Here is a 57,671-nt window from a genome sequence, read left to right as displayed (position 1 = left end):
TCTTTGGTCAGGAGATCGGGCAGGCGCGCGGTCCAGGCGCGGGTCCCGCTGTCCTGGTCGTGCGCGGCCGAGACATCGACCTTGCCGCCCGTGTAGACCGGGAGGTGAACGCAGGGCTCGACATTGCGGAACAGGTGCGCCTCCAGTTGGGGGTGTCCGAAGGGCAGGTGGTAGTCCTCGATCCCCGCTTCCATCGCGATTTTCCAGTTCGCCGCGTAGATGTCCTCCAGGCGTTCGCCGATGATCAGATCGGAGAGGTCGCAGTGCGCGAAAAGCGTCTCGACCGGGGCGATCCATTCGGCGAAGGGCGGCGCGCTGCCATCGATGTTGACGAAGACAAGGTCAAGCCAGCGGCCGAGGGCGATCGGCTTGAGCCCGTGGTCTTGCCGCGCGAAACCCTCGACCTGGTTGATCTTCTCTCCGCCGAACTCGGGCGTGGCCAGGAGCCTGCCATCGAGCCCGTAGGTCCAGGCGTGCCATGGACAGGTGATACGCGGCGCAGTGCAGGGCGCGCCCACCAGCTTGATACCACGGTGGCGGCAGATATTGTGGAAGGCCTCCACCTCGCCCGCGCCGTTGCGCACGAGCAGGATCGAGGCTCCGGCAAGGTCGATCGGCAGCATGTCGCCCGGTTCGGGAATGGAGCTTGCCGTGGCTACCGCGCACCAGCTTGCCGGAAAGAGCTTTTCCCGCTCGAGCGCATGGAACTGCGCACCGTAGAACGCGCCAGGTAGGGCGAGGGGCGGGGCGTCCTCCAGGGCGAGGCCGGCGCGGGTGTTTTGGAGATCGAAGATTGGGGCAACGAATGGTGAGGCCACGGCATGTCTCCTTTGGTGGAGTGCAATGCAAAGTGCACGATGAACTAAAATATAAATTGCATGATAATAACCCGTATGCAAGGTTCGCCTCGTCATCCTGATGAACCGGAGGCTTCTCAAATGCCCGCTCCCGAAGTCACCCTCTCCGAGCCGCCCCGCACGTCCCCCGCAAGCTATCGCGCGATCGGCGTGAAGCCGCTCAACCCCACGGTCGGGGCCGAGATTACCGGGGTGGACCTCGCGCAACCGATTCCGCAGAACGTGGCCGCGGAACTGCGCCGCGCGTTCGAGGAGCACATGGTGATCTTCCTGCGTGGACCGGCAATCGATCACGAGGCCCATGCTCGTCTGGCGAAAGTCTTCGGTAAACCGCACGTCGCCCCCTCTACCGTGCAGTGGCGCGTCGAGGGCCATCCCGAGGTCACGAAGATCCATGCCGACGGCGACTCCAAGTATGTTGCCGGGGAGGACTGGCATTCGGACATGAGCTGCGATCCCGAGCCGCCGATGGGCTCGGTGCTCTATCTGCATACGTTGCCGCCGCTTGGCGGGGATACCGTCTTCGCCAGCATGTATGCGGCCTATGAGGCGCTTTCGGACACGATGAAGGCCACCATCGCCGATCTTCGCGCGGTGCATTCCTCGGCCAAGTCCTTTGGTGACAAGGTGGCGCGCGACCTCGAATTGCCGACCTCTTCGCATCCGATGGTCCGCACTCATCCGGTGAGCGGGCGCAAGGCACTTTTCGTCAACCGTGGTTACACCACCCATATCGAAGGCCTGCCCGCGCAGGAGAGCGAGGCCATCCTGCGCTTCCTCTACGAGCACGTGGCCAATCCGAACTTCCAGTGCCGCTTTACCTGGTCGTCCCATGCGATCGCGATCTGGGACAACCGCTGCCTGCAGCACATGGCGATCTGGGATTATTTCCCCCAGACGCGCTCGGGCTTTCGCATCCAGATCCAGGGGGATCGTCCGGTTTGATACCCGACGCCGTTCTCGACGAGGCGGACGTCGCCGGGGCGCCGGTGGGCAAGGCTGCGCGGGACGCGGGCGTGCCGGCGTGGCTGCGCAACCAGGGCAAGCTGCACCTGCGCTTTGCGCGGGCCGAAGGCGGCGACACGCGGCTCGTCGGTCGAGGAGAGGGCGGTTGTCTTCGGGTGCGCGTGCCGCGTGGGGGGCGCGGCGACCCGCCCGAAGCCATTGTCGTCAACACTTCGGGCGGGCTGTGTGGTGGCGATGTGCTCGAGCAGGTCGTGGAATGGGGGAACGGCACGCAGGGGCTCGTCACCACGCAGGCGGCCGAGAAAGTCTACGGCTCGCAGGGCCATGAAACCCGCATCGAAACGCGCATCTCGGCAGCGGGCGGTGCCCGTGCGCATTGGTTGCCTCAGGAGACCATCCTGTTCGACAAAGCCCGTCTCCACCGCGATACGCATATCGATCTGGCGTCCGACGCGCGCCTGCTCTGGGCGGAATCGCTCGTCTTCGGGCGGGTGGCGCGGGGCGAACGGTTCGCGACCGGCACCTTGCGCGATCGGGTCCGTATCCGCCGCGGCGGCAAGCTTTGGCACGCCGATGTGCTTGACCTTGGGCGCGGCCTTTCATCCGGAGCCGCTCTCGCGGCGCCGGCGCTCGGCAACGGGGCGCAGGCCTCGGGCATGATCCTCGTCGTTCACGACGAATGCGCGGCGCAACTGGCGCCCTTGCGCGAACTCCTTGCCACGCTGAACGGGGCCCATGCCAGCGCCAGTTTCTGGCGCGGCCTGCTTTCGGTGCGGCTTCTCGCCCGCGATCCCGAACGCGTGCGCACCGGCATGGCCCGCGCGCTCGAATACCTCATGGGGGGCGCCGCGCTGCCCCGTGTCTGGAGATGTTGAGATGCAATTGAGCCCACGCGAGAAGGACAAGCTGCTTCTGGCCATGGCCGCGATGGTGGCGCGGCGCAGGCTCGAACGCGGGGTGAAGCTGAACTACCCCGAGGCCGTCGCGCTGATTTCCGATTTCGTCCTCGAAGGCGCGCGCGACGGGCGCACCGTGGCGGACCTCATGGAGGCCGGTGCCCATGTCCTTTCCCGCGACCAGGTCATGTCCGGCATCCCCGAGATGATCCCCGACGTCCAGGTCGAGGCGACCTTTCCCGATGGCACGAAGCTGGTGACCGTACATGACCCGATCCGCTGACATGATCCCCGGAGAGCTGCTCCCCGCCCAAGGCGAGATCGCGCTCAACGCAGGGCTCCCCGTGACCACGCTGACGATTGCCAACACCGGCGATCGTCCGGTGCAAGTGGGTAGCCATTACCATTTCGCCGAGGCCAACCCGGGCCTTGACTTCGATCGCGCCGCCGCGCGCGGCAAGCGGCTCGACATTCCGGCCGGCACCGCCGTGCGCTTTGAGCCGGGCCAGACGCGCCAGGTCGATCTGGTGCCCTTCGCGGGCGAGCGGCGCGTCGTCGGTTTTCGCCAGGACGTGATGGGAGATCTCGACTGATGGCCTACCGAATGAGCCGCGCGGCCTATGCCGACATGTTTGGCCCGACCGAGGGTGACCGGCTGCGGCTTGGCGACACCGGCCTGCTGATCCGCATCGAGAAGGATTTTACGGTTCCCGGTGATGAGGTGAAGTTCGGCGGGGGCAAGGTCATTCGCGATGGCATGGGCCAGAGCCAGCGCACCCGCGCGCAAGGGGCCGCCGACACCGTTATCACCAACGCCGTGATCCTCGACTGGACGGGCATCGTGAAGGCCGACGTCGCCCTTCGCGACGGGCGCATCGTGGCCATCGGCAAGGCGGGCAATCCCGACGTGCAGGCGGGCGTCACCATTGTCATCGGCCCGGGCACCGAGATCATCGCGGCAGAGGGCAAGATCCTGACCGCGGGCGGGGTCGATGCGCATATCCACTTCATCTGCCCGCAGCAGGTGGAAGAGGCGATCGCGAGCGGCGTGACCACCATGATCGGCGGCGGCACGGGTCCTGCGACGGGCACGAACGCGACAACCTGTACCCCCGGTCCCTGGCACATCGAGCGCATGCTGATGGCCGCGGAGGGCCTGCCGGTGAACCTTGGCTTTGCCGGCAAGGGCAACGCCAGCGAGCCCGCCGCGCTCAAGGAGCAGATCCTCGCCGGGGCCTGTGCGATGAAGTTGCACGAGGATTGGGGCACGACGCCGGCAGCCATCGACTGCTGCTTGTCGGTGGCCGATGCGCACGACGTGCAGGTGATGATCCATACCGACACGCTCAACGAAAGCGGCTTCGTCGAGGATACCATCGCCGCCTTCAAGGGCCGCACGATCCATGCCTTTCACACCGAAGGCGCGGGCGGTGGCCATGCGCCCGACATCATCCGGCTGGCCGGGCTTGCCCACGTGATCCCTTCGTCGACCAACCCGACGATGCCCTTTACGCGCAACACCATCGACGAGCACCTCGACATGCTGATGGTATGCCACCACCTCGACTCCGGCATCCCCGAGGACCTCGCCTTCGCCGAGAGCCGCATCCGCCGCGAGACGATTGCCGCCGAGGACATCCTCCATGATCTGGGCGCGCTCTCGATCATCTCCTCGGACAGCCAGGCGATGGGCCGCGTGGGTGAGGTCATCACCCGTACCTGGCAGACCGCGCACAAGATGAAGGCGCAGCGCGGCCCACTTCCCGGCGACGATGCCGAGGCCGACAACGCGCGCGCCAAGCGCTACGTCGCGAAGTACACGATCAATCCCGCCATCGCGCAGGGTCTGGCGCGCGAGGTCGGTTCGGTCGAGGTGGGCAAGCTGGCCGATCTCGTCCTCTGGCACCCGGCCTTCTTCGGCGCGAAGCCCGAACTGGTCCTGAAGGGCGGGATGATCGCGCATGCGCAGATGGGCGATGCCAACGCTTCGATCCCCACTCCGCAGCCGGTCCACACCCGTCCCATGTTCGGCAGCTACGGGCGCGCGATGGCGGCATCGTGCATCACGTTCGTCAGCAAGGCGGCGAAGGATGCCGGGGTGGCCGAGAGGCTTGGTCTGCAGCGGGAGATCTGCGCGGTCGAGCAGACCCGTACCATCGGCAAGGCTGCAATGAAGCTCAACGACGCGCTGCCCGAGATCACGGTCGATCCGGAGACCTACGAAGTGCGCGCCGACGGCGAATTGCTGGTCTGCGAGCCTGCCGAAGAGCTGCCGCTGGCGCAGCGCTATTTCCTCTATTGATCCCGTCCTGCGAGAAAGCCTGTGAACCGCATCCTCCATGTCCTGCCCCGCGACGGGGCGAACCCGCCCGCCAATGACCACGTTTCGCTCGATCATGACCGGCGCCGCCGGCGCCGCATGGTCCATACGACCGCAGGTGGCCGGGCGATCCTGCTCGACATGGGCAATGTCGTGCATCTGCGCGACGGCGACCGGCTCGAACTTGACGATGGCAGCGTGATCGAGGTGCGCGCGGTTCCCGAGGCACTGGTCGCGATCACCGCGCCCGACACCGCCGCGCTCGTGCGCATCGCCTGGCATCTGGGCAATCGCCACCTGCCGACCCAGCTTGACGGCGAAACACTCCTGATCCGCGAGGACCATGTCATCGTCGACATGGTGAAGGGGCTGGGCGGTGTCTGCACGCCGCGCCTTGCCCCCTTCGATCCCGAAGGCGGAGCCTACGAAGGCGGTGGTCATGGGCATGGCCACGATCACGTCCATTCGCATAGCCATGCGCACGCCCATGGATGAGGGCGCGATCTTCGATGTGCTGAGCTGGATGTCGCCAGCCTGGCCGGTCGGCGCCTATACCCATTCGGGCGGGCTTGAATGGGCGGTCGAGGAAGGGCACGTGACCGACCGGACAAGCTGCGAGCGCTGGCTGGCCGACCTGCTGCGCCACGGCCCTCTTTTCAATGAAGCCGTGCTGTTCGTCCACGCGCACCGCGCCGCTGCAGCAGGCGATGCAGCGCGCCTTGGCGTGGTGGCCGAACTGGCGCTGGCGGCGCAGAGCGGGGGCGAGCGTTTCCTCGAGACCACCGCGCAGGGCAATGCCTTCGCCCGGATCGCGCGCAGCGCCAGCACGCCGTCGAATTTTGCCGCGTTGCTTGCTCCGCTCAAGGGGGAAGACCTGGCTTACCCTCTCGTCGCGGCGACGCTCTTCGCCTGCCATGGCGTGGCCGAACAGGCCGGGCTGACCGCCTTCCTGCATGGTACGGTGTCCAATTACGTTTCGGCCGCCCAGCGTCTGGTGCCGCTGGGGCAGACCGACGGACAGCGTGCCATCCTGGCCCTGCGTCCGTGCGTGCTGGAACTCGCCGCGCAGGTCGTGGCGGGCTGCCGGGCGGACGATCCCTTCGATGATCTTGCCGGATGCAGTCTTCTCGCCGAGATCGGCTGCATGGCCCATGAAACCCAATATACGAGGCTGTTTCGAACATGATGAGCGACGACACCATGACTGAGGGCGCCGTACCGCTGGGGACCATGGGCCCGCTGCGCGTGGGCATCGGGGGGCCGGTCGGATCGGGCAAGACCGCGTTGATGGACGCCCTGTGCAAGCGTTTTCGCGAGACCTACCGGATCGCGGCGATCACCAACGACATCTACACCCGCGAGGATGCCGAATTCCTCACTCGTGCCGGCTCGCTCGAGCCCGAGCGCATCATCGGCGTGGAAACCGGCGGTTGCCCCCATACCGCGATCCGCGAGGACGCCTCGATGAACCTTGCCGCGGTCGATACGCTGGCAGACCGGTTTCCGGGGCTGGAACTCGTCCTGATCGAAAGCGGGGGTGACAATCTTGCCGCCACGTTCAGTCCCGAACTTGCCGATCTCACGATTTACGTCATCGACGTCTCGGCTGGAGACAAGATCCCGCGCAAGGGTGGGCCGGGCATCACCCGCTCGGACCTGCTCGTCATCAACAAGATCGACATCGCGCAATATGTCGGCGCCAGCCTCGAGGTCATGGACCGTGACGCGAAGAAGATGCGGGGCGAGCGCCCCTTCGTCTTCGCCAATGTCCGCCAGGGGCAGGCCGTCGAGGATATCGCGCAGTTCATCATCAAGACCGGAGGCCTTCGCCCATGACATCGTTCCGCCCGCTCGCCATGTTCGCCGCTGCCCTGGGCGCACTTGGCCTGTCCAGTCCGGCTCTTGCCCATCCTGGCCATGCCCTGGGCACCGGCGCGCTAACCGGTTTCGTGCACCCCTTCACCGGTCTCGATCACCTGACCGCGATGGTCTGCGTTGGCCTCTGGGCGGCGCGGGCCTATCCGGGCAAGGCCTTAGCGCTGCCTGCGGCCTTCATGGCGGCGATGGTCGCCGGTTTTGCCTTCGGGCGCATGGGCCTTGCCGTTCCGGCCGAGCCCGTGATCCTCGTCTCGATGCCGTTGCTGGCGCTTGGCGCCATCTTCGCCCCGCGCGTGAAGCTGGGCCTTGCCATGGCGATAACCGGCTTCTTCGCGCTGGCGCATGGTTTCGCCCACGCCGCCGAGGCGAGTGGCAGCCATTTCGCCTTCGGCATGGCCATGCTGGTCGCGACCGCGTTGCTACATGGCTTCGGACTTGCCCTCGGCCGTGGCCTGGACAGCCTTGGCCTGCGCCGCCGCGCCTGAAGAGAAACCCAATATATCAGGGGGGTGAATCCCTGGATCGCGGAACGGCCGGACGTCCGTTCAGATGGATCCGATGGCGTTTGCAGTTCCGGGAGCGCGAGGGCGAGGGCCCTCGAGCTCCTCTTCCTGCAGCTTCCCCCCAAATTTGTGCACCTCGTGGCAAGCGCGGGCAGGCCGCGCATGGCAATCCGTCGCCGCAGGCCCTTTGCGTCCGACTGCCCGCCCCAAGTCCGGAGTTCGCCGAAATGATGCAAGACACCTCCTCCATCCCCCGCGATCCCTCGCTTCTGAGCGCCAGTGAGCAGGCGGCGCGCATCCGCGCGGGAGAGCTCTCTCCCGTCACGTTGATGGAGGCCGTGCTGGCGCGGATCGCGGCGAGCGAGCCGGTCTTGCACGCCTTCTGCGCGCTCGATCCCGCGCGCAGCCTCGAACAGGCGCACGCCGCGGAGCGGCAGGTAAAGGCCGGGGAACCGCTTGGTTTGCTTCATGGCGTTCCGGTCTCGGTGAAGGACCTCATCTGTACACGCGATTTCCCGACGGTCAGCGGTTCGAAGGCCTATGTCGGCTTCACGCCGGAGGACGATGACGTCTGTGTGGAGCGCGTGCGCAAGGCGGGCGGGATCATCCTGGGCAAGACCAACACGCCCGAATTCGGCTATGCCGGGGCGGGCAAGAACGCGGTTTTTGCGACCACCGCCAATCCCTGGGACCCGGCGATGACGCCGGGCGGATCGAGCGCGGGCAGCGCGGCGGCCGTGGCCGCGGGGATGGGCTCTCTCACCATCGGCAGCGATGGCGGCGGTTCGATCCGCGGGCCGGCCAGCTATTGCGGCCTGTTCGGCATGAAGCCCTCGTTCGGGCGCGTACCAGCCTGGCCGGGGTGCCGCGATCCGCGCTATCCCGGGGTCAGCAGCTGGGAAAGCGTCGAGCATCTCGGCCCGCTGACCCGCACGGTCGAAGATGCCGCGCTGCTCCTCGCGGTCATCGCCGGGCCGGACGCGCGCGATTGGCACTCGTTGCCAGCAGGCGATGTCGATTGGCTGGCCGCGCCGCGCCGTGATCCTGGCCGGCTCAAAGTGGCCTATACCCCCGACTTCGGCTTTTCGGTGGTCGATCCCGAGGTGCGCGAACTGACCGCGAAGGCGGCGGGGGAGGCGGCCGAGGCGCTCGGCTGGGAGCTGGTCGAGGACACGCCCGCTTTCGAGGACATGTTCGATCTCTTCCTTTCGGTCATAATGCGCGATTCCGATCTGCGCGGCCTGCGCGCGCTGGCGGAAAAGGGGCAGATCCACCTTCCCGGCCTGCTCATGATGCTTGAACGCGAATGGAGCGCGCAGGATTTCACCGACGCGGCCATGCAGCGCCAGCGCGTGTGCAACACTCTTGCGGCCTTCATGGCCGAATATGATCTTCTCCTGACGCCCACGGTGTCCTCGCCGCCGTTTCCGCTCGCGCATTTCAATCCCGATACGGTCGCAGGGCTTCCGGTCGAGGAGGTCAATCCATCGCCCTTTACCTATCCCTTCAACTGGAGTGGCCAGCCTGCCGCGAGCGTTCCGGCCGGCTTCACCCGCAATGGTTTGCCGGTCGGCCTGCAAATCGTGGGGCGCCACCTGGCCGATGAAACGGTGCTTGCTGCTGCCGCAGCCTATGAGCGGGTACGCCCCTGGGCGCATCTCTGGCCTGAGATGGTGCGTGCCGAATCTCTTCCGTCCGCGCCCAGTTCGCAATTTTCATGAGATTTCCGGGGAGCGCAGCGGGCCTCGCGTTCGCCCCCTGCGCTCCCCGCACGCTTTTTGGACACCCAGCGTCAAAAGCATCACGCCTTTTGGATTGTGAATTACATTATAACTTGCAATGCATAGTGAATGATTAATCGGCGTAAATGACAGCCGATCGAGCGCCGTGAAGGCGCCGTATCCCGATTGCACACGAGACATGGCAAGGCATGGGCTGCAATCGACAGGGGGGGGGACTGAAAAGGCCAGTGGAGAACCGGCCAGCCGCTGCGGCTGCCATAACGATGGGGATACGAGTGAAAAAGACACACCTCAGGCGGACCGTCATCGGATTTTCGGTACTGGCGATGGCAACCTCGCTGGCCACGGCCGCGCAGGCCGAGGACGCGGCGGGCGCTGCGCCAGCCGATGCTGCTCCCTCGGCGGACGCAGATGCGGCCGGCAGCAAGAGCGGCGCGAACGTCGGTTCGGAAATCGTCGTTACCTCCGAACGCACCCACACCACGCTGCAGAAAGCGGCGCTGTCCGTCACGGCGGTGACCGCGGACTCGTTGGCCAAGAGCAACATCACCGAGATCGGCGGCCTCAACGGGCTTGCGCCGGGTCTCGTCGTCTCGGGCGGCAACGGCGGCGAGCGCAACATCTCGATCCGCGGCATCGGCCTGCAGACCCCGGAAAACCCCAGCACGCAACCGGGCGTTTCCTACCACGTCGACGGCGTCTACATCTTCAACTCGATCGCCGCGAACGCGGCCTTTACCGACGTGGGCCAGATCGAGGTCCTGCGCGGGCCGCAGGGCACGATGTACGGCCAGGGTTCGACCGGCGGTACGATCAACGTCGTCTCCAACCAGCCCACCACCGAAAAGGTCTCGGGCTATGTCGACGCTGGCTACGGCAACTACAACTACACCAAGGCCGACGGTGCACTGAACCTGCCGATCACCAACACCCTCGCGGTGCGCGGTGCGATCCAGTACATGAAGCATGATGGCTACGCGCACGCCACGGACGTGCCCGGCAAGTCGAACTACGAACTCAGCGATGCCAACAACCTGAGCGGCAAGCTGGCGGTCAAGTGGGCCCCGACCGACCGCCTGAGCGTGCTCCTGAGCACGATCCAGTACCGCGGCGATGCCAACGGGCAGGAGCAGAAGAACTTGCTCGACTCCAATCCCGACCCGCGTGAGGTCACGCAGGACTATCCGGGCAAGAGCTACGTGCGCACGCAGCTCTACTACGGTGTGATCAAGTACGACCTGGGAACGGTCAACTTCACCTCGACGACCAGCTACCAGAAGCTGCTTTCGCGCCAGTCGTGGGACGGCGATGCGCTCAATCCCGAACTCTTCGTCGAATACGAGGGCGAGAACACCGGCGATGCGCTCTACGACCATATCGCCCAGTGGCAGCAGAAGGTCGAATCCTACACGCAGGAATACAACCTTGCCTCGGACACTGAGGGCCCCTTCTCGTGGATCGTGGGGGCGGTCTACCTGCACTCGCAGAACGAGAACTACATCAACGAATACAGCGCCTCGACCGGCGACGGGCAGCTGGCCGCACTTGCCAAGGACACGGCCTGGAACGACGATGCCGTCTCCTCGCTCTACTATGGCGAGCTGACTACGATCACGCGTGAATCCTATGCCTTCTACGGCCAGGGCTCGCTCAACATCACCGACGATCTCAAGCTTACCGCCGGTCTTCGTTACAACCACGACACCTACAATGGCGCGGGCGACAGCATCAACGGCGGCGCCGTGAGCTTTACCTCGGGCAACTACCTGCAGCCGACCCCCTCGGTCACCGACTCCACACACGAGATGACCTGGAAGGCCGCGCTCGACTACCAGATCACGCCGAGCAATATGGTCTATTTCAGCTACACCCGTGGCTACAAGCCGGGCGGCGTGAACGTGGGGGCCAGCAAGAACGGTTCGCTCGTCACCTTCGGCAACGAGTACGGTGTTGCCGGGGTGCTCGAGAACGAGGTCGTGGACTCGCTCGAAATCGGCTCGAAGAACCGCTTCTTCGACGACAAGCTGCAAATCAACGCCTCGGGCTTCTACTACTTCTACAAGAACCTGCAGTTCATCAACGACGATCCGATCCTCTTCGCCTATGGCCTCAGCAACGCGCCGATGGCCCATATCTACGGCGTCGAACTGGAAGCCGAGTACCGGCCGAGCTGGCACTGGCACTTTAGCGGCAACGTGGGTCTCGAGAAGGGCACCTTTGATGGCGACATGATGGCGCTGGATCCGCGCGCTGCCACGGCCGCGCAGGTGGCTGCGGGTTACGCGGGAACCTCCGGTTTCTATTCGAACTACTACAACGCCTATCTGGCGCGCCTCTCAGCCTACCAGAACATCGATGGCAACGACGTTCCCAACATCCCGAAGGTGCAGGGCAGCTTCGCGGGCGAATGGACCGGCAAAATCGGCCCGGGCGATCTCCTGCTGCGCGCGCAGTACATCTATCGCGGCAGCTACTGGTCGAGCGTGTTCAACAACGGCTCCGAACAGAAGACCCCGTCCTACGACCAGGTCAATCTCTACGCCAACTACGACTTCGCAGACACCGGCTTCTCGCTCTCGGCCACGGTCACCAACTTGTTCGACACCGACGGGGTCAGCTCGCGCTTCACCGATCCCTACGGCACGCACCAGATCTACGACACTTACATTCCGCCGCGTCAGTTCATCGCGACGCTTCGGTACGACTTCTGAGCTGGTCCGGCCGGGGTTCGCCCAGGCCGGACTTCCCCGTGGGCGCAAGAGATCGTGGGGCCCGTGAAGATGGATGGAAAGACGCACGGACATGGCAGCCTCACCGTATCGAGGGCACATTTCCCGAAAACTTCACCTGGGGCGCGGGCACCGGCGGCTATCAGGTGGAAGGGCGAGAGACGCACAGCGACCTGACCGCCGTTCGCGATTGCGATCCCGCCGTTCTTGGCTTTCGCGAGCATGCCGGCACCGACGTCGTCCCCAGTTCGACGATCTACGAAGTCAACATGCTGGCCGCGATCCTGCCGACGGATTCCCGCAGCGCGATGGAAGCCGTGCACAAGGCGCTGGCGGCCCGCTACGTCACGAGCCGCTTCAGCATGGTCATGGCGCAGGACGGGCGCACGGCGAACAACCTCAAGCTTTCGCACCTTCGTGCGGCCGAGGCGATCCGGCGCGTCGCGCCGGGGCCAAGGTCGGCGCGACCTATTCGGTCTCGCACTGCCGGACCCTGCCGGGCGGGTTCGCTTGCCAGCATGAAGCAGGCGATGAACGAGGGCTGTGTGGTGCACGGCTGTGTCCACTGGTCCGCGCTCGACAACTGGGAATGGCTCGAGGGCTATCGTGCGACCTTCGGCCTGATCGGGATCGACTGCGTGACGCTTGAACGCCACCCCAAGCCGAGCCTCGCCTGGTTGGCCGGGCGCCGCGCTCCAACCGGACACAGGAGACTTTTTTTATGGACGTGACAGACCTGCCGCATGTCGATGCCGAGGCGCTTGCGGACATGGTCGATCCGGCGACGAGCGCGCTGCTCGTCGTCGACGTTCAGGTCGACTTCGCCTCGCCCGAGGGTGCCCTGGGTGCGCGCGGGGTCGACATGGGCGCGGCGGCCGCCGCGATCGATCGCATGGAGGCGATGATCCGCGCGGCCCGTGCGGCAGGCACTGCCGTGGTCTTCCTGCTGGTTGCCACCACGCCGGAAACCGACAGCGGCGCGCTGCGGCGCCTCTATGCGCGCAAGGGGCGGCCCGAGGGCGCGCGCGCCATCTGCCGCGAGGGGACGAAGGGCTTCGAACCCTATCGCCTGATCCCCGAAAAGGGTGACCTCGTCGTTGCCAAGCGCCAGTTCGACGGCTTTCATGGCACCGACCTTGCCAAGCGGCTGCGCGCGAAGGGCGTGACCAGCCTGTTCATGATGGGCCTGACGACGGACTGCTGCGTTGACCAGACCACGCGCAGCGCCTTTCACCACGATTTCGATGTCTTTGTCGTCACGGACGCCTGTGCCTCCTACGACCCGCGCCTGCACCTCGGCGCGCTCATGGCGATCGAGAAGAACTGCGGCCTCCTGACCGATGCCGCCGCCGTCGAGGGCATTTTTCACCGCAAGTCCTGAGTTCGGGTGCTCCAGCAACAGGAAGATCGATCATCGAAAATACGCCGCCCCAAGCCGTTGACTGGCTGATCCGGGACACCACCATCGTCTCCATGAATCCGGATCGCCAGATCCTGAAGAACGCCTCGCTGGCGGTAACCGGAGATCGCATCAGCCATATCGGCCCAGCTGCACGGGTCGAAGCGCAGGTCACGGCGCGCGAGGTCGTCGACGGCCGACGCTTCGTCCTGACGCCGGGCTACGTCAACGGCCATATCCACATTACCGGCGAGCCGATCAGCAAGGGCTACGTGCCCGATGACAGCGGCTGGGCGGAGAACGTCCTCGAATGGCTCATCCCGCTCTACATGGCCCAGACGCCCGAGGACGAGAAGCTGTCCGCGCAGCTTGCCGCGATGGAGATGCTGCGCACGGGTACGACCACCTTCCTCGAGGCAGGATCGATCCTCAATCTCGCCGAGGTGCGCGAGACATTGCTCGAAACCGGCATTCGCGGGCGTATCGGCCAGTGGTGCCAGGACCGCCTGTTCGAGCCCGATGCCGACCAGGCCGGGGAAACCGAGAAGCAGATCCGCAAGCTCGACGAAGCGCTCGATGCCTTTCCCGAACGCGATGGACGGATCCTTGTCTGGCCGCTGCTCGTCGGCCACAACATGATGACCACTGAGCTGTGGCAGCATTCGGTCGCCCGGGCGAAGGCAATCGGCGGGAAGGTCTGCGGGCACATGAGCCCGGTCGAGCTGGACGTCGAATGGTACCTCGCGAACACCGGACTGCGCCCGTTCGAATACCTCGCGGACATCGGTGTCCTTGGACCTGAACTATGCCTCACGCACGTGGTTCATCTCGATGACAACGAGGTGAAGCTGGCGGCCGAGAGCGGCTTGAACTTGACGCATTGCCCGATGTCCGCGCTCAAGGGGGCTTATGGCGCGGGCCCGAGCGGCCGCTTCCCCGAACTGGTCGCGGCGGGCGCCAACGTGATGCTGGGCACTGATGGCAACAACAACGGCAATTCGATGGACATGATGCGGTCGATGTATCTGGCCGCCGGGCTCTTCAAGGACGCGCGCCGGGATCCCAAGGCGGTCCCGGCGCACGAAGCGCTGACCATGGGCACGCTCAACGGGGCGAAGGCGCTTGGCCTGGAAAGCGAGATCGGCTCGATCGAAGTGGGCAAGAAGGCCGACTTCGTGCTGCACGACACCGACCGGCCGGAATGGCGCCCGCTGCTCAACGTGGTGAACCAGCTGATCTGGTCGGCCGACGGGCGCAGCGTCCACAGCGTCTGGGTCGATGGGCAGAGGCTTGTCGAGAACTATCGCTGCCTGACCATCGACGAGGAACGCGTCTTCGCGCAGATCGACGAGGCCGGAAAGGCACTCGTGGCGCGCTCGAAGCTTCCCGACAAGCAGGTTTGGCCGGTCGTCTGAGGTTTGGCAGAAGCGGGAAAAGGGCCAGTCTTGAGGAGTAGTACTCTTGGGGGCCCGTTGCTTGCACCCTAGGCTCAGGGCTTACGGATTACAGCCAGAATAGCACGGTGGCGGCGAGAGCGAGCCCGAGAAGAAGACGGTTGGGCCGCGGTCGTAGCGGGTTGCGAGGCGGCGCCAGTCCTTGAGGCGACCGAACATGATCTCGATGCGGTTGCGGCGCTTGGATGGGCGCTTGGATGGGCGCTTGTATCGGCGCTTGTCGTATTTGACCGCCATGGAGCGGGATTTGCGGCCTGGATGCACGGCTTGATGCCCTTTTTGCTCAAGCGCGTCCCTGAACCATTCGGCGTCATAACCCCGATCGGCCAGCATCCACTTCGCCTTTGGCAGGTCGTCGAGCCGGGCCGCCGCGCCCGTGTAGTCGCTGATCTGGCCAGCCGTGATGAAGAAGCTCAAGGGACGACCGTTGGCATCGGTGACGGCCTGAAGCCTGGTGTCCATGCCGCCCTTGGTCCGCCCGATCAGGCGCCCGAGCCCCCCTTTTTCACCCCAAGGCTGGAAGCCGTGCGGTGAGCCTTGAGATAGGTCGCGTCGATCATGATGGTCGGGGGTTCGGCCCTCTGGACGGACGGTCGGTTCACCCTTGCCGCATGCGGAAGCTGCGCCGATAGGCGATGTGCAGAAGGTCGCGGTTCGCGACGATTTACCCGTAGCAGAAGGGTTCTGGCTCCCCGACTGAAGGGGAGCCAGAGGGTGTTAGATTTCGGTGCCCTCCGCCAAAACCAATGCGTCTTCCACATCGACCCCAAGGTATCTGACCGTGCTTTCGATCTTCGTATGCCCGAGCAGGATCTGAACCGCTCGGAGATTGCCTGTGGCCTTGTAGATGATGGACGCCTTTGTCCTTCTCAGGGAATGTGTGCCGTAATCCTCGCAGGGCAAGCCTATTCCCGTGACCCATTCATCAACGAGGCGGGCATACTGCCGCGTGCTGATGTGCGCAGCGTGGTTCGTGCGACTGGGGAAGATAAAATCGTCCAGAGAGCCGCTCCGAAGTTCAAGCCATTTGAGAAGACTTGCCCGAGCATCGTCCATCAGTTCGAACTGGACAGGTCGCCCGGTCTTCTGCTGAACCACGGTAGCCCGGTTTCGAATCTTCCGATCACAGACGATATCGCCGATCTTCATCTTCACCAGGTCGCAACCGCGCAGCTTGCTGTCGATCGCAAGATCAAAAAGGGCCCGATCCCGAATGCGCCGGTGCTGGTCGAGAAAGAAACGCACCGCCCAGATCTGGCGCGGTTTGAGTGCACGCTTGGGTCCCACTTTGCGCCCTGCGTTCCACGAAACGCGCTCGTGAACGGCGGGATCAAATTCTGATAATCCCATGACACATCTCCTATGGCCGTGATGGCCATAGGTTGAACGCATCAGGGCAGCTCGATTGCCTGCTATTGCGGAATCGGCGTCAGTTGCGGCGGAAACGTAGGTCCCGTCGAGGCGGCGCGCAGTAACGGATGGCGGACTTCGGCCAGAAGATCGGCCAAGGGATCGGCCAAATTGCCACTCCATACCCCATCACACAGAGCGTAAAGCAAAGCATAAAACTGGAAAACCGGCTGTTCTTGGGTTAATGCGCGCATCAGAGAACCTGCTGGAAAGATCGGCCAAACCTGTGGCAATGAACGTCGAATCCCCCACCCAGATTGAGCCCGCACGGATCGACGCACCGGCCGGTGATTTGCCCGATCTGATCGCCGAAATAGCGGCCAAGGCCGAAGGTCTCGGGCGAGCACTTCATCCGCAGACCGCACTCCATCTCGCCAGCCTCGTGCGATTGATGAACACCTATTACAGCAACCTCATCGAGGGGCACCGCACCCGCCCCCGGGATATCGAGCGCGCGCTGGCCGGCGAACGCGATGACGATCAACGAGATCTCATGGCCGAAGCCGCGGCGCATTACCGCGTGCAGGAAGCCATCGATCAGGCTGCCGTTCGCGGCGAACTTCCCGATCCTGCCGACCCCGATTTCATCCTGCAGCTACACCGCGATTTCTACGCGGATGCCTCGATCGACATGCTCACCGTGCGCGGAAGGGGGCGAAGCTTCGTCATGACGCCGGGCGAATGGCGATCGAGGGCCGAGCACGATGTCCAGATCGGCCGTCACATCCCGCCATCGTCGGCCAAAGTGCCCGATTTCATGAGCTATTTCTTCTCGCGGTATGCCTTTGAACCCAACGATGGAATGCGCATGACCGCAGTGGGCGCCGGGAAAGCAAAGCGCATCCTTGCACTGGCAACAGCACATCACAGGTTCAATTGGATTCACCCCTTTCCCGATGGCAACGGCCGGGTTAGTCGGTTGATGAGCCACGCCATGGCGCTCAAGGCAGGGATCGGCGCACACGGGCTATGGTCGGTATCTCGAGGGCTTGCACGCGGGCTGGGGCCGGGAGATGCTGGCCGGACAGAATATCGCAAATACATGGCCTCGGCCGATGCACCGCGCCAGGGAGATCGCGACGGGCGGGGAAACCTTTCCGAAGCGCATCTGGTGGGCTTCGCCGAATGGTTTCTCAAAGTCTGCCTCGATCAAATCAGCTACATGTCGAGCCTCTTCGAACTCGACACCCTCTCAAAGCGGCTCGAGCGCCATGTGTTGATCACAGATGGTCTATCTCCGGAAAGTAACTGGCTGCTCCAGGAGGCCCTTATTCGAGGAGAATTCGAGCGCGGCGCAGCACCGCGCCTCACAGGCCTGCCCGAGCGCAGTGCTCGACGTGTCCTAAAGGAACTGACCGACGCTGGATTGCTGGCATCCGATACCCCGAAGGGGCCGGTATCGCTTCGTTTCCCGAGTGACACGCAAGATACGCTGTTCCCAAAGCTGTTCGCCTGACAGCGATCCTTCCCAGTCATTCAGACGCCAATCTAGGCTCCTTGGGCGCAGACTTCGGCTATTCGGATGGAGGCTCCCATCTGACAGCCAGGCACCCACTTCGAAACGCCGTGAGAGACAGCCGAGCTACTCGTGGCAAGCTCGACGAGCGCTGGCCTCCCTTGCTTAGCGCAGTCCCATGCGCGCCATCTTCTTGAGCAGTCCGACACGAGAGAGGCCCAATTCCCGCGCGGTGTGGGTATGGTTGTTACCTGTGCGCTCGAGCGCTTGGGTAATCCGCAGATGCTCCAAGGCATTCAGCTCGTCCTGTAGGCTGGCCTGGCCTGTTGGCATCATGTCGCTGCTCGGCAATGGTTCCAGTTCGTTCCCGATGGCAAGCGCAAGGTCCTCCGTACCGATCGTCAGGCCCGTGGGGCCCGGCACCGCCAGAGCGGCCGCGGTTTCGACTGCAGCACGCAATTCGCGCACGTTGCCGGGCCAGCCATGACCCTCCAGTCCTTCCAGCACCCCGGGGGCAAACGCGGCGGGGCCATGGGCCACACGGCGCAGGAACACGCTGGCGAGAAGCGCCACGTCGCCGGGCCGTTCGCTGAGCGCAGGCGTGCGCAGGATCATCCCCTTGAGGCGATAGTACAGGTCCTCGCGAAAGGTCCCCTCGGCGACGGCGCCGGCAAGGTCGCGGTGCGTGGCCGCAACGATGCGCACATCGGCCTGTCGCATCTCGCGCGCGCCAATGGGTTGATAGGTTCCATCGGCCAGGAAACGCAGCAGCTTGACCTGCATGAGCGGGGGCATCTCGCCGATTTCGTCGAGGAACAGCGTGCCCCCGTTGGCCGCCTCCACCAGCCCGGGACGGTCGGCGTGTGCGCCGGTAAAGCTGCCCTTGAGGTGCCCGAACAGTTCGCTTTCGAGAAGGTCGGCAGGGATGGCGCCGCAATGAACCGGCACGAGGGGCCCTGCAGCGCGTGGCGAAGCGGCGTGAAGGGCACGGGCGACCAGTTCCTTGCCGGTGCCGCTCGGCCCGAGCACCAGGATCGGAAGCCGCGTCGGCGCGATCCGCCGGATCATCGCGCGCAAGGCCACCATCGCGGGCGACTGGCCGATTAGGCCCATGTCCTGCGTCTCGGCTTCGACGGCACGCGCCTGAGCCAGTTCGCGCGCAAGCCGGGCGCGTTCCTGCGCCCTGGCGACGACCACCTTGAGCATGTCGGGATCGATCGGCTTGGCCAGGAAGTCCCACGCCCCCGCCTCGACTGCCCGGAGCGCGAGCTCTTGCTGGGCATGGCCAGTCATCACCACTACGGGCGCCGGGGCAAAGGCCCCGATCAATTCCAGCCCGGCCTCGGGATCGAGGTGCGGTGGCATGGCAAGGTCGAGCAGAACGGTGTCGATGCCGCCTTGCGCGAAGATCCCGCGCGCCTCCTCGCCATCCCCTGCGGTCACGACCTCATGCCCCAAAGACCGCAGCCAGTTGGCGGTCAGGCGCTGGAACGCGGGTTCATCATCGGCCAGCAGGATCATGCGTTACTCCCGAAAGTGAGGCGAAAACAGGTCGACCAACCGGGCCGCTCGGCCAGCGCCACCGAGCCGCCGTGCGCCTCCATGATCCGTCGCACGATGGCCAGGCCAAGCCCCGTGCCCCCGACCCGGTGCGAGACGAAGGGGCGGAACAGGCTCTCGGCGATTTCGGGCGCGATGCCTGGGCCATCGTCGCAGATGTCGAGGATGACGGGTGGTCCCGGCTCGGCGATCACCTGCACCTTTCCACCCATGGCGCGGGCGTTGTCGAGAAGGTTCGCCAGCACGCGGAGCAACGCCTGGCGATCCGCCAGCACGGCAAGGCCGGCCGGCACGTCGCACGCGACACCGAACTGGGCCAGCATGTCGGCGAGGTCGAGTGGCGCGGGCGTGACGCTCCAGGCACGGGCGTAGTCGAGGATGTCGGTCACCAGTGCGTTCATGCGCGCCACCTGTTCGCCGATTTCCGCGCGTACGTCCGCTGGCGCTCCGGTGGCGGCCATCTGGACGATGCCGAGCGGATTGCGCAAGTCGTGCGCCACCGTCGCGGCCAGCGCGCCGAGCTCGGCAAGGCGCGCCTCGCGTTCGGCTTCGACGAGACGCCGGGCGGCCGCGAGGCGGCGCGCGCTCTCGGCGGTAAGTGCCGCCAGACGCTCAGCCACGTGGCGCGGACCGGCGGGGGCCTGTTCCCACCCTCGCAGCGCGACCGCCTGCCCTTGAACCTCAATCGCGGGGCCATCGGCAGGCAGGGCCAGATGACCTTGCAAAAGGGCATTCGCGATTTCGCCAAGCTGCGCCTCATCCTCGGCCTCGGCGAGCCGGTCGCGCCAATGCGCGAGCCGGGCGTCGTCGATACGCGCACCGGGGAAGACGGACCGATCGGCAAGGCGCTTGAGCGGGGTGAGGATCGCGAGCCCCAGCAGGAGCGTCGCGGCTAGTGCCGCCCAGGTTGCGAGAAAGCTGGTCGGCCGTCCGGCCAGCGCAAGCGGCAGCGCGGCGATCAGCACGCTGGCCGCGCCCGCTCCCGCGATAAGCAGCATCCACACCAAGGCACGCCGCGCCCAGAGGTCGGCGGCCATGAACCGATGGCGCACAATACCATGGACCAGCGCCACCGAGTAAAACGGCAGAAGCAGAACCGGCCAGGGATAGGCCTCGATACCGAGCGCCGGGAACGCGAAGCCCGACAAGGCAACAAGCCCGATCAGGCTCGAGACGAAGACGGCCCGTGCCTGGCGCGCGCGCAAGTCGCCCTCGACCGAAGATCGCGCCGCCTGGAGCAATCGCAGATGCCCGACGAGCGACAGCGCGCCGGCCGTGCCCAACACGCCCCAACCCACGGCCGACGGCACGAAGAATCCCTCAAATCCACGCCATGGGACGATTTCTCCGACGCCGAAGAGGACACCCACCAGCGCTGCGAAACCACCCGCCGCGTAGCTGGCGAGCGCAACGGGCCGCAGCACCTTGCAGGCCGCGAAACTGAAGACGAGATGGACGAAGGCCGCTGCGGGCAACGGCGAAAGCGCGACAAGTGTCGTCGTCAACGGCGCCGCGCCAGGCCCCAGGATGGCGGGCAGAGCCTGCGCCAGGCTCCAGGCTCCAACGCCGGTCAGGAATGTCGCCAGAAGTCCTCCCCCCGGCACCCCGCGTGCGCGCACGACGACGAAGGCGGCCAGCAACAGGCTCGCCAGCCCGGTCAGGGTCAGCGCGCCGACATAGGCGAAAACTCCGGTCACTATATCCATCGTTGACAGCTCTAGCATCGTTCACTGTTCACGTCGTTAGCATTTGGTGGGGGCAAATCTATGAAAAGGCCCGCGTTCGCGTCCCGCATGGCAATTGGCATGCCAGTTGCTGATGAGGTTCTGATGCCGCGCCAAACCCGGTCCGGCGCACAATGAAAGGAACCTTGCCATGCTGTCTCCCATAGCCGCTCTGCTGCTTACCTATGCGCTGACCATTCTCGTCGCGACCTTCGCCTGCGCGGTGCTTTGGCGACCGCTGGGTATCCTGCTGTCCGAGCTGTGCGGGACCGAGGAGCGCTCACGGTTCTGGACGGTGTGGTCGGCGGTGATGATGGTGGCGACGCCCATGCTGCTGGTCTCACTACGCCGCCTTGCGACCAATGCGACCGATCTCGTTCAAGGGACGATGACCAGCGCGCTCTTCGGCATCCTCGCCGCTCTGGTCGGCATGGGCCTTGCGGTGTGGAGCCGCTCGCCCCGCCAAGACCCTTGAGGCCGCGCACGATGCGTGTCGTGATCGTGGGGGCCGGCGGCTTCATCGGACGCCATGTGGCGGGGCGGCTGCGCGCGGCCGGCATGGAGGTGATTGCCGCCGGACGCAGCCCGGAGCGCCTGTCGCGCCTCCTGCCCGGCGTGGAAACCATCGCCTGCGACCTTCTCCGCGACGATGCGAGGAAGTGGGAAGCACGGCTGCGCGGCGTCGATGCCCTGGTCAACTGCGCCGGAATCTTGAGCCGGGGCGCCGACTATGCCGGCGTCCATACGCGCGGGGCGATCGCCCTCTTCGATGGCGCCTACGCCGCCGGGGTGCGCCGGGTCGTCCAGATCTCGTCGCTCGGTGCCGACGACACCGCGGTGACACGCTACCACCTCTCCAAACGGACGGCAGACGAGCATCTCGCGATGCTGGGAGGCGATGGAACGCGGATGGGCTGGGCCATCGTACGCCCCTCCCTCGTCCTCGGCCGGGGCGGAGCGAGCATGGCGCTGTTCAGTGCCTTGGCAGCGCTGCCCATCGTGCCGCGCATCGCTAACGGGAACTGGCAGGTGCAGCCGATCCACGTCGACGACCTCAGCGGTGTCGTCCTGCGCTTGCTCGAAGCCGGGCGCCCGCTGGCGCTGAAAGTCGACGCGGTCGGGCCGGAGCCGATGACAACCGACGCGTTGACCACTGCCCTGCGGCAGTGGCTCGGCCTTCGCGAAGCGCCGAGGGTTTCGATCCCCCGGCCGCTCTTGAGGCTTGCCGCTCGGCTCGGCATCGGCCCCGCGACCCCGGAAAGCCTGGTCATGCTGGAGCGCGGGAACACCGCCTCGGTCGAGCCGCTTGTCGCGGCGACCGGGGCCAGGTCGCTTGGTGTGGAGCAGGCACTGGCGCTTCACCCCGCCCAGACCACTGATCTCATGGCGGCCCGGCTTTGGCCGATCGCGGCGCTGCTGCGTTGGCTACTGGCGGTGGTTTGGCTGGCGGGGGGCGTCGTCTCGCTCGGGTTCGCTCCGGCGCAAGCCATCGCCCACTGGCTCGGCAAGCTCGGACTGCCTTCTGCGCTAGGCCCCCTTGCCCTGTGGTCGGGCAGCCTTGCCGACATCGCCATCGGTCTTGGCCTGATCGCCGGCGTGAGAGGAGCCGCGCTGGCCGGTATCGCGCTGATGCTCGCCTATAGCGCGATCCTGACCGTGATCGCGCCCGAACTCTGGGCGGACCCGTTCGGGCCACTCGTCAAGAACCTGGCCGTCCTGGGCCTCTCGCTCGCCGTGAATGCACTGGAGGTGCGCCGTGATTGACTCTTACCTGCTGCTCAAGACCATCCATGTCCTGAGCTCCACCCTCCTGTTCGGCACGGGCCTGGGCACCGCGTTCCATGGCTGGATGGCGAACCGCAGCGGTGTGCTTGCGGCACGGCGCGTGGTGAACCGCAATGTCGTGCTGGCGGACTGGTTCTTCACCACGCCTGCGGTGATCGTCCAGCCCGTCACCGGCGTGTGGCTGGCGCGGATCGCAGGCTTCCCGCTCACCGAACCCTGGCTGCTTGCGGCGATCGGACTTTACGTGCTGGTCGGTGCCTGCTGGCTCCCCGTCGTTGCCATCCAGATCCGCATGCAGCGCATCTCGGATTCCACGCCAGAAGGCATGCCGTTGCCCGCGCTCTATGTGCGTTTGTCGCGCTGGTGGTTCGCTCTTGGCTGGCCAGCCTTCCTGGGAGTCATCGCCATCTTCTGGCTGATGATCGCCAAGCCCGATCTGTAGACGCTGAGAGCCAATTTTGGCTCCTCGCTCTTGCAGGGAGCCACAAGATCCTGGATTTTGGAACCTTCTTCAAGCCCGCCGCAATGCGCTTCAGCGTCCGACCCATTCGAGCCACTCAGGGGGCGGTGTTTGTTTGCCGGGTTCGGAAGGGCCGCTTTACCTTGACCCAAGGGGCGTGATATTGACGTATACGTGACCCACTCAATTCCCCACCGGTTTCCGATCGGCATCGCCCCGAGTGACATCGACTTTATGGGACATGTCAATAATGCCAGCTATTTGAAATGGGTGCAGGCTGCTGTCATCGATCATTGGCGTGCGTTAGCGCCTGCAGAAGCAATCAGTCAGCATCTGTGGGTGGCGATCAAGCACGAAATTACGTACCGCCGACCGGCTTTTCTGGAAGATGATGTCATAGCCACGGTGGTTTTGGAAAAAGTGCAGGGTGCCAGAGCTTTTTACGAAACGGTGATCAGGCGTGGCGAAGAGGTTCTGGCCGAAGTGAAGTCCAGTTGGTGTTGTCTGGATGCGGCGACCATGCGGCCCGCACGCCTGGCAAGCGACGTGATCAAGCGTTTTTTCTCGGCCGGAGAAGTGAGCCAGATCTAAGAGGCTGTTTTGAAATGGGTTGATGCGGTGACTTGGGTGCGGTTCGAGCTTGGGATGAAGACCTGTTCGAGCCGTCGCCAAGTGCGGACGCAAGCGTTCTACGGACCTGCATAATGTGCTCGATGCACTTCGCTAAATGGGATTGAGCAGGTGTCGGACCACGTATTTTCCCGATCGACGGCCCGTTCTGCCGAACATTGTATTGGTGGTTTCGCCCCTTCGGCCGCCGACCTTTGTAGACACTCAGCGGTCAATTTCTGGTCCCCAGGTGCCGACCGTCTGGTATATTACCGAAGTTCAGCCCCACATTCATGAATCTCGGTACCTTGGCTTGGCGGTTCCAAAGCCGGCTTCCGGTCAAATTTCGATCATGGTTGATCCTGACAAGTGCGACCTCAGAGCCCATAAGGCCCGGCATGAAAGCTCGATCCATCTCTGGCAATGTCATCGCGTGTTTCTACGCCGCAGCCGGGGTGCTTCACCTTGCGTTACCGGCCCCGTTCGTCGCAATCGTTCCAGGTTGGGTGCCTGCACCTGCTCTGATTGTTATGCTGACCGGATTAGCGGAAATTTCAGGTGCTATCGGAATGGTACAGTGGCGACTTCCGAGATTTCGCAAGGCTGCGGCATGGGGGCTCGCCATTTACGCTATGTGTGTCTGGCCGGCGAACTTCCAGCATATGTTTATCGATCTGGCAAAACCCAACCACGAATACATGCTCGCCTACCACATTCCCCGGCTAATGCTTCAACCTGTCTTGATCTGGTGGCCGCTTTGGACGGCCCACCTGATCCAATGGCCTTTCCGATCGATACGGTGAGCGGGCATCCTCAACTTTTCGGGGCGGGGCCAGTGCCTCGAATTGGGCGAAGGCTTTTTAAGAATTTTGCGGCCCGCTGAACGGATGGTCCGGTCTTTGGCGATTGAATTCTGCAGTCGAACGACCGGAATGGATCGGCTATTGCGGTGGATCGAGGAACGATGAAACTAGCTGCATTTTAAAGCAATGAAGGAGGGCGCGCCGCGGGATCGGCCCCGAACTCGGGGTTGGGCGTGTCGCGCATGTCGAAGGCCAGACGTCCCCCTTTCGCCAGTTCGCGATGCGAAATCCAGCTGCGGTCCCAGGGGCGGCCGTTCCATTGAACGCCATGCACATAACGGTTGCGCGCGCTGGTGTGCGGAGCCGCGATCACCAGTCTGCGACCCCCGTGAAGCTCCAGTTCCGTGCGAGGAAAGATGGGAGAGCCGAACACGTAGTTGCCGCTAACCGGATCTACGGCATAGAGCCCCAAAGCGCTCATGACATACCATGCGCTCATCTGGCCGCAGTCCTCGTTGCCCGACAATCCATCGGGCGCGGCGCGATATTGCGTTTCGAGAAGGCTTCGCACGCGATCCTGGGTCTTCCAGGCCTGTCCGGCATAGGCATAGAGATAGGCCACATGGTGGCTGGGCTCGTTGCCGTGGGCGTACTGGCCGACCATTCCGGACACGTCCGGAGGCATTCCGGGTGGCAATTCGCTGCTGGCGGCAAAAAGACCGTCAAGCTTGGCCGCGAACGCAGCATCGCCACCGAACAGCGTGATATAGTGGTGCACATCGTGCTGGTTGAGGAAGGTCGCCTGCCAGGCATTGCTTTCCGTGAAATCGACCCAGCCACGCGGGTCGTGCCGGTTGGAGCGAGGATCGAAGGGTTGCGCCCATTGGCCGTTGGACAGGCGTGGCCGAACGAACTGCGTCTCCCTGTCGAACACATTGGCATAGCTGCGCGCGCGTGCGCGCAGCTGGCTTGCGTCCTCGTAGGCGCCCGCCGCCTGCGCAAGGCATGCCATCGCCCAGTCGTCGTAGGCGTATTCGAGCGTCTTGCTGACGGACTGGCGTGACACGTCGGCGGGAACGTAACCGTGAGTACGATAGGCTGCCAGATCGAAAACTTCGTCCTCGAAGGCCCGGCGGCGGTAGAGCGACCACGCTTTCGTATAGTCGATGCCCGGAACGGCCTTGGCGCAGGCCTCCGCGATGACCACTGCCGAATGCCACCCGATCATGCAGCGTGTCTCAACGCCTTGAAGCGGCCAGATGGCGGGGCCCCAGGGGCTTTGTTCGGCAATTCGCACCAAATCGCGCACCAGTTCGGCGTTACGTTCGCTCTGGATCAGCGTGAACAGCGGATGGAGCGCACGATAGGTGTCCCAAAGGGAATAAGTCGAATAGGCGCGCTCTTCGGCAGGCAGGGTATGGATCGCCGTGTCCATCCCGCGCGTGCGTCCGTCCACGTCGCTGAACAGAGTCGGCGCGAGCATCGCATGGTAGAGGCCGGTGTAAAAGATGGCGGCCTGCTCGGGGTCGGCGCCGTCGACGGTGATGCGCGCCAGTTCCCGCTCCCAGGCTTGCGCCGCAGCGCCGCGATAGCCTTCGAAGTCCCATCCCGGCGCTTCGGTGTCGAGGTTGCGCATGGCTCCGTCCACGTCGACCCCAGATAGTCCGACCTTTATGACGAGAGCATCGTCAGACGCGTCCGGGAAATGGAGCGCGCATTTGAGTGCAGCTCCTTCGATCTGCATGCTACCTTCCGGGAGCGGGCGATCGTTGCCATAGAGGACTGCCTGCGCGCAGGGGCGTGACAGACGCATCGCGAAATGAATGAGGCGTCCGTCCGCCCAACCGTGAACACGCCGCGACCCCACGATCAGATCGGGCGCCACGACCTTGAGCGAGGCGTCGCTCACGTGCGTTGGCTCGACCGGATTGCCGCGGCTGCCGTGCGTAAAATCAATCAGCAGGTGGCCTGCCTCTGGAAAATGGTAACGGTGGATGCCAACCCGTTCGGTGGCGGTCAATTCAGCGGTGATGCCGCTCTCCCTGAGCGCTACGCGGTAGTAGCCCGGCTCGGCATGCTCGTCTGCATGATCGAAGCCCTGTCGATAGCTTCCCTCGGGCTTTTCCCGCGTGCCGGGATCGAGAATGACCTTGCCCGTCCGGGGGACCACCAGGACATCCAGCATGTCGCCGACGCCGGTTCCACTCAGGTGCGTATGCGAAAAGCCCAGGATCGTCCGGTCATCCGCGTGGTAGCCCGAACAGGCATCCCAACGCGCGTTGTCCGTGTCCGGGCTGAGCTGCACCATGCCGAAGGGCATCGTCGCGCCGGGATAGGTGTGGCCGTGACCGCCCGTGCCGATGAACGGATCGACATGCTGGCGCAAGCCGGCCCGGCCTCCGATCGCACGTGAAGGCTGGGTAGCCAAAGGTGGGCCGCTCTTGGCGGCAAGTGCTGCGCCGTGCCTGTCCTCGGTATGGGCCAGGGCGCGGGCCGGAGATATGGCCAGCGCCGCCGCGGCCGTGACCAGGGTCCCGGCGAGAACCTCGCGCCGGCTTGGTTTATCCATTTCCCGTACCTTTATGATTGAGAGGTGGAACCCAGCCTGGCGCGGCCCGGACGCCAAGCCCTGGCCTTCGCGCAGCCTGCAGGCCATGTGAAAACCAGGGCTTCGCGTTCCTCAGAACTTGCCGCGCAGACCGAACTGGAAACGGCGATCGGTGGAGGCGATGTCGAAGAGCTGGCCCTTGACCGAGTAGAGCTTGACCGATTCCTTGGTCAGGTTGACGATGTCGAGCGTCAGCGACCAGTCGCCATAGATCTTGTACGCTGCGCTGAAGTCGAGCTGCTGGGCGCCGTGGCTATAGGCGTTGCCAAGTGTGGGGTCGTCGTCGCCCAGTTCCGGATAGAGGCCGATCGAACGCACCTTGGTATCGTAGCTCGTCGCCAGATACTTGTCGCGGTAGTTGTAAGCCAGGCGGGTCGAGAACTTGCCATCCTCGTAATAGCCAATGAGATTGACGGTGTTGTGCGAGATATTCTCAAGTGGAATACCATTGGGATCCTCGCTGTCGGCATAAGTCCAGTTGGCGATCACGCCGAGCCCCGAGAGCGGGCCCGGCAGGAAGTCGAATGCCTGCTGGACGGCAAACTCGAGTCCCTTGACCGTACCCGAATGCCCGTTGGTCTGTGTGGTCACCGTCAGGCCGAGCAGGTCGCGGTCGGTGCTCGAGTCAATGTTCTCGGTGCTGCCGTCGAGCCGGCAGGTCTGCGAGATCACGCTGTCGTCGACCATTTCGATGATGTCCGGGCGGTCGAGACAGATCGAGGTCGAGCGCAGGAAGCTGGCCACGTTCTTGTAGAAAACCGCGGCCGAGATCATGTTGCTCTTGCTCGGGTACCATTCGACCGAGAGATCGTATTGGGTTGCGCGGTAGGGATCGAGATCCGGATTGCCGCGGCTGCCGCCTGTGAGGTTGAAATTCGTGGTCAGTGCCGGGCTCAGATCGCCGAACCCGGGACGGCGCATGACCTTGGCGGCGGCCACGCGCACGCGCAGGTCGTTACGCAAATCGAACGTCAGGTTCGCGCTGGGCAGAAAGTCGGAATAGGTGCGGTTGGCCAGGGCCTCGACGTATTCGCCAGTCTCCGCGTCTTCCTCCATGCCCTCGGTACGCTGGTCGGTGCGAACCCAGCGGGCACCGACGACGCCAGTCATCGGAATCCCGAAGAGGGTCGTGTCGAGGTTGAACTGGCCGTAGAGCGCCTGGGTCTTTTCGGTGATATGCGAGATCGTGGAGGGGTCGATATCGATCGAGGTCGGGATCTCGCTGCTCGTATCGCTGGTGAGCGAATTGAGCAGGTTGCGCAATGACTGGATATTGTCCTGAGACAGCGCCGACGGAGCGAGATAGACGCCGCCATCACGCCAGCCATAGTCCACGTCCATGTAGGTCGGGAAGGCATCGTGATAGGGCAGGCCCGTGAGGTAGTCCGAGAACGCGGTTGCGGAAATCGTGATCGGATTGCCGTTTGCATCCTTCAGGCCGTTGTCGAGACCTGTGTACTGCAAGTCGCGCGAGTAGCTGCTGTGCTTGCGCGTGGTTGCGCGCACGCCAAAGTCGAACGAGGAAATCAGCGTGGAAAGCGGCCCTCCGGCATTGTCATAGGAGAGGTCGAGCCGGCCGGCATATTCGTCGTCGTCGGTGTAGGTATTCTGGTCGCGGAAGATGCGCAGGACGTAGTTCGAGGGATCGTTGATATCGATCGAGTTGACGATGCTGATCGCGGGCAGACTGTCGGGATCGGTGGTGTCGTAGGTGAAGTCGGCGGTGGCATAGTTGTTGCCGGAGGGGTTCGCCGCCTCGGCTTCGGTGTCCATTGGGCGAAAGTGGAGCTGGCGAGCGACCGAACGACCCTTTGCCTTGACGTAGGAAACCTCGCCCGTGGTCTTGAGGCGGCCGAACGTCCACTCACCGCCCAAGGCCGTATTGTAGGTGTCGGTGTGGCGCAAATTGGCCGTCGAGGCCAACGCGTAGTTGGCGCCGGTGAGCGTGTAGTGCGTCAGCTCTCCGTTGTTGCCCACCGTGATCGGCTTGCTGGTATCTACGGTGCCGTCGAACATGAAGCTTTCGTAGCCGGCGAACGTGTTCTCGAAACGCGTGTAGGTCGCATCGACATAGAAGTTGCCGTTGCCCGATGCCGGGGCCCACTGCAGCATCGTGTGCAGGGCCAGGCGGCGACGGTCCTCGGTGTTGGTCGTCGAACTGGAATTCTTGGGCACGATCAGATCGGTCTCGTCGTCCGAGATCGTGCCATCGTTGTCGAGATCGACGTCCTGGACGTTGAGCAGCGGGCGCTGCTCATCCTGGCGCAGCTTCTGGTCGTAGTAGGAAACGTCGAAGATCGCGCCGAAATCCCCGGCGTCGCCAAGGTCCCAGGTGTGGCCGATCTGGCCGCCGATCGAAAAACCGGTCTTGTCGACACTGTCACCATATTCGCCGCGCCCGAACATGCTGATGACCGTTTCCTTGAGGTCGAGCGGGCGCTGGGTCTCCATTTCGATCGTACCACCAAGCGCGCCTTCGATCATCTTGGGGGTCGGCGATTTGATGACCTTGACCGACGCGAGCAGTTCGGGCGGCATGTCCTGGAAGTTGATGCCATCGCGCCCGCCGCCCAGGGTCGTTCGTCCGTTGAGCTGGATCAGGTTCTGCCCAAGGCCGCGGATCGACACTCCGGTGCCGACGCCTTCGTCACGCGTAATCGCGACACCGGGCACACGCTGGAGGGCCTCGGCGATGTTGTTGTCGGGCAGCTTTCCGATGTCCTCGGCCGCCACCACGTCGACGATGCGGCTGTCCTTGCGCTTGATCTGCACCGCCTTGTCGAGGCTCTCCCGGATGCCACTGACGATGATGGCATCTGCGTCGATCGGGTTCGCCCTGTCGCCTGGCCCCTCTTCCGCTAGGACTACGACCTGTCCATCTTCGCGCACGATGTGCAGGCCCGAACCTGCGATCAGACGAACGAGCGCGTCGTGCGGCGGAATCGCAATGCGAATGGCGACCGAAGTCCTTCCCTTGATCGCATCCGCAGGGAAGGCAATCCGCACGTTGGCCTGCTTCGAATAGGCGATCAACGCTTTGTTCAGCGGTTGCGCGGGAATGTCGAACTGCACTGTCTGTGCGTGCGCCATCGCGGGTGCGCTGGCCAGCGCGAGGGTGGCCATGGCGGCGGAAAGCCTCAGGCTGTTGAACTGCATGAAATGATACCCCTTCGCAGCACCATCCCGGTGCCCTTCAACGCGATGACGCGAAGCGAAGGGGGAGCCTCCATGTTGTCTGGAAAAATTTTTCGCGGGGGTATTTCCGCAGGCTCAGCGAACCAGCTGGAAGCCCTGTCCGGCAGGAGTCACCCGCGCGCCGAGCGTAAGGGCCACCGATTCCATGAACTCGGCCGGATTGTCGATCGCAAAACGTCCTCCCACATGTTCCCCAGCGAGTGCCGGGTCGGAAACGATAATCCTCCTGCCGGGCGTCAGGTACCGGTTGAAACGCGCGACGGCGTCCGAAAGGGGAAGATCGAGAAATATGATCTCGCCCTTGCGCCAGGCCATGAGGGCTTCGGCCTCCTGCGTGCTGCGTACGGCAACGACGGGAGCCAGTTGCGGCCCTAGCACAACGGATTCGTGAAGCTTGATTGGCAGCGTCAGTTGCCCCAACGAAGACCGGACTTTCCTGCGCGCGCCCGCAGCCTCGGCAGGCTGGGGACGAGAAGCCCGGGCAGCATCGGAAACCAAGGTGATCTCGAGTGTGCCTGGCCCGACCTGCGCGTGGAAGACGCCTGCCTCCAGAGGCGTGCTCACGCCGCCGCCTTCGAGGATCGAAGGTGCTCCTGGAACCAGATCGAGCGCCATCTCGCCGCGCTCGAGTTGAAAATGGCGCCCGTTGTCGGTCACTTTCCAGCGGAGCACCGAATCCGTATTGAGATCGGCGTGACTTCCGTCTGGCAGCGCGAGCTTCCGCACCTCGCCGATGCTGGTCCGTTCGGTGTGCCAGGCAAGGGCGCGCTGCGTGAAGACGGTCGCGCCCATCGCCAGGACTGGCGCGCCCACTGCTGCGGCCTTGAGCCAGTTGCGCCGGGATATCGACGGCTCGTGGATGCGCGGGCCATTGCCGGCTTGCGCCGCCGACAGGTGGCGGACCTCGCTTGCCTGCCCATAGGGCTTTTCGGCTTTTCCGGCTCCCTCGAAAGTCTTCTCTGCAAGCGCCTCCCAACCCGCCACAACACGCGCGTAGGCAATCGCGTGTGAGGGGCTGGCCGCTCGCCATGCCTCGAAATCGGCGATGTCGGCGGTGCCTGCATCGAGTGCCGCGAACCACCGCGCTGCGGTGTCGAGGACATCGTCGGTGTTCGGAAAAGAGATCGGATCAGGCATTTTCGAACATCGTGAGCGCGGCGGCGTCGCAAACCGCCATGCGCTGCGCGAAGTGCGCAGGGCGAGAGGTCAATATATCGAACGCACCGGGATAATTCAAAATGCTATTTTCTCAATTCCCGAGAGTGACTTACCCGTGGCATCGACGGGCGGAGTCGCAGGCGTGAGCGCCCTTGCGACAAGAGCGACGGCCCGCGCAAGCCGCTTTTCGAAGGTGGACACACTGATACCGAGGTCCGAGGCGATCTCGCGCGGGCTCTGCTCCTCGTAGCGCCGCCGCACCAACGCCACCCGACAGCGCTCGGGCAAGGATTCGATGGCTTCCTCTACGCGTTCGAGCTGGTGCTTTCCGGCAAGTATGCGAAAACTGTCCGGCGTATCGTCCATGCATTCGATCTCCGAGGCCGCCCGCAGCGGCGCGAATTCGACCACTTGTGCCTTGCGGAAACGCTCCATCGCCAGATTGTGGATCACCCGCATGGCATAGCCTTGGGGATTGGTGATGGCGGCGAACCCGGAAAGCCCGAGGAGCTTTGCGTAGCATTCCTGCAGAAGATCGCTGGCTTCGTCCTCGCTGCGAGCGAGACGGATCGCGTAGCGCATGAAGGCCACTTCATGCGGCAGTATTTGGTCGATAAACCAACGATCAATAGGGCGCAGTTGAGACACGGGCAGGTCCAGCAGCGAAGATGGGGCGAGCAACTGGAGGCTTCGCCTAGTGGCGGCGTGTTTCACTTTTACGACCGAACCGCCTGCAATTTTCCGGCTTTGTGCCGCAGCTTTCCCTGAAAAAATAAATTTCAACTCGGCATGGAGGCACGTGAGGCTCTTCGCGTCATCCCTAATGGCGGCCGCCCGTTCTCGTCCCGAGCCGGCCTCTGCAGGAGCGAGTTGCGCCGCGCGTTGCCGCTACCTGCCGGGACTTTGCCATGACCAAAGCCGGGGAAGCCTCGAACCATGTCCTTCGACCGCCGCATGTTGCTTCGCAACGCCACCTACCTCGCCGCGCTGGCAGGTCTGACGCCTTCGCGCTCGGTACTCGCCACAGGCCTGGGCACCAATCCGTTCACGTTGGGCGTAGCGGCGGGCGATCCCTGGCCCGATGGCTTCGTGATCTGGACACGGCTGGCACCGGATCCCCTGGCCCCCCATGGGGGCATGCCCGCGCAGAGTGTTCCGGTCGGTTGGGAGGTCGCCGAAGACGAAGCCTTTTCCAAGATCGCGCGTAAAGGGCAATCGCTCGCGCGTCCGGAACTGGGCCATAGCGTCCATGTCGAATTGAGCGGTCTCGAGCCCCACCGCCACTATTGGTACCGGTTCCATGTGGCCGGCAGCGATGTCAGCCCGGTCGGACGGGCGCGCACCGCGCCTCCCGCGACGGCGCCCGTCGACCGCGTGCGGATTGGGGTCGCCGGGTGCCAGAACTGGGAGATTGGCTACTACGATGCCTATCGGGCACTGGCGCAGGAAAACGATCTCGACCTCGTCTTCCATTACGGCGACTACATCTACGAAGCCGGGCCGCGTCCGCTTGGCGGTCCTATCGTGCGGCAGCATCTGGGCGAGACGCTGTACAGTCTGGACGACTACCGCCGCCGCTATGCCCAGTACAAGATGGACCCCGATCTGCAGGCCGCGCACCACGCCTGCGCTTTCGCGATGTCCTTCGACGACCACGAGGTCAACAACAACTGGGCAGGCGAATTCGACCAGGCCGGTACGCCACCAGAGATATTCGCGCTGCGCCGGTTTGCCGGCCTTCAGGCGTGGTATGAGAACGTTCCGGTACGCCGCGCGCAGATGCCTCGCCCGGGCGGGATCACCGCCTATCGACGCCTTGACTACGGCCGCCTGTTGCGAACCCACGTGCTCGACACCCGCAGCTACCGAACCGATCAGCCCTGCAGCGACGATCCCTGGTCGGCCGGCTGCACGCCGCAAGTCCATAACAGCCCCTCGATGCTGGGCAGCGTGCAGGAGGCCTGGCTAGACGAGGGGCTGGGGAACGGGGCGACCTGGAATCTTCTGGCGCAGCAGGTCATCATGATGCAACTGGACTTCCGCGAACCCGGGACGCAGGAACCCATTTTCCAGACCGATCTGTGGGACGGCTATCGGCCTGCCAGGGCGCGCGTGATCGAAAGCATCCGGCGCCACGGATTGACCAATGTGGTGGTGTCGAGCGGGGATCATCACAAGCACGCGGTCGGCAGCGTGGCGCTGCGCGATGACGATCCGGCCGGGGAAAAGGTCGCGGTCGAATTTCTCGCCACCTCGATCTCCTCGGGCGGAGACGGCGGCGGCGAAAAGGCAAGCCGGCACCTGCTCTCTAACAACCCTAATCTGGATCTCTACCACGACAAGCGAGGCTACCAGGTCTTCGATATTACGCCGAAACGCTGGACGACCGACGTCAGGATTCTCGATCACGTCAGTGCAAAGGGCGCGCCCGCAAGCACTCTTGCATGTTATGAGGTCAGACCAGAAAGTCCGCGTGTCCAGCGCATCGCCTGAAAATCAATGGGAGAAATTGTCGACCTGCCCGGCATCCGCAGGATGCCGTGGCGAGGGTAGGCTAGGCTGGCCTCAATCGTGCAGGTGCGGTGTGGTAGCGTCGAGGCCGTTCAGCCGGACATCGTTGCCGGTTGCGGTTTCGGTCTGCACCCTGGCAGCCTGCGACGGCGGTGCCGGTGGCGACGGCGCAGCAGCCGGTGACGCGCCGCGTTTTCCAACGGACGCTCGTTCACAAAGGGGACGAGCCCTGGGGGCCAGGACCGAGGCGCCCGGCGTTCGCGCGCTGTAATGGCCGATGAGCGCTACGATCTCTCCGCCCGGATCGGACTCGGCGACGAGCGGAAGCATCGAAACCTTCTGCGCCCGAGGTGACGAGCCAGGCCAGCAGGTGCGAGCGGATGAGGTCGGTAAGGTCGACTGGGGCGCCTGTGGGAAATTTCATCGCGGATGCCTCGTTGGGAAAGAGCGCGCGGGCGCCGCAACTGGAGATCAGGCGCTCAGCACCGGCGGGCGGGCCTGCGCGATCCAGGCGCTCGCCTTCTCGTAGGCGTGCCCCAGTTGCAGGACGGCCAGATCGGCGTTGCGCGGGCCGATCAGCTGAATGCCGATGGGAAGCTTCCCTGCGCCGCCAAAACCTGCCGGAATGGCGAGGACCGGCAAGGCGGCCATGGTGGCTGGCAGGGTGACTTCCATCCAGCGGTGGTAGGAATCCATGCGGCGTCCGGCGATCTCGTGGGGCCAGTGCTGGTCGGCATCGAAGGGGAAGACCTGCGCGGTCGGGAGCGCAAGGAAATCATGGCGGGTGAAAGCCTCCTGGAACGCCTTGGCGATGCGGGTGCGGCCTTCGCTTGCGGCGACCAGCTGCGGGGCAGTCTGGCGTTTGTAGCCTTCGACTTCCCAGATCGCCTCGGGTTTCATCAGACGGCGCGTATCGGGATCATCGTAGAAGCCCTGAAGGTCGGCGCCTACCGACCAGTGGCGCAGCGTGACGGCGGTCTGCCACATCGCTTCGGCGTCTTCGGACAAGCTGGCTTCGGCCACTTCCATGCCCAGGGATGCAAAGGCACCCAGCGCCTTCTCGCAGGTCTGCAGCACGCCCGCTTCCATGGGCAGGGCTCCGCCCAGATCGCCCAGCCAGCCGATGCGTGCGCCCTTCCAGTCGCGTTCGAGCGGCTGCGCGAAGAGGGTCGGGTCGTCGTCCTGCGCGAAGGGGGCACGTGGATCGGGGCCGGACTGGACCGACATCAGCAACGCCACGTCCTCGACATGGCGGCCCATCGGTCCTGACGTGGCGAAATTCTGCCAGAAAAGGTCGGTGTTGGGGAGCGAGGGAACCCGGCCCCAGGACGGGCGGAAGCCGAACACGTTGTTCCATCCGGCCGGATTGCGCAGCGATCCGCCGAAGTCGCTGCCGTCGGCCAGAGGCACCATGCGCAGCGCCAGCGCCACCGAGCCGCCTCCGGTGCTGCCTCCGGCGGATTTGCGCGGATCGTAGGCGTTGCGCGTGATCCCGAAGACAGGGTTGTAGGAATGCGAGCCCAGTGCGAATTCGGGCACGTTGCTCTTGCCCACGAAGATTGCTCCGGCCGCGCGCATGCGTGCGACGACCAGCGCATCTGCATCGGGAATGTTGTCCTTCAGGATCGGCGAGCCTTGCGTGCTGGCGATGCCACGGGTGGAGGCGGTATCCTTGACCGCGTGAGGGAAGCCATGAAGAGGTCCGCGAAAGTGACCTTTGGCTGCGTCCTCGTCGAGCCTGCGGGCCTGGGCCAGCGCGGCATCGCCATCGATGCGCGAGACGATGGCGTTGAACCTGGGGTTGAGCGCATCAACCCGTTCGAGATGCGCGGACATGACTTCACGCGCGGAGAGTTCCTTGCTGCGCAAGGCCTTGGCGAGCGAGACTGCGCTCATGTCGAGGATGTCATTCACAGGTGCATTCTCCCTGGATGCGGCCAGCACGGCCGGCGCGGTGAGGGCAGAGCCCAGGGCGGGAGCCAGCGCGGCGGAGCGGGTCAGAACGTCGCGCCGGCGCAGGCCCACGGGGGTGGTTGCTTGTGTCATGCCGAAGTCTCCTTGTCACACGGCCACAGGGTCAAAGGTGCGCATCGAACCAGGCGAGCACGCGCTCCTGGATGTCGCGTTGATGGTGGGCGCCGCCGATGCGGTGCGGCTCGCCCGAATAGGTGACCATGCTGGCCGGCTTCCCGAGCAGGCGAAGGCCACGGTAGAAGGCCAGCCCCTGGGACAGCGGCACGCGCGTATCCGCTTCGCCATGGAGGACGAGCACAGGCACCGCGACCTTGCCAAGCGCGCGCAAGGGGGCCGATCGGTCCATCCGTTTCATCGCTTCGGGCGGAAGGCCGAAGTAGGCGGTCACGAAGTCGGGCGTGTCGGTGGCAAGCGCGAAGGTCAGCGGATCGGTGGGCGCCGCACCGACCACGGCAGTGCGAAAGCGGCTGTCGCGGGTCACCGCCCAGGCCGAGAGGAAGCCGCCGTAACTCCAGCCTCCGATGCCCAGATGTGCCGGGTCGGCGATGCCGCGCGCCACCAGCATGTCCACGCCATCGGTCAGGTCCTGGTAGTCCCGCGTGCCCCAGCCTGAAATCACCCCGCGTGCATAGGCGTTGCCCTGACCTGCCGAACCGCGCGGATTGGGCAGGAGCACTGCATAGCCGTGGCCGGCAAGAAGCTGCGCCCAGTCGATCCAGCTGCCCTGCCAGGCCGTGGCCCAGGCTTCGTGCGGGCCACCGTGAGCGAGGACGACCGTCTTGCGCGGGGTGCCCGCATCGTAGTCCGCCGGCAGCACCAGCACGCCGTAGATGGTCTGTCCGTCGCGGCGGCTGGTCCAGTGCACGGTCTCGACCGAGCCGAGGGCAAGCGCGCGGACTTGCGGGTTGAGGTCGGTCAGAAGGGCCAGCGCGCCATCCTGCTCGATCCAGATGTCGGCGGGACGCTCGGGCGTGCTCGCGGCAAGGGCGACGCGGCCGCCCGGCGCCACCGAAAAGTCCGCGACGCGGCCTTCAAAGGGGATGAACGGGCTGGTCCGTCCGGTCTTCGCGTCGATGCGGACGATCTGCACGCGGGTGTGCTGGACGGCGCGAGCAAGGAGCGTGTCGGCCTGGCCCGACCAGGCGATCTGCCGGATCGTGCCGTCGAGATTGGCGCCGACCTTGCGCGCCTTTCCCGTCGCGACGTCGGCGACGAAGGCATCGATCCCCACGGTGCCGCGTGCCGGGGCGGTAAAGGCGACCTTGCGGCTGTCGGGCGACCAGCTGGCTGCGCTGTAGGCGCTCGGGCTCAGCGTGCGCAGAGTTGCGCCGCTCGCGACGTCTAACACGCGCAGCTCGGAATGGTAGAAACGGTCGTTGAGGCCCGACGTCGTGGCCGCGCGCAGGGCAATGCGCGTGCCATCGGGTGACCAGCTGATGTCGGACAGCGTGCGGCCTTCCACCGCGAGGCGCCGCACGGTGCCCGAGCCAAGGTCCTGGATCCAAAGGTCGACCGGGGCGCCCGGTGCATCGACCTCCTCGATCGGGAGGGCGGTGCCATCGTGTGGCGCGCGCGCCAGCACCGCGAGGCTCTGGCCGTCCGGGGCCCAGGCAAAGCTGCGCACCCCATCTGCGAAGCGCGTCACGGGGCGAGGCGCCTCGCGGCCGGGGCGGACGATCCAGACCTGGCGCGTGGCGGTGCCGGTCGGGTCGTCAGGCGCCTTGCGGTTCGAGATATAGGCGATGGCCGTGCCATCCGGCGACCAGCGCGGGCTCGCCTCCTTCCATGTGCCCTGCGTCAGGCGCAAGGGGGGAGAGACGCGATCCGTGGCCGCGGTCCAGATTTCCGAACGATCCGGATCACCGGTCGCCAGGCGGGGCTGGGTAACGTAAAGAACCTGCGCGCCATCGGGCGCAATCTGCGGGTCGTGGACGTCTGTCAGGCCCATGATGTCGTCCGGGGTGATCGGGCGTTTGCTCTGCGCCATCGATGCGGGAGCCGTCGTGACCGCAGGCGCGGCGGTCTGGCCCGGAGTGGCAATGCCGAGACCGGCGGCCAGTGCGCCTGCCAGCATGACCTGTCGGAGTGGCGCGGTCGCCCCGCGCAAAAGGTCCTTCACCAGCGATGTCCTCTTGCGATCTGTTGGATGTCAAAGCTGCGAAAAAGGGACTGCGGAGCCGGTACGCATGCTCCGCAGACCAAGAGGGACTCGATCAGAACTCGAGGCGGGCGCCGACCGTCATGTACCGGCCGATCACGTCATAGTACGGCGTGAAGGTGGAATAGATTGGCGGATCCTTGTCGAACAGGTTCGAGACGTTGCCATAGAGTTCGAAGGACCTTGAACCGTTGATCGCGATCTTCTGGCTCAGGTTGAGATCGAAATACAGGAAGGCGGGAATGTCGTTGTTGGACAGTGTGGTGCGGGTGCGATCCCAGTATCCGGCGGAGATAAACCGGCCCCGCACGTTGCCGCTGAAGCTGTCGCTGGAATAGCCGACCGTAAGGTTTGCGCGAAGGCGCGGCGTACCGTCGGTGAAGGCGTACCCTTGCGTGCCGACATATTCGATCTTGGTGATGCCATCGTCGCGGGTGAAGCTGTTCACCCAGGTCCCGACCAGGCGCACGTTGATCCGCCCGTTGGCATCGTTGTCGAGCGGCAGGCTATAGGCCACTTCGGCATCTATGCCATCGGTCTTGAGCTGCGCGAGATTGACTTGCGAGGACGAAATGCTGGTGATCGTGCCGCTGCTGTCACGGTTGATATAGCGGCAAAGATCGGTGTTGCCGGCCTCGCAGCGATCGACGATGTTCTGCCCGCCCAGTGTCGTGATGACGTCGTCGATGGCGATATTGAAGTAGTCGATCGACGCGGTCAGTCCGGGCAGCGGGGCCATGGTGAGGCCTGCCGTCCAGGTGTTGGCCAGTTCGGGCTTCAGGAGCGTGTTGCCGCCGCCGTAGACCAGCGTGCTGGTCGTTCCGGCATCCGGGTTCTGCGGATCGACGATACCCACGTAGCTCATCGTGGGGGTGGTGTAGAGTTCGCTCATGTTGGGTGCGCGAATATCGCGCGAGCGCGTCACCCGGCCGACGACGCCGGGAAAGAACTCGTTGGTCAGGCCCAGTTTCCAGGACCAGATCGTGCCGCTGGTGCTGTAATCGGAAGCCCGCACCGCGCCGTTCGCCACGAGCTTGCGAAGCAGCGGTGTGTCGTGAATGAGCGGAACGACGACTTCGGCGAAAGCTTCCTTGACGTTGTAGCGGCCCGAGAAGCCTGCGAAATTGAACGTGCTGAAAGCGGATGCGGCATCGAGCTCGCTGACGTCGGCGCGGGTGGAAAGGTTGCGCCCTTCGGCACCGATCGCGATCGAGACGGGGCCTGCGGGCAAGTCGATCGGTTCGCCGCGCAGCGACACGCCGTAGGTGTCGAGCTTGTCGAGCCCGTCGAAGGTGGGCGTGCCGGTGACATAGTCGATCGCGGCCTGGCTGGGCGCGCCTTCCCCGAACAGGTTGAGCGGGACACAGCCGGTCACGCCTTGTGTCAGTGCCACGCGGCAGACGGTTTCGCCCGTGCTCGGATCGACGACGGCATCCACCGCGTTGGCGAAGTTTTCCGTGATCAGGAAGCCCGGTGTACGCAGCTTGTTGCGGTATTCACCATGGCTGTAATAGGCGCTGTAGCGCCAGCGGCCGTCACCGAAGCTGCCGTCGAGGGCGAGCGTGCCCTGAATGTTGCGCCGGTCCACGTCGATGTCGGCGAAGGAAAGGTCCGAGTTGAAGCGCGAGAGCTTGAAGCTGTCCTCGCCTGCATCCACCAGCGCCTGGCGGATGTCGCTGTTGAGAAAGGCGTTATCGGCATAGATCGTCAGATTGTCGGTGTGGCTGCCGAACCAGGCGTAGGAATTGTAGTAACGCGAATAGCGAAGGTCGGCACTGACCTTGAGCGTATCGGTCAGTTCAAACGAGGCCTTTCCCATCACGGCATAATGACGCTGGGGGGTGACGAGCACGCTGTAGTCGTCGTTGGAGGGCGCTTCGCCGCCGATCATGCTGCTTCCGATCACCGTGCCCATGTCGGGGGTACGCAGGGTGCCATCGGGATTGAAGCCGTAGCCTTTGAGAACGCCGGAGTTGATGTAACCGCCGATCAGGCGGGTCGAGTAGCCGACGTCGGGGGTCAGCGTGGTGTTGCCAAGGCTTGACCAGCGTCCGGTGTTCGCACGGTCGGTACGGTGCGCAATGCCCTTGTTGTCGACGAATTCGCCGCCGATCACGAAGTGCCCGCGCCCGCCGGCAAAGCGGGTGCCGAACTTTCCGGAAAAGCCGTATTCCTGCGCATCCTTGCGCGAGGAAATGCCCGAGTGGCCATCCACCAGAAGGCCTTCGTAGTCGCCGTCGATGATCAGGTTGACGACACCAGCCACGGCGTCCGAACCCCAGGCCGCCGACGCGCCGCCGGTGACGACATCGACGTTGGCGACCATGATCGAGGGGACCGAATTGAGATCCCCGTCGACGAGGCGGCGACCATCCATAAGCAGGAGCGAGCGTTCGTCGCCCAGGCCCCGGATATTGATCGGAAAGCGCCCCGCACCGGTGTTCGTGCTCGAGGTCACGGGAGAATCGGCGGCCTTGAACTGCGGCAGGTCGGCGAAGGCCGCGCCCAGGTTCGGACGGCTCACGACCTGCAGGTCGGCCTGCGTCATGCGCAGCAGCGGAGTGGGCGATTTGTAGCCGGGAAGGTCGATGCGCGAGCCGGTCACGACGATGCCCTCACCCGAGGCGTCCGGCGCAATGGCGGTGTCCTGACGGGGCGACGAGGCCGCCGCGTCCGCGCGTTCGATGCGATACCCTCCGCGCGCATTGGCGACGGCACGAAGGCCGCTCCCGCGCAGCAGGTGGGCGATGGCGTCGTCGCTTGCATAGCGGCCACGCAGCGCAGGAGCCGTTCGGCCTGAGGCGAGATCGGGCGCGACGACGACCATGATGTCGGACTGGCGCGAGAACTCCAGCAGGCTGGAGGCCAGCGCCTGGGCCGGGATATCGAATTGACGCACCTGCGTCTGCGCCATGACCGGCGTTGCCACGGCGAGTGCCGACACGGAAACCCCGAGCGCCGAGGCCAGCGCCAGATGCGACTTGAATAGGCTCAACATTTGCATTTCCCCCTGATCCGTCCCTGAACGGTGGCGTTGCCCGGAGCCCCTGCGCCGTGCGCGCTGCACCGACCAACTCCCTGATGACGCGCACAGCCGTGCGATCGTCAGGGGCAGGGTGAACTTTTTTTAGCTTACGGGCAGATGCCGCCACGCGCTGTGTCGGCAATACGCGCATTTGGACCTATCAAGGACGGGCCCGCTGAAGGAGGAACGCCCCGTTCGATGCTTCCTGCGCAGTAACCGGGATGACCCCATCAAGTGCGCTGACGAAGGCCGGAATTTCACTGACCTTGAATGCGGCCGTGACGCGAAGCTCCCCGATCTCGGGATCTCGTATCGTCACGCCCGGTGCGAAGTAGCGGTTCACGTCGGAGACGAGATCGGCAAGGCGCACGTTGTCGTAGACCAGGCGGCCCTCGCGCCAGGCGCCGGGGGAAGGCGCACGTGAGGGAGCGGCAGGACGCAGTCCGGCGGTTGTATCGTCGAAAGGGCCGGCCCCCGTAGCGGTTGGTGCACCAGCGGTGAATTGCACCTCGGTCCTCTCTCCGGCGCGAAGCTGGGTGACGTGCTTGGGCGCTCCATTGTGTTCTGTGTGGGCCACTTCAACTTTGCCCTGCAGCACTGCAACGCGCAACGACAGGTCGGTGAAGTTGACGTCGAACTTGGTGCCCAGCACGCGAACGCGCGATTGCCCGGCCTCGACGGTAAACGGCCGGCTGGCGTCATGGACAACCTCGAAGAACGCTTCGCCGCGGGTCAGCGCAACGCGGCGCTGCGCATCGGCGAAGCGCACTTCGAGCGCGGAGGCAGGTGCCAGCGTCACCTGCGAGCCATCGGGCAGCGTGATGAGGCGCGTCTCGGCAAGGCGGGTCTCGTAGCGTTCCGGCGCAAGCGGGCGCAGCAGCAGCGAGATGGCCACGACGCCGACAAGCACGGCGGCAATCGCGGCCCATGCCATCGGGTGCCGTCCGAAACGGGCCAGGGATGGCCGCAGAGGCGCGCCGTCCGCCTCTGCTTCGGGCGGCGGCGGGGCCAGATCAGAAAGGCCTTCCAAGGCGGCGATATCGCCCCAGGTGCGCGAAAGCTCCTGCCAGGTGCGTTCGTGGCGCGGGTCGGCCGCGCGCCAGGCATCGCGTTCGCGCCGTTCCTCTGCGCCGAGCTCACGCTCGCTGGCCAGCACGACCCAATAGCTCGCCTGCTCGTCGATACGGTCCCTGTCTTCGCGGGCGGCCTGCGGCGTCATATCTCTTCCTCCGCCTCCCTCAACGCGCGCTCGCACTGCACGAGGGCCTGGGCCGCGTGCATCTTCACCAGGGTAGGCGAGCATTTGAGTTGGCGCGCTATCTCTGCGTAGCTTACGCCGTGAATGCGGTTCATAATCAAGACCTGTTGCCGGCGGGGATCCATCGTGCGGATCGTCCGCTCGAGTATCTGCCATCGTTGCTTTGCCGATAAGACGCGCTCGGCGTCGCAGTCGTCATGCAGGACGCCCAATATCTTTTCGCCCTCGGCATGGTCGCTGCGCACTTTCTGGCGACGGCGCTGGTCGAGGACGTAGTTACGCGCCGTACGGGCCAGGAAGGCCTCCGGGCTTTCGATGGCATGCCGGTCTTCGCGCACCGCAAATTTCTCGAAGGCGATCTGGACGACATCTTCCGGGTCGGGAGGACCGGGGCCGAAATTCGCCGCGACGTAGCGGCGCAGCCGGTCCCGGGAACCGCGATAGAGCCGATCGAGTTCCTCGCCCGAACCGGTCAAGGCGGGAGTCACGACGTCTTTCGATGTGGATTTGGAACTCATGAAGACGGCGCTTCCCTTCACGCGCGAGAGGACCAAATCCCGGACCCGGATGCAAGAGCGCTTTTTTACACCGCCACGATCCGGGAGATAAGGGCCCTCAGGATGCGGGACGTGGCGCGAGGTGGATGCCTGCCAGCATGCAGCGCACCGAGCCTCCGGCCATCTCGATGGTCGGCACGTCCAGCGGGACAAGGCGGGCGGCCCGCTCCAGCCGGGCGATCTGCCTGGCATCGAACGCGCGCAGGGCGCGCGAAGACAACGCGATGACGGGTCCGGAGCGCCCGTCGAGCTCGATCAGGTTGCCGCAGAACTCACCGACCTGGTGCTGGCTGATGGCGATCAATTCGCGCCCGTTGGCAGTCAACCGTGCGTGCAGTTCCTCGCGGCGGCGCGCATCACGCAGCGTGTCGAGGCCCGCGACGCAAAATCGTGTCCCGATGCTGAGCATGACGTTGGTGTGGTAGATCGCCATCCCGTCCGCATCGGTTGCCTCGAACATCATCGGTTCGAAAGCAAAGCGGGTGCAGAAGCGTTCGAGCAGGACCTCGCTGGCGCGCTGCGAGCGGGCGGTATAGGCCACGCGCTCGCAGTGGTCGAGCACGATGGCGCCCGTGCCTTCGAGGTAGAGGCCATCGTGCTCCAGCCCCGACCAGTCAGTCACTTCCTGGACGCGATATTCGCGCTTGAGGAACGCGACGATGTCCTCGCGGCGTTCGGGACGGCGATTGGGCGCGAAGAGCGGGAAGATCGCCAGATGTCCGCCCGAGTGGGTCGAGAACCAGTTGTTGGGAAAGACCGAATCGGGCCTCGTCGCCGCGCGGTCCTCGAACAGGTGGACCCGGATACCCGCCGCCTCCAGCCGGTCCGCCGCGAGCGAGACCTCGGCATAGGCGGCCTCGGCCAGCGCCGGGCGGGCATCGGCCCTGATGGCTGCCGTGCTCTGGAAGGCGTTGTCAGATCCGGTTTGCGGGTTGGGCTCGAAGAAATGGGGGCGGATCATCACGACCGCACCGGGCGCCTGCACAGAGGACATCATGTGTGGGCAGGCTGGCGGGGGGAGAGCAGGCCGAACAGGTCCCGCGGGTCCTGCGGTTGGGCGATGAGGTCGAGCTCGGTGGGCCTGCCGTACTCGGGCAGGAGGTCGTAGAGATAGCGCAGCGCCGAGAAATCCTCGATGCCGAAACCCACCGAATCGAAGATCGTGATCTCCTCGTCGTTCGTGCGCCCGGACGCCTTGCCCGAGAAGACCGACCACAGCTCGGTGACCTCGAAATCGTCCGGCATCTGCTGGATCTCGCCTTCGATGCGCGTCTGCGGGGTGTATTCCACGAAGACACGGCCGCGCTGGAGGATCTCGGGGGCCAGCTCGGTCTTGCCCGGGCAGTCGCCGCCAACCGCGTTGATATGAAGCCCTGCGCCGGTCATGTTGGCGCTCAGAATGCGCGCGTTGACCTTGTCGGCGGTGACGGTGGTGACGATATCGGCGCCGATCACGGCCTCGTCGGCGGACGGGGTGATCACGACCTCAATGCCGCTGTCGGCGAGGTTCCGGGCGAACTTGCGCGAGGCGGCCGGGTCGATGTCCCAGGCCTGCACGCGCGTGATGCCGAGCAGGGCCTTGAAGGCGATCGCCTGGAATTCGGACTGGGCGCCCTGTCCGATCATGGCCAGCACACGTGACGCGGGGCGCGCGAGGTAGCGCGCGGCAAGGGCCGACATCGCGGCAGTGCGCAGCGCGGTCAGCAAGGTCATCTCGCTGACCAGGACCGGGTAGCCGGTATCGACGCGGGTGAGCACGCCCAGCGCGGCGACCGTCTGAAGGCCCGCAGCGGTATTGCCGGGATGTCCGTTCACCTGCTTGAAGGCGAAATAGTCGCGATCGGCCGCAGGCATGAGTTCGATCACGCCGCCGGGTACGTGGCTGGCATAGCGCGGGGACTTGTCGAATTCCTCCCAACGCTCGAAATCGGCCTCGATCCGCTCGGCGAGGCCGCGCAGGAAGGTCTCGAGGCCGACCGCTTCGACAATCCCGGCAAGATCTGCAACGCCAACGAACGGTACCATACTGTGTCTCCTGATTTTCGCTCAGGATAGGCAGGCAGGTTTCATGGTGAATGTCGAAAATGCCTACATTTTTGCCAGATTTTAGGCTATTTGCATGGTCATTATGGGCAATTTGACATGATATCTCTCGACAAGCTGGACCAGAACCTGATCGGTATCCTGCGCAGCGATGGCCGCGCGCCCGTGTCCAAGATCGCGCAGATCCTGGGCGTGTCGCGCGCGACGGTGCAGACCCGGCTCGACCGTCTCGTGCAGAGCGGAGCGATCCTGGGCTTCACCATCCGCGCGCAGGAGGAAGCGCCCACAGGGGCGATCCGGGCGATCATGCTGGTCGAGGTTGCTGGCCGTTCGACCGATGCGGTGATCCGGCTCCTGCGCGGGATCCGAGAGATCCATGCCCTGCACACCACCAACGGTGCCTGGGACCTCGTTGCTGAGATCGTCAGCTCGACGCTTCCCGACTTCGACCGGGTCCTGCGCGAGGTGCGCATGATCGAAGGCGTCCTCAACAGTGAGACGAGCATCCTCCTGCGCTCGCTCGCATAACACCGGCGATCTGCTGGTCCCCCGATTTGGCGACAGGCTCGCAAGGCACGGCGGCTAACCGGGGATGTGCCGTCGCCGCCGACGCTGATGAAATTGGCCGGAGGAGGGAATTAAGCGCACGAGCGTCAATCGTGGCCCGCCTTCCTTATGGGGTAAGGTAAGGTGGCCTTTCCCTTCCTGATGAGCGCAAATCGGCCGCTGAGTGACCGGCAAGGATCGTCATTTCCAAGCAAAGCTCAGCCCCCCTTAAAAAGGGAGTCCCGGCCTTACCCCTGCCGATTTGCAAATGATTTTTGCAACAAGGCCAGCGTAATGCATCCGCCATTTGCGCGGAAATGCTCCTGGTGACTGTATAAATGAAATATTATCAGAGCATGTTTGATTGCTGCTATATGGCCTTATGAGTCGAAAACAAGGTCATAATTGACGATGTTCTGACGAAAATTCTTAAATTGTTGGTTGGCTTTTTGGGGAGGGGTAATGGCCGATTTCACGACGATTCACCCGTTGAGCGCCGCGATGGCGCATCATGTCGATCTCCATCTATGGCGCGGCGCACCGCAGAACCTCAATCCTGATCGCCCCGTGCAGATCCTAATCAACCAGGGTTATGCCGTCGGCTTCTCGCCCAAAACCCTTCAGCCTGCATGGTCGGCCTATTGCGTGGCGCATGCGGATCAGGCGGTCGATTACCTCCGGCCCCTCCATTATTATTCCGATGTCAGGATCGATCCGGAACAGCGGCTGAGCAATCGCACCTTCGGCAAGATCGGCGCCATTCCCCTTAACGTCGGGCACATGACGCCCAATGAGGTGATCAATAGACAATATGGGCGTCTCGCACAGATGGAGACGTTCCTGATGTCGAACATGAGCCCGCAGTATGAGGTTCTCAACCAGGGCGTCTGGGCAAAGCTCGAACAGTCGATCCGAGAGGTCCAGACCATGCAGGGCGGGGACTATGCCTGGGTCACCGTCGGGCCGATCTTCGGAGACGACCCGGACCATGTCTCGCGCGACGGCGGCAAACTGGTCCCGATACCGGAAGCCTATTTCGCGATCGTCGTTGATCCGGTCAAATATCCGTATGATACCCCCGCAACGGTCAAGCTCGACTGCTTCATAATCCCGCAGACCGCGCCGCGCGATTCCCGCCCAGCCGACTACCCGTCCACGCGCGAGGAAATCGAAGAAAGAACCGGCTTGAGGTTTTTCGACTCCTGGGGACGAACCTATGCGCTGGGGCAGGAGCTGGAAGCGAGCGCGGCAAGCGCGGCGATCCCGGAGAGTAGACTGAAGCGGGCATTCTCACAGCTGAGCGAGAAGTGGCAGAAGGACTTCGCGCCGGTTCCACCCGCACAGCCGGTTGCAGATACGATCGATGGCCTCATCGACGCGTTGATGGGAGAAGCAGCAGCGAGCAGCGCCGACGTCCGCGGCGAATTGCGCCAGACGTTGCCGGACGAAAAGGCACGGGCCGCAATGCTTCAACATACATTGTCCTGGCTCCTGCGCGCTCGCGAGCTTTCCAAAGGACCGGTGCCCGAAGCCGAGCACAAGAAGGCCCGCCAAGCCGGAAAGACATCTGCCCCCGCCCTTGGCATGCCTGCGGAGCCCGGCACCGGCGAGCAAGCCAAGCAGCCTAAGGCGAACATCATCACCTACAAGATCGTGAAGGACGTTGACGACCGGCTGAAGAACGGCGCGCGCGCGGCCTGCAATTTCTGGAACCGCTTCGTCCTGCCCGACTATTCGATCGTAATCCGCCTTGGCACCTTCACCCAGCTCGGCAACACGATCGCACGAGCCTATATGCCGTATGAGCAAGGCGGGGTTCGTTACGGCCAGGTCGAGTTCAACACCCGATTTCTGCTCGATTTCACGCCTGACCGCATCGCCGGAACGATTATTCATGAGATCGGACACACTCTCGGTTTCGGCTGGGAGATTTGGGAAGGGCTCTTCGACGCCGCGACCGGCCTCTTCACGCCTGAAGCCGTTAGCCGCTTTGCTGCACTCGGTGGGATGGAAGTCGAACGAGACGGCGGCCCTGGTACGGCCCTTGCGCACTGGGACGAGGAGCTTTTTGGGCGCGAGCTGATGACCGGCTACAAGAACCCCGGCGACGAACATGTCCTTCCGATCACGATCAGCATCATGGCGGCGTTTGGGCACGTCGTCGTCGAGCAGTTGGAGCAGCAGACGAGCCTTGAGGAGTTGCTAGCAGGTATCGCCAGCATGGTGTTCTCGCGGCAAGACGAAGTGCGTGAGATCAATCTCGACTATTATGTTGAGACGCCATTGCGCGAAACCGTCCCGCACACGCCCGGCGAGACATAGTCGGCCCTTCAGGGCCCAGGCTCAGGACCCATTGATTGGCATGCGGCGAAATGATTCAGGCTTCGCGAGGAGACTGAGTATGCGCGACCTGTATTGGCTGACGAATGAGCAGATGGCGCGTCTGTCGTCGTATTTTTCCAAGAGCCATGAAGAGCCACGTGTTCATGATCGACGCGACCTATCTCAAGGCTCACCGCACGGCTTCCAGCCTTGGGGTGAAAAAGGGGACCTCGGGCGCCTGATCGGGCGGACCAAGGGCGGCATGGACACCAGGCTTCACGCCGTCTCGATGCCAACGGCCGTCCCTTGAGCTTCTTCATCACGGCTGGCCAGATCAGTGACTACACGGGCGCGGCGGCCCGGCTCGACGACCTGCCAAAGGCGAAGTGGATGCTGGCCGATCGGGGTTATGACGCCGAATGGTTCAGGGACGCGCTTGAGCAAAAAGGGCATCAAGCCGTGCATCCAGGCCGCAAATCCCGCTCCATGCCGGTCAAATACGGCAAGCGCCGATACAAGCGCCCATCCAAGCGCCGCAACCGCATCGAGATCATGTTCGGTCGCCTCAAGGGCTGGCGCCGCCTCGCAACCCGCTACGACCGCGGCCCAACCCGGCCCCCGCTCTCGCTGCCACCGTGCTATTCTGGCCGTAATCAGTGAGTCCTGAGCCTGATGGAAGCCATGTGACCGACCGGCAGTTATCGCACCTTGATCTCTCCAGACGCGACAGTCAGCGATCGGCCCGTCCCGCGCTTTCAAAATGGGTTGGCGGACGGACCGCACCTGGGCGCCGGATTTTAGCGTCTGAGCGGCAACGAAGGGTCGATACGGGCCGGAATAGCTGTCCGTCCGGACCGGGGGACCGGCAATCACCCATTGAACGACCGGGATGGGCCGTCGGCTGAAACCACTTCAGAGCGCCAAAGGCAGCCATCACAGACGCCCGCGATATTGCGCTAAATTCGACTTGTCGATTCTCTTGCCAGCTTTGGCGGGAAGCAAGGGAGATAGCGCCTGAAAACAAGGGGTAAAATCGGAATGAGCCCTTGTCTGACGCCACAAGATCATATGTCACGACAGCATTCCCGTTTACAAGACACAGGGACCGGCCACATGTCGCGCGAAAGCGAAATTGGGCAGGAAGAACGGCATATCAACCATGGGAACTTCGGAAGTCTATTTGATCGCTCTCACGGTGATCCTCGGCGTGCCCTATCTTGTCTGGCGCCTGCTGCGCACCGAACACTGGGCGCCGCTCGTCGTGGTGCAGATCGTCGGGGGCGTCCTGCTTGGCCCCGGCGTGCTCGGCGCCCGGTTCCCCGAGATCCACGCCTTCGTGTTCAACCCCCAGGTCATGATGGCGCTCAACGGTGTCGCCTGGTGGGCGGTGATGATGTTCGTCTTCGTTGCCGGCCTCGAGCTTGACCTCACCGACGCCTGGACCCACCGCCGCGAGACGTCGATCACCGCCGCCTGCGCGCTGCTGACCCCGCTCGCCTTCGGGGCGCTCGCCGCGGCGCTGCTCCTGCGATCGCCTGGCTGGATCGGTTCGCGCGGCACATACCCGCAGGCGGTGCTCGGCATCGGCATGGCCTGTGCCGTCACCGCGCTGCCGATCCTCGTGCTGCTCATGGAGAAGCTCGGCATCTTCCGCAGGCCTCTGGGGCAGAGGATGCTGCGCTACGCCAGCCTCGACGACATCGCGATCTGGGGCGTGCTCGCACTGATCCTGGTCGATTGGGAGCGGATGGGTCGCCAGGCCCTGTTCCTCGGCGGCTTCGCGGTTGCGGCCTTGGCCATTCGCGCGCTGTTCCGCCGGGTGCCCGAGCCGGACCGCTGGCATCTTTCGCTGGTCTGGCTGGCCGCCGTGGGCTTCGCCGCCGACTGGTCCGGGTTGCACTTCATGGTCGGCGCCTTCCTAGCCGGGGTGGTGCTCGACGGGCACTGGTTCACCCGCGAAAAGCTCGACCAGTTCCGCGAGTTCCTGTTGCTTGCCGTCATGCCGGTGTTCTTCCTCAGCACCGGCCTGCGCACGAATTTCGGGGTCGGGGGCGGTATGGGCGCGATGGCGGTGATTGTTGCCGCGTTGGTGTTCCTGCTCGCCTCGGTCGCGGGCAAGCTTGCCGGAGTGCACCTTGCCGGGCGTCTTCTGGGTTGGCACAAAGGGGAGGCTTCACTGATCGGTTGGATGCTTCAGACCAAGGCGCTGATCATGATCATCTTCGCCAACGTCCTTCTCGATCGCGCGATCATCACGCCCGAGACTTTCACCGCCCTCCTGCTGATGGCGGTCGGATCTACCATGCTGACCGTGCCGATGACCAAGCCGCGTCTGGCCCGCCTTGGCGTTTCTGGAGACGCGTGAGTGGGCTGTCCGGTGGCGCGCACCCAAGCCTGGATCTAGCTGTTCTCGCGCAAGCTGTGGACCAGGTTGCCGATCGCGCAGACGACGGCCTGCTCTGCGCTGCGGGCCAGTTCGGCGCGGATCGGGAAGCGGATCTCGATGCGGTACTTGCCGATGTCGCTGGTGCCCAACGCGACTTCGACGTCCTCGCGGCCGGACGCAGGGCCAGCGGCGCTGTGCGAGCCGGACCGTGCGGTCGCCTCGATCGATGCCAGGGCCGATACAGCACTGTCCCGGATTTCGCCGCGCGCAGCGAACAGATTGCCCTGGGGTTCGAAGGTCAGCACGATCGTATGCCACGCCTTGCCCGGCCCCGCCGGCTCCACGCGCAGCGGCGCGCCGAACAGGAGGCTGTGCGGGACAATGACGTGTCGCCCGGTGAGGATGAGCGAGCCCTCGCGCCGTTCCATTTCCAGCAAGCGGGTGGCGATCAGGTTGTGGTCGAGGACTTCGCCCCGGATGCCACCCAGCTCGATGCAGTCGCCCACCGAGAAGGCGCGCGTCAAGGTCCGCAAGGCCGACCCCGAAAGACACAGGATCAACTCCTTCATGGCGACGACCATGGCCACGGCGAATGCGGTCAGGGACAACGCGAAGGTTCGCAATTGCGGTGCCCAGATCATGACGAGGCCGATCAGGCCGACGAGCAGCAGCGCGTTGCGGGCATTCGCCGACCAGCGTCGGATGACGTGCTGGGGCAGATCGTCCCTGCGCCGCAAGGCCCTGGCGACGACGACGCGCAGCAACGCGAGAAAGGCGACAAGCGCGATCGATGCGAGGACGTCGGAGTTGTAGATCTGTTGGGTCAAGATAGAGGGCATGTGGCTTCCGGTGGTGTCGATCCACGCTCCATGCCGCGTGTCGATCCGGCATGCAAATCGTGGCGGGACCGGACAGCGCGGCTCGCTCGGCAGCAACGATCCGGTTGCTGCACGTGCGGACCACGGCTAGGGGTGGCTCGGTGCCACGGTCGCAAGGTTGACCCTTTCGGCCACGAGACGGGCCGTATTTGCCTCTTTGCGCCGAGGAAGATCCATCCGGATCGACAAGCTTGGCCCGGCCCGCCCGATGCCCGCACATCCGTGGGCCGCAGCGCTCAAAGAATGACAGGAATACTTTTGTCGAACCCGAAGAATATGAATGCCGGCCCTATCGATCGCATCCAGGAGAACCTCCTCGCGCGCGCAGAGCGCAGGCTCCTCAATCGGCTTTGCGCCTCCATGCCGCGCTGGGTCATGCCCGATATCCTGACCGCGATCGGGATGTTCGGTGCCTTCGTAATTTTCAGCGGATATATCTTGAGCAATCTGGGTGATGGCTGGCTGTGGATGTCGATTGCCGGGTATTTCATCCACTGGTTTGGCGACTCGATGGACGGAAGCCTGGCCCGCTACCGGAAGATCGAGAGGCCGCGCTACGGTTACTTCCTCGACCATAGCTGCGATGGATTTGCGACAACGCTCGTTGTGGTGGGCATTGGCCTGAGCCGGTATGTCCAGCTGGAAGTCGCACTGGTGGCTTTGGCAGGCTACCTCCTCCTGTCGATCCACGCTTTCCTGCTCGTTCGGGTACTGGGCGAGATGAAGCTGTCCTACGCCTATGCCGGCCCTACCGAACTGCGAGTGCTGCTTATCGGGCTCACTCTGGCGATGATTGCCGCCGGATCGCAGCCGGTGCTGCTTGGCATGCTTACATGGTTTGACCTGGTTGTTGGCGGAATTGGCGCGCTACTGATTGTCTTCTTCGTCATCCAGACGTGGCGAACCGCCAAGCGACTGGCCATCGAGGAGCCCCCTCGCTGGACTTAAGGTGCCCGCCCCAATGTAGCTAGGGTCAGTGCAGTTCCCCCTAGCGGAAGGTCCGTTTCTGGAGCCTGGAAATCGGCGCCTGAGCGGCAAAAAAGGGTCGGTTGTTGCTGGTAGGTCCTATTCAGGAGTTCTTCTGACCAACTTCGTTCCCAGCTTCAGAGTTCAATCGCCAGCAGACGGAAGCAATGCGTCCCGAACACGATAGGTCGCCACATTTTCATCGAAGCGGTCGTAGGGCATAAGCGTGTTGAGAGCGCCTTCGTCAAAGCAATATTCCTGGAGCTGTGTCGCGTCGCGGGTTTCGTAGAAGCGTTCGCAGACGTGCTTGACTGCCTTGAACGCGGCGAAGATCGTCAACGGCCAGTAGACCGACATATTGGCTCCGGCTTCGGTTTCTTCGGCCATCGAATTCTGGAAGTCGACGCTGGTCACGATCAGGGGCCCCTTGATCCGTGCCCTGAAGTTCTTGAGCGCCTTGATGGAGCCCTTGAACACGACAAAAGCCGCGTCCGCGCCCGCCTCGAGGTACGAGTTGGCCCGGGCGATAGCCGCTTCGGCATCGTCCTGGAGGTAGAGCGCGTCGGTTCGCGCAATGATCATGAAGTTTGGATCCTTGCGCGCATCGCAGCAGGCCCGGATCCTCTCGCACATGACGTCGGTCGGGGTCAGGAGGGCCTCCTGATCGGTGTGCTTGCCGAAGATCTGGTCCTCGATGTGGATGCCCGAGACGCCAGCTGCCTCGAATTCATGCACGGTTCGCCAGATGTTGCCGGCATGGAACCACCCGCTGTCCGCATCGCAAACGATGGGGATACGGGTTTCCTTGGCGATTTCACGAGCGAGGCCGAGCAGGTCGCTCAACTGCACAAGCCCGACATCGGGGAGACCAAACGCACTTGCGCCAGTCACAAGGCTGCCGGTGTAGACCACCGGAAAGCCGGTGTTCTCGACGATCTTCGCGCTGAGCACGTCATAGGCCCCCATCAGGGGCGTGCATTCGGGTTCGGCAAGCAGTTCGCGCAAGCGAACGCGCTTTTCGTACATATCCATGGGATGGCCTTTCACAGGTCCTGAAGGGGGGGGGGAGAGCGATACGGCGGGTTGTGCGCAGCATCAGCGCATGAAGAGGCCTCCGTTCACGTCGAGCGTCGTGCCGGTCACGTACTTCGCATCGTCGGACACGAGGTAGAGGGCGGCCCCGGCTATGTCGGACACCTCGCCGTAACGTCCCAGAGGGATCGATTCGAGGACGGACGCGTCGTATTGCAGGATGTCCGTCATGGCAGTCTGGATGGTACCCGGCGCAATCGCGTTGACGGTCACGCCATGCGGGGCAAGCTGCTTGGCGGTTGCCTTGGTCAGGCACAGGACGCCCGCCTTAGTGACCGAGTAGGTCATTTCGGCCGAGACCCCGCCGACTTCGCCCGCAACCGAGGCCATGTAGATAATCCGGCCAGTTCCCCGTTCCTTTGCCTCGGGGGCAAAGACCTGGGTAGGATAGATGGCGCCCATGAGATTGATCCCGATCACCTTGTCCCAGGTTTCGGGCGAGATGTCCTCAATCGCAGCGGCCGGGCGTACGATCCCGGCGTTGCAGACCAGGATATCGACCGGCCCCAGCGCCTCGTGCGCAGTGGCGAACATCGCGACGCAGTCGGCCTTGGATGCAACGTCGGTATGGGCTGCGGCGAAGGACCCCGGGTATGCGGCCGCAAGCCGTCCAGCGGCCTTGGCGGCCTCGTCGCCGTCGAGATCGGCGAGGAGGACACTGGCCCCCTCGCGCGCATAGGTTTCGGCGATGGCCAGACCGATGCCGCGCGCGGCTCCGGTGACAATGGCAACCTTGCCTTCAAGGCGCATGGACATTCTCCTGATCAATCGAACTGAAAGCTGGTGTGGGCCGAGGCAAAGCCCTTTGAGCGTAATATCCACGATCCCTTGTCGCCATCAGGGCCATCGTTGGTGGTGATGAGCAGATCGTCGGTTCCGGGAACGAGCATCGGATGCGTGACGTGCATCAGCTGGCCTTTCTCACGTCCCGGGATCAGGACCTGCCCTATGGGCCAGCCATTGCGGTTGAAGATCATTACCCGTCCCTGCTGGTACATGGCGACATAGACATTGTCGCCGGCATCGATGCAGCAGGAATCGGGGCCATGGTAGCCACTGAAATGGTAGGGGACCGACGTTCCGTACGGCGCAACCCTGAGGCCGTCTTGCGACAATTCAATCATGTGCAGGCGGTTGGCGTTGGTCTCGGTCGCCCAGAGCCTGCGTCCGTTGACCGAGAGGGCTACCCCGTTGGGGCCCGCCATATTGTCGAGAATGGGCGTGATCGTCTTGTAATCCGCCGAAACGTGGAAGACGCCGCCCGTCGGCTCGGTCGATTTGCCCACGAAATGGGTGAAATAGAAACTGCCGTCCGCCGCGAACACCATGTCATCCGCGACATGGCCCTCGATGATCGTCTCGCGACCCGAGCCATCGGGCTGTATCGCGAAAATGTGGCCATTCACGAAGTCGCCAAGGCAGCACACGAACAGGCGGCCGTCCTTGTGGATCTTGATGGCGGCAGGGTTCTCGTCCGGAGCATGGTAGATTTCGTGGAGTGTCATCGAGGGCAGCTCGAGCTTGAACAAGGTGCCGCCAAAAACGTCGACGAAGTAGAGGTTCCCATCCCGATCAAAGCACAGGCCTTCCAATTGGAGGCTCTTGTCGGAAACCTTGAACCAGGGCTCGGCTGTCAGGGTGGGAAGGCTTGCCTCCCAGCTCGGCAGCGGCGCGAAGTCATGTTCGGAGTGTTTGGTGAAACCGGTCATGTGGGGACGTATCCTCTCGAGATTTCTGTTTTTTAGAAGAAATAGGCGATGCGCGCCAAGGCGTTGACATCCTGGCGATAGCCACCCTCGACATGGGTCTGGTGGCTGATTTCGCCTAGAATTTGCAACTTGGGCGAGACGAGCTTGGCAAGGCTGACGCGAACCTCGTCGAAATCGGTTCGCCCCCCCGTTTCGACACCGTCCAGCTTCTGCTTGCCGCCACGCCAGCCCTGGTACCCGATCCCCGCGGTCAGGGTCGGATCGAAACTGTAGTTGAGGAAGGCCTGGTACTGCTGTGCGGGCTTTTGCGTCAGGCGTTGGCGGGCGGCGCCGGATTCGGAGTTGGGGGTATAGAAAATGATGTCGGCAGCAAGGTCGGTTGACCACTTGCCGCCCAGGGGCTGGTGCAGCGAGGCCTGGAAATTCGAAACGAAGCGGTTGCCTCCCATGTTAACCGAGCGATCGGGCGAGTAGGACCCTGTTGGCAGCGTGAGGTAGTGAGCCAGCCCCAGGTTTGTACCGCCCGCATCGTCGGCGATCGGCCAGAACACCAAGCCCAGCGTGGTGTCTCCAAAACCGCTTGTTTCGCCAAGCCGGGAATCCCCGATACGCGCATTGCGGCTAGCTCCGAAAGGCTGGATCAGGCTGACGAGCGCGCGATGGCCCGCAAGGTCGAAGTAGTGCGCGGTCTTGGACGTGGCCGTATAGGTGTCCAGCGCCGCATCCTGACGTGCGCCGTCGGCGCTCGTCGAATTGCGGTAACCGTCGTAGTCTCCGTAATCCAAGTAAAGGATTTCGACCGAGGTTCCGGCCGGGAGAGACACGTACTCGAAGGGCTCGATTTCAGCCGCGTGAGCAAGGTGGGGCAGGTTCACAGCGAAGACACAACCCGCGAGCGTGGCGGTATGGCAAAATGTGCGCGGCCGGGCGCGGGAAGCAATGGAACGAAGAGGCATGGTAAGGCTCCGCCAAGAACCGTACCGGCGATCTTGCCTCGCTCTGGTACGGTTCGTGGAAATTTCGCCGTCCCGACTGAAGCGGACGGGACGGCAGGCTGAGGCTGGTGAATGCGCTTAGCCGAAAGCGGGAAGCCTTACGTGTGATCCAAAGAACGGCGATGGGGATGCGGCCATAGCGCGGGCGTGATCCGGCCTGGGCGCAGGAATTTCGGGGACATAGGGGGTGCGATCCATTCAGGGCTCTCCTTTTATCCGTGCAGGCCCGGTCGGAATGGGAAGGCACCCCTTCTCCATTCCTGACGGCCCGCGCTTTATCGGGATCTAGGTAAGCTCTGCGGGGGGTGACTTACAGGTACAATTCTGCATAATCATACGGTTACTGTACCAGTACTATGATGGGTAAGGATATGCCAAAAGGACCGGCTTCAAAGCTGGAGCGCGTCATCCAGATGGTGCGGCAAGAGATCGACAACGGGGCCCTGCACCCGGGCGACCGCTTGCGTTCGATCCGTGAGCAGGCCCAGGTTCTGGGAGTCTCAAAGAACACGGTCGTCGAGGCCTATCTACGGCTCGTTGCGCAAGGCGTGCTCCAATCGCGGCCAGGAGCGGGCTACTTTGTCGCGCGTGCGCTCAAAATCCCGGTACGGGCCGCCCGCTCGCCGTTCGCTGGTATTCCCGACGGCGCGGCCCTGCTGATAGAACAGCTTGAGCGGCGCCTTGCCATACGGCCCGGCGATGGGCGTCTTCCTGCAGACTGGCTGGCCGATGCGGCGCTACGGCGCTCTCTGTCCTCGCTCAAACTGCATTCGGCGGAGGCCTACAACTACAACACCGCGCGCGGCTTTCCACCTCTGCGCGAACGGATTTCCCGGTTGCTGGCCGAACGCGGGATCGGCTGCGCCCCCGAGCAGATCGTCATGACGCATGGTGCCAATCACGCACTCGATCTCATCATCCGCAACTATGTACGCGCTGGGGATGCGGTCCTGGTCGAGGAGCCCGGCTACTATCCTCTGTTTTCCAAGTTGCGCCTGGCCGGGGCCCGCATCTTCAGTGTCCCCCGGGAGCATGACGGCCCCGATCCGGAATTTTTCGCCCAGCAGGCGATGGCGAGCGGCGCGCGGCTGTTCTTCACCCAGACATTGGCGCACAACCCGACCGGGGGATCGACCAGCCTTGCACGTTGCCATGCCCTGCTGCGCATCGCAGAGGCGCAGGATATGCTTATCATCGAGGATGACCCCTTCGCCGACATTCTGCCGGCAATGGCGCCGCGTCTCGCGGCGCTCGATCAACTCGATCGGGTGATTTACGTCGGCTCGTTCTCCAAGACGCTCGCGGGCAGTTTCCGGTCGGGCTACCTGGCCGCGAACCGCTCGCGGGCCGATGCGCTTTCCGAACTGCTGGTGGTGACGATGGTCTCAACCTCGTCCCACAACGAGCGGTTGATCCATGCGCTCATGGAGCAGGGGGACTACATGAAACACCTCAAGCGCCTTTCGCGCCGCGTCGAGGAGGCCGGCGTGCGCTTGGTACGGGAACTGGAGAAACTCGGACTGACGATCGAGAGGCCCCAGACCCTCAGTACCTATGTCTGGGTGAGAGGGCACTTCACCATGACCGACCACGAACGTATTGCCGATGCCGCCCGCCACGGCATCTTCATCGCGCCCGGTTCTGCCTTCTTCGTCAAGGAGCCACCATACCAGGCGATGCGCATCAACATCGCCTATGGAACGGATCCCGCTTTCCTGAAATGGCTGGGCATGGCAATC

45 protein-coding genes and 2 pseudogenes (2 of these 47 running past the window's edge) are annotated in these 57,671 nt (G+C 64.1%); 26 read left to right on the top strand and 21 right to left on the bottom strand.

What is annotated here, in order from left to right:
• Positions 1 to 818: the 5' portion of an aromatic ring-hydroxylating oxygenase subunit alpha gene (locus tag HT136_RS18040; RefSeq protein ID WP_214201214.1), read on the bottom strand. 355 nt of this gene lie to the left of the window's left edge; the window shows 818 of its 1,173 coding nt (coding positions 1–818); its start codon is at positions 816 to 818; its stop codon lies off the left edge, out of view.
• Positions 819 to 938: 120 nt separating this feature from the next.
• Here HT136_RS18040 and HT136_RS18035 point away from each other — a divergent pair, with 120 nt between their 5' ends.
• The 14 genes from HT136_RS18035 to HT136_RS17970 all read left to right on the top strand — a co-directional run bounded on the left by HT136_RS18035 (position 939) and on the right by HT136_RS17970 (position 14,705).
• A complete protein-coding gene (locus tag HT136_RS18035; RefSeq protein WP_214201213.1) occupies positions 939 to 1,802 on the top strand; it encodes a TauD/TfdA dioxygenase family protein in 864 nt (287 codons plus the stop codon).
• Positions 1,799 to 2,698 carry an urease accessory protein UreD gene (locus HT136_RS18030; protein ID WP_214201212.1) on the top strand — a complete coding sequence of 300 codons (900 nt, stop codon included), beginning with the start codon at positions 1,799 to 1,801 and terminating at the stop codon, positions 2,696 to 2,698. Before HT136_RS18035 ends, HT136_RS18030 begins: the two co-directional genes overlap by 4 nt.
• Position 2,699: 1 nt before the next feature.
• Positions 2,700 to 3,002 (top strand): urease subunit gamma, encoded by a 303-nt coding sequence (locus HT136_RS18025; protein WP_214201211.1) that lies wholly within the window; start codon positions 2,700 to 2,702, stop codon positions 3,000 to 3,002.
• Positions 2,986 to 3,312: an urease subunit beta gene (locus HT136_RS18020; protein ID WP_214201210.1), complete on the top strand. Its 327-nt coding sequence runs from the start codon at positions 2,986 to 2,988 to the stop codon at positions 3,310 to 3,312. Before HT136_RS18025 ends, HT136_RS18020 begins: the two co-directional genes overlap by 17 nt.
• On the top strand, positions 3,312 to 5,021 hold the full coding sequence (ureC, locus tag HT136_RS18015; RefSeq protein WP_214201209.1) for an urease subunit alpha: 1,710 nt from the start codon (positions 3,312 to 3,314) through the stop codon (positions 5,019 to 5,021). Before HT136_RS18020 ends, ureC begins: the two co-directional genes overlap by 1 nt.
• Before the next feature lie 21 nt (positions 5,022 to 5,042).
• Entirely contained in the window at positions 5,043 to 5,534 is a 492-nt protein-coding gene (locus HT136_RS18010) for an urease accessory protein UreE (RefSeq protein WP_214201208.1), read from the top strand.
• A complete protein-coding gene (locus HT136_RS18005; protein ID WP_246543867.1) occupies positions 5,485 to 6,225 on the top strand; it encodes an urease accessory protein UreF in 741 nt (246 codons plus the stop codon). Before HT136_RS18010 ends, HT136_RS18005 begins: the two co-directional genes overlap by 50 nt.
• 14 nt (positions 6,226 to 6,239) lie before the next feature.
• The gene (gene ureG / locus HT136_RS18000; RefSeq protein WP_214201206.1) at positions 6,240 to 6,875 is read left to right on the top strand and encodes an urease accessory protein UreG; all 636 of its coding nucleotides are present in this window, start codon (positions 6,240 to 6,242) and stop codon (positions 6,873 to 6,875) included.
• The gene (locus HT136_RS17995; protein WP_214201205.1) at positions 6,872 to 7,402 is read left to right on the top strand and encodes a HupE/UreJ family protein; all 531 of its coding nucleotides are present in this window, start codon (positions 6,872 to 6,874) and stop codon (positions 7,400 to 7,402) included. The genes ureG and HT136_RS17995 overlap by 4 nt, the downstream gene beginning before the upstream one ends.
• 245 nt (positions 7,403 to 7,647) lie before the next feature.
• Entirely contained in the window at positions 7,648 to 9,141 is a 1,494-nt protein-coding gene (locus tag HT136_RS17990; RefSeq protein ID WP_214201204.1) for an amidase, read from the top strand.
• Between the two features lie 296 nt (positions 9,142 to 9,437).
• Positions 9,438 to 11,873, top strand: coding sequence for a TonB-dependent receptor (locus tag HT136_RS17985; RefSeq protein ID WP_343222232.1), 2,436 nt, complete (start codon positions 9,438 to 9,440; stop codon positions 11,871 to 11,873).
• Positions 11,874 to 12,037: 164 nt separating this feature from the next.
• Positions 12,038 to 12,622 (top strand): family 1 glycosylhydrolase, encoded by a 585-nt coding sequence (locus HT136_RS26630; RefSeq protein ID WP_214201203.1) that lies wholly within the window; start codon positions 12,038 to 12,040, stop codon positions 12,620 to 12,622.
• Positions 12,613 to 13,272: a cysteine hydrolase family protein gene (locus HT136_RS17975; protein ID WP_214201202.1), complete on the top strand. Its 660-nt coding sequence runs from the start codon at positions 12,613 to 12,615 to the stop codon at positions 13,270 to 13,272. Before HT136_RS26630 ends, HT136_RS17975 begins: the two co-directional genes overlap by 10 nt.
• Before the next feature lie 92 nt (positions 13,273 to 13,364).
• Positions 13,365 to 14,705 (top strand): amidohydrolase family protein, encoded by a 1,341-nt coding sequence (locus HT136_RS17970; protein WP_214201201.1) that lies wholly within the window; start codon positions 13,365 to 13,367, stop codon positions 14,703 to 14,705.
• An 88-nt stretch (positions 14,706 to 14,793) separates the two neighbouring features.
• On the opposite strand, the pseudogene HT136_RS17965 reads toward HT136_RS17970, so the two are convergent.
• Together HT136_RS17965 and HT136_RS17960 are read right to left on the bottom strand one after the other, a co-directional pair.
• Positions 14,794 to 15,322: pseudogene (locus HT136_RS17965) on the bottom strand (IS5 family transposase); the annotation flags it as partial.
• 139 nt (positions 15,323 to 15,461) lie between these two features.
• On the bottom strand, positions 15,462 to 16,094 hold the full coding sequence (locus HT136_RS17960) for a tyrosine-type recombinase/integrase (protein WP_214201200.1): 633 nt from the start codon (positions 16,092 to 16,094) through the stop codon (positions 15,462 to 15,464).
• Between the two features lie 292 nt (positions 16,095 to 16,386).
• Between HT136_RS17960 and HT136_RS17955 the strand changes: the two genes are divergently transcribed.
• Entirely contained in the window at positions 16,387 to 17,610 is a 1,224-nt protein-coding gene (locus tag HT136_RS17955) for a Fic family protein (RefSeq protein WP_214201199.1), read from the top strand.
• Between the two features lie 165 nt (positions 17,611 to 17,775).
• Here HT136_RS17955 and HT136_RS17950 read toward each other — a convergent pair whose 3' ends face one another.
• Together HT136_RS17950 and HT136_RS17945 are read right to left on the bottom strand one after the other, a co-directional pair.
• Positions 17,776 to 19,131 (bottom strand): sigma-54-dependent transcriptional regulator, encoded by a 1,356-nt coding sequence (locus tag HT136_RS17950; RefSeq protein ID WP_214201198.1) that lies wholly within the window; start codon positions 19,129 to 19,131, stop codon positions 17,776 to 17,778.
• Positions 19,128 to 20,876 (bottom strand): sensor histidine kinase, encoded by a 1,749-nt coding sequence (locus HT136_RS17945; RefSeq protein ID WP_214201197.1) that lies wholly within the window; start codon positions 20,874 to 20,876, stop codon positions 19,128 to 19,130. The genes HT136_RS17950 and HT136_RS17945 overlap by 4 nt, the downstream gene beginning before the upstream one ends.
• Before the next feature lie 169 nt (positions 20,877 to 21,045).
• On the opposite strand from HT136_RS17945, the gene HT136_RS17940 reads away from it, so the two are divergent.
• From HT136_RS17940 to HT136_RS17925, 4 genes are all read left to right on the top strand, one after another.
• Positions 21,046 to 21,369 carry a hypothetical protein gene (locus HT136_RS17940; protein ID WP_214201196.1) on the top strand — a complete coding sequence of 108 codons (324 nt, stop codon included), beginning with the start codon at positions 21,046 to 21,048 and terminating at the stop codon, positions 21,367 to 21,369.
• A gap of 11 nt (positions 21,370 to 21,380) precedes the next feature.
• Positions 21,381 to 22,658, top strand: coding sequence for an SDR family oxidoreductase (locus HT136_RS17935; protein ID WP_214201195.1), 1,278 nt, complete (start codon positions 21,381 to 21,383; stop codon positions 22,656 to 22,658).
• Positions 22,654 to 23,121 (top strand): DUF2269 family protein, encoded by a 468-nt coding sequence (locus HT136_RS17930; protein WP_214201230.1) that lies wholly within the window; start codon positions 22,654 to 22,656, stop codon positions 23,119 to 23,121. Before HT136_RS17935 ends, HT136_RS17930 begins: the two co-directional genes overlap by 5 nt.
• Before the next feature lie 192 nt (positions 23,122 to 23,313).
• Entirely contained in the window at positions 23,314 to 23,730 is a 417-nt protein-coding gene (locus HT136_RS17925) for an acyl-CoA thioesterase (protein ID WP_214201194.1), read from the top strand.
• Between the two features lie 999 nt (positions 23,731 to 24,729).
• On the opposite strand, the gene HT136_RS17920 is transcribed toward HT136_RS17925, so the two are convergent.
• From HT136_RS17920 to HT136_RS17905, 4 genes are all read right to left on the bottom strand, one after another.
• Positions 24,730 to 27,207: a GH92 family glycosyl hydrolase gene (locus HT136_RS17920; RefSeq protein WP_246543865.1), complete on the bottom strand. Its 2,478-nt coding sequence runs from the start codon at positions 27,205 to 27,207 to the stop codon at positions 24,730 to 24,732.
• 24 nt (positions 27,208 to 27,231) lie between these two features.
• Positions 27,232 to 30,315: a TonB-dependent receptor gene (locus tag HT136_RS17915; protein ID WP_214201193.1), complete on the bottom strand. Its 3,084-nt coding sequence runs from the start codon at positions 30,313 to 30,315 to the stop codon at positions 27,232 to 27,234.
• A gap of 114 nt (positions 30,316 to 30,429) precedes the next feature.
• Complete coding sequence (locus tag HT136_RS17910; RefSeq protein WP_214201192.1) at positions 30,430 to 31,491, bottom strand: FecR family protein; 1,062 nt, start codon at positions 31,489 to 31,491, stop codon at positions 30,430 to 30,432.
• A 96-nt stretch (positions 31,492 to 31,587) separates the two neighbouring features.
• The gene (locus HT136_RS17905) at positions 31,588 to 32,295 is read right to left on the bottom strand and encodes an RNA polymerase sigma factor (RefSeq protein ID WP_214201191.1); all 708 of its coding nucleotides are present in this window, start codon (positions 32,293 to 32,295) and stop codon (positions 31,588 to 31,590) included.
• Between the two features lie 153 nt (positions 32,296 to 32,448).
• Between HT136_RS17905 and HT136_RS17900 the strand changes: the two genes are divergently transcribed.
• Complete coding sequence (locus HT136_RS17900; protein ID WP_214201190.1) at positions 32,449 to 34,005, top strand: alkaline phosphatase D family protein; 1,557 nt, start codon at positions 32,449 to 32,451, stop codon at positions 34,003 to 34,005.
• Positions 34,006 to 34,494: 489 nt separating this feature from the next.
• On the opposite strand, the gene HT136_RS17895 is transcribed toward HT136_RS17900, so the two are convergent.
• The 7 genes from HT136_RS17895 to HT136_RS17865 form a co-directional block, all read right to left on the bottom strand.
• Entirely contained in the window at positions 34,495 to 36,069 is a 1,575-nt protein-coding gene (locus tag HT136_RS17895; RefSeq protein ID WP_214201189.1) for an amidase, read from the bottom strand.
• Between the two features lie 31 nt (positions 36,070 to 36,100).
• A complete protein-coding gene (locus HT136_RS17890; protein WP_214201188.1) occupies positions 36,101 to 38,116 on the bottom strand; it encodes a S9 family peptidase in 2,016 nt (671 codons plus the stop codon).
• Between the two features lie 94 nt (positions 38,117 to 38,210).
• Positions 38,211 to 41,153 carry a TonB-dependent receptor gene (locus HT136_RS17885; protein WP_246543864.1) on the bottom strand — a complete coding sequence of 981 codons (2,943 nt, stop codon included), beginning with the start codon at positions 41,151 to 41,153 and terminating at the stop codon, positions 38,211 to 38,213.
• A 187-nt stretch (positions 41,154 to 41,340) separates the two neighbouring features.
• Positions 41,341 to 42,399 carry a FecR family protein gene (locus HT136_RS17880; RefSeq protein ID WP_214201187.1) on the bottom strand — a complete coding sequence of 353 codons (1,059 nt, stop codon included), beginning with the start codon at positions 42,397 to 42,399 and terminating at the stop codon, positions 41,341 to 41,343.
• On the bottom strand, positions 42,396 to 42,956 hold the full coding sequence (locus HT136_RS17875; RefSeq protein ID WP_214201186.1) for an RNA polymerase sigma factor: 561 nt from the start codon (positions 42,954 to 42,956) through the stop codon (positions 42,396 to 42,398). The genes HT136_RS17880 and HT136_RS17875 overlap by 4 nt, the downstream gene beginning before the upstream one ends.
• 97 nt (positions 42,957 to 43,053) lie before the next feature.
• A complete protein-coding gene (ctlX, locus tag HT136_RS17870) occupies positions 43,054 to 43,992 on the bottom strand; it encodes a citrulline utilization hydrolase CtlX (RefSeq protein ID WP_214201185.1) in 939 nt (312 codons plus the stop codon).
• The gene (locus HT136_RS17865) at positions 43,989 to 45,020 is read right to left on the bottom strand and encodes an ornithine cyclodeaminase (protein WP_214201184.1); all 1,032 of its coding nucleotides are present in this window, start codon (positions 45,018 to 45,020) and stop codon (positions 43,989 to 43,991) included. The genes ctlX and HT136_RS17865 overlap by 4 nt, the downstream gene beginning before the upstream one ends.
• Positions 45,021 to 45,137: 117 nt before the next feature.
• Here HT136_RS17865 and HT136_RS17860 point away from each other — a divergent pair, with 117 nt between their 5' ends.
• The 4 genes and pseudogenes from HT136_RS17860 (at position 45,138) to HT136_RS17845 (ending at position 50,271) form a co-directional block, all read left to right on the top strand.
• Complete coding sequence (locus HT136_RS17860) at positions 45,138 to 45,566, top strand: Lrp/AsnC family transcriptional regulator (RefSeq protein ID WP_214201183.1); 429 nt, start codon at positions 45,138 to 45,140, stop codon at positions 45,564 to 45,566.
• Between the two features lie 480 nt (positions 45,567 to 46,046).
• On the top strand, positions 46,047 to 47,906 hold the full coding sequence (locus HT136_RS17855; protein ID WP_214201182.1) for a DNA/RNA non-specific endonuclease: 1,860 nt from the start codon (positions 46,047 to 46,049) through the stop codon (positions 47,904 to 47,906).
• Positions 47,907 to 48,067: 161 nt separating this feature from the next.
• A pseudogene (locus HT136_RS17850) lies at positions 48,068 to 48,559 on the top strand (IS5 family transposase); the annotation flags it as partial.
• A 506-nt stretch (positions 48,560 to 49,065) separates the two neighbouring features.
• On the top strand, positions 49,066 to 50,271 hold the full coding sequence (locus tag HT136_RS17845; protein ID WP_214201181.1) for a cation:proton antiporter: 1,206 nt from the start codon (positions 49,066 to 49,068) through the stop codon (positions 50,269 to 50,271).
• A 35-nt stretch (positions 50,272 to 50,306) separates the two neighbouring features.
• Here the strand turns inward: HT136_RS17845 and HT136_RS17840 are convergent, their stop codons facing one another.
• Positions 50,307 to 51,131: a mechanosensitive ion channel domain-containing protein gene (locus HT136_RS17840; RefSeq protein WP_214201180.1), complete on the bottom strand. Its 825-nt coding sequence runs from the start codon at positions 51,129 to 51,131 to the stop codon at positions 50,307 to 50,309.
• Between the two features lie 282 nt (positions 51,132 to 51,413).
• Between HT136_RS17840 and HT136_RS17835 the strand changes: the two genes are divergently transcribed.
• Positions 51,414 to 52,118 (top strand): CDP-alcohol phosphatidyltransferase family protein, encoded by a 705-nt coding sequence (locus tag HT136_RS17835; RefSeq protein WP_214201179.1) that lies wholly within the window; start codon positions 51,414 to 51,416, stop codon positions 52,116 to 52,118.
• Between the two features lie 162 nt (positions 52,119 to 52,280).
• Here HT136_RS17835 and HT136_RS17830 read toward each other — a convergent pair whose 3' ends face one another.
• The 4 genes from HT136_RS17830 to HT136_RS17815 form a co-directional block, all read right to left on the bottom strand.
• Positions 52,281 to 53,168, bottom strand: a complete 888-nt coding sequence (locus HT136_RS17830; RefSeq protein WP_214201178.1) for an isocitrate lyase/PEP mutase family protein — start codon at positions 53,166 to 53,168, stop codon at positions 52,281 to 52,283.
• Positions 53,169 to 53,231: 63 nt separating this feature from the next.
• Positions 53,232 to 53,978: an SDR family NAD(P)-dependent oxidoreductase gene (locus tag HT136_RS17825; RefSeq protein WP_214201177.1), complete on the bottom strand. Its 747-nt coding sequence runs from the start codon at positions 53,976 to 53,978 to the stop codon at positions 53,232 to 53,234.
• A gap of 14 nt (positions 53,979 to 53,992) precedes the next feature.
• Positions 53,993 to 54,937 carry an SMP-30/gluconolactonase/LRE family protein gene (locus HT136_RS17820; protein WP_214201176.1) on the bottom strand — a complete coding sequence of 315 codons (945 nt, stop codon included), beginning with the start codon at positions 54,935 to 54,937 and terminating at the stop codon, positions 53,993 to 53,995.
• Positions 54,938 to 54,969: 32 nt separating this feature from the next.
• The gene (locus HT136_RS17815; RefSeq protein ID WP_214201175.1) at positions 54,970 to 55,722 is read right to left on the bottom strand and encodes a transporter; all 753 of its coding nucleotides are present in this window, start codon (positions 55,720 to 55,722) and stop codon (positions 54,970 to 54,972) included.
• A gap of 581 nt (positions 55,723 to 56,303) precedes the next feature.
• Here HT136_RS17815 and HT136_RS17810 point away from each other — a divergent pair.
• Positions 56,304 to 57,671, top strand: partial view of an aminotransferase-like domain-containing protein gene (locus HT136_RS17810; protein WP_214201174.1) — the 5' portion only. The gene runs 12 nt beyond the window's last position; only the first 1,368 of its 1,380 coding nucleotides appear in the window; its start codon is at positions 56,304 to 56,306; its stop codon lies beyond the right edge, outside the window.

It is taken from the genome of Novosphingobium profundi (genome assembly GCF_018491765.1).
Taxonomy (GTDB): domain Bacteria; phylum Pseudomonadota; class Alphaproteobacteria; order Sphingomonadales; family Sphingomonadaceae; genus Novosphingobium; species Novosphingobium profundi.
This window is presented reverse-complemented; position numbering and strand designations above follow the sequence as displayed.

Excerpts from the sequence above, each read along its gene's own strand:
- HT136_RS17960 (WP_214201200.1), bottom strand. The coding sequence starts at position 16,094 with ATGGGATTATCAGAATTTGATCCCGCCGTTCACGAGCGCGTTTCGTGG.
- HT136_RS17900 (WP_214201190.1), top strand. The coding sequence starts at position 32,449 with ATGTCCTTCGACCGCCGCATGTTGCTTCGCAACGCCACCTACCTCGCC.
- HT136_RS18005 (WP_246543867.1), top strand. The coding sequence starts at position 5,485 with ATGGCCACGATCACGTCCATTCGCATAGCCATGCGCACGCCCATGGAT.
- HT136_RS17860 (WP_214201183.1), top strand. The coding sequence starts at position 45,138 with ATGATATCTCTCGACAAGCTGGACCAGAACCTGATCGGTATCCTGCGC.
- HT136_RS17910 (WP_214201192.1), bottom strand. The coding sequence starts at position 31,491 with ATGCCTGATCCGATCTCTTTTCCGAACACCGACGATGTCCTCGACACC.
- HT136_RS18035 (WP_214201213.1), top strand. The coding sequence starts at position 939 with ATGCCCGCTCCCGAAGTCACCCTCTCCGAGCCGCCCCGCACGTCCCCC.
- HT136_RS17975 (WP_214201202.1), top strand. The coding sequence starts at position 12,613 with ATGGACGTGACAGACCTGCCGCATGTCGATGCCGAGGCGCTTGCGGAC.
- HT136_RS17825 (WP_214201177.1), bottom strand. The coding sequence starts at position 53,978 with ATGCGCCTTGAAGGCAAGGTTGCCATTGTCACCGGAGCCGCGCGCGGC.
- HT136_RS17915 (WP_214201193.1), bottom strand. The coding sequence starts at position 30,315 with ATGCAGTTCAACAGCCTGAGGCTTTCCGCCGCCATGGCCACCCTCGCG.
- HT136_RS17945 (WP_214201197.1), bottom strand. The coding sequence starts at position 20,876 with ATGGATATAGTGACCGGAGTTTTCGCCTATGTCGGCGCGCTGACCCTG.
- HT136_RS17970 (WP_214201201.1), top strand. The coding sequence starts at position 13,365 with ATGAATCCGGATCGCCAGATCCTGAAGAACGCCTCGCTGGCGGTAACC.
- HT136_RS17865 (WP_214201184.1), bottom strand. The coding sequence starts at position 45,020 with ATGGTACCGTTCGTTGGCGTTGCAGATCTTGCCGGGATTGTCGAAGCG.
- HT136_RS17955 (WP_214201199.1), top strand. The coding sequence starts at position 16,387 with ATGAACGTCGAATCCCCCACCCAGATTGAGCCCGCACGGATCGACGCA.
- HT136_RS18020 (WP_214201210.1), top strand. The coding sequence starts at position 2,986 with ATGACCCGATCCGCTGACATGATCCCCGGAGAGCTGCTCCCCGCCCAA.
- ctlX (WP_214201185.1), bottom strand. The coding sequence starts at position 43,992 with ATGATGTCCTCTGTGCAGGCGCCCGGTGCGGTCGTGATGATCCGCCCC.
- HT136_RS17880 (WP_214201187.1), bottom strand. The coding sequence starts at position 42,399 with ATGACGCCGCAGGCCGCCCGCGAAGACAGGGACCGTATCGACGAGCAG.
- HT136_RS17895 (WP_214201189.1), bottom strand. The coding sequence starts at position 36,069 with ATGACACAAGCAACCACCCCCGTGGGCCTGCGCCGGCGCGACGTTCTG.
- HT136_RS17940 (WP_214201196.1), top strand. The coding sequence starts at position 21,046 with ATGCTGTCTCCCATAGCCGCTCTGCTGCTTACCTATGCGCTGACCATT.
- HT136_RS17950 (WP_214201198.1), bottom strand. The coding sequence starts at position 19,131 with ATGATCCTGCTGGCCGATGATGAACCCGCGTTCCAGCGCCTGACCGCC.
- HT136_RS17990 (WP_214201204.1), top strand. The coding sequence starts at position 7,648 with ATGATGCAAGACACCTCCTCCATCCCCCGCGATCCCTCGCTTCTGAGC.
- ureC (WP_214201209.1), top strand. The coding sequence starts at position 3,312 with ATGGCCTACCGAATGAGCCGCGCGGCCTATGCCGACATGTTTGGCCCG.
- HT136_RS17830 (WP_214201178.1), bottom strand. The coding sequence starts at position 53,168 with ATGGATATGTACGAAAAGCGCGTTCGCTTGCGCGAACTGCTTGCCGAA.
- HT136_RS17855 (WP_214201182.1), top strand. The coding sequence starts at position 46,047 with ATGGCCGATTTCACGACGATTCACCCGTTGAGCGCCGCGATGGCGCAT.
- HT136_RS17840 (WP_214201180.1), bottom strand. The coding sequence starts at position 51,131 with ATGCCCTCTATCTTGACCCAACAGATCTACAACTCCGACGTCCTCGCA.
- HT136_RS17820 (WP_214201176.1), bottom strand. The coding sequence starts at position 54,937 with ATGACCGGTTTCACCAAACACTCCGAACATGACTTCGCGCCGCTGCCG.
- HT136_RS17885 (WP_246543864.1), bottom strand. The coding sequence starts at position 41,153 with ATGTTGAGCCTATTCAAGTCGCATCTGGCGCTGGCCTCGGCGCTCGGG.
- HT136_RS17935 (WP_214201195.1), top strand. The coding sequence starts at position 21,381 with ATGCGTGTCGTGATCGTGGGGGCCGGCGGCTTCATCGGACGCCATGTG.
- HT136_RS17875 (WP_214201186.1), bottom strand. The coding sequence starts at position 42,956 with ATGAGTTCCAAATCCACATCGAAAGACGTCGTGACTCCCGCCTTGACC.
- HT136_RS17835 (WP_214201179.1), top strand. The coding sequence starts at position 51,414 with ATGACAGGAATACTTTTGTCGAACCCGAAGAATATGAATGCCGGCCCT.
- HT136_RS17920 (WP_246543865.1), bottom strand. The coding sequence starts at position 27,207 with ATGGCCTGCAGGCTGCGCGAAGGCCAGGGCTTGGCGTCCGGGCCGCGC.
- HT136_RS17845 (WP_214201181.1), top strand. The coding sequence starts at position 49,066 with ATGGGAACTTCGGAAGTCTATTTGATCGCTCTCACGGTGATCCTCGGC.
- HT136_RS18025 (WP_214201211.1), top strand. The coding sequence starts at position 2,700 with ATGCAATTGAGCCCACGCGAGAAGGACAAGCTGCTTCTGGCCATGGCC.
- HT136_RS17995 (WP_214201205.1), top strand. The coding sequence starts at position 6,872 with ATGACATCGTTCCGCCCGCTCGCCATGTTCGCCGCTGCCCTGGGCGCA.
- ureG (WP_214201206.1), top strand. The coding sequence starts at position 6,240 with ATGACTGAGGGCGCCGTACCGCTGGGGACCATGGGCCCGCTGCGCGTG.